General features: G+C 67.9%; 41 protein-coding genes and 1 pseudogene (2 of these 42 only partly in view). 16 read left to right on the top strand and 26 right to left on the bottom strand.

Annotated features, from left to right (window positions below; genetic code table 11):
* A protein-coding gene (carB, locus tag RIE32_11195; protein ID MEQ9096816.1) for a carbamoyl-phosphate synthase large subunit crosses the window boundary here: on the bottom strand, nt 1-2118 show its 5' portion. The gene continues 1434 nt to the left of window position 1, outside the view; the window shows 2118 of its 3552 coding nt (coding positions 1-2118); the start codon lies at nt 2116-2118; its stop codon lies beyond the left edge, outside the window.
* Between the two features lie 243 nt (nt 2119-2361).
* On the opposite strand from carB, the gene RIE32_11190 reads away from it, so the two are divergent.
* A complete protein-coding gene (locus RIE32_11190) occupies nt 2362-3792 on the top strand; it encodes a hypothetical protein (GenBank protein MEQ9096815.1) in 1431 nt (476 codons plus the stop codon).
* 114 nt (nt 3793-3906) lie between these two features.
* On the opposite strand, the gene rpoC is transcribed toward RIE32_11190, so the two are convergent.
* The 7 genes from rpoC to RIE32_11155 form a co-directional block, all read right to left on the bottom strand.
* Nucleotides 3907-8301, bottom strand: coding sequence for a DNA-directed RNA polymerase subunit beta' (gene rpoC / locus RIE32_11185; GenBank protein MEQ9096814.1), 4395 nt, complete (start codon nt 8299-8301; stop codon nt 3907-3909).
* Nucleotides 8302-8378: 77 nt separating this feature from the next.
* Nucleotides 8379-12200: a DNA-directed RNA polymerase subunit beta gene (gene rpoB, locus RIE32_11180; GenBank protein MEQ9096813.1), complete on the bottom strand. Its 3822-nt coding sequence runs from the start codon at nt 12198-12200 to the stop codon at nt 8379-8381.
* 342 nt (nt 12201-12542) lie between these two features.
* Nucleotides 12543-12953 carry a 50S ribosomal protein L7/L12 gene (gene rplL, locus RIE32_11175; GenBank protein MEQ9096812.1) on the bottom strand — a complete coding sequence of 137 codons (411 nt, stop codon included), beginning with the start codon at nt 12951-12953 and terminating at the stop codon, nt 12543-12545.
* A gap of 182 nt (nt 12954-13135) precedes the next feature.
* The gene (gene rplJ, locus RIE32_11170) at nt 13136-13681 is read right to left on the bottom strand and encodes a 50S ribosomal protein L10 (GenBank protein ID MEQ9096811.1); all 546 of its coding nucleotides are present in this window, start codon (nt 13679-13681) and stop codon (nt 13136-13138) included.
* 21 nt (nt 13682-13702) lie between these two features.
* Nucleotides 13703-14398: a 50S ribosomal protein L1 gene (gene rplA / locus RIE32_11165; GenBank protein ID MEQ9096810.1), complete on the bottom strand. Its 696-nt coding sequence runs from the start codon at nt 14396-14398 to the stop codon at nt 13703-13705.
* A 1-nt stretch (nt 14399) separates the two neighbouring features.
* Nucleotides 14400-14825: a 50S ribosomal protein L11 gene (gene rplK / locus RIE32_11160; protein ID MEQ9096809.1), complete on the bottom strand. Its 426-nt coding sequence runs from the start codon at nt 14823-14825 to the stop codon at nt 14400-14402.
* A 191-nt stretch (nt 14826-15016) separates the two neighbouring features.
* Nucleotides 15017-15664 carry a superoxide dismutase family protein gene (locus RIE32_11155; GenBank protein ID MEQ9096808.1) on the bottom strand — a complete coding sequence of 216 codons (648 nt, stop codon included), beginning with the start codon at nt 15662-15664 and terminating at the stop codon, nt 15017-15019.
* A gap of 288 nt (nt 15665-15952) precedes the next feature.
* Between RIE32_11155 and RIE32_11150 the strand changes: the two genes are divergently transcribed.
* A complete protein-coding gene (locus RIE32_11150) occupies nt 15953-17395 on the top strand; it encodes a phosphomannomutase/phosphoglucomutase (GenBank protein MEQ9096807.1) in 1443 nt (480 codons plus the stop codon).
* A 750-nt stretch (nt 17396-18145) separates the two neighbouring features.
* Here the strand turns inward: RIE32_11150 and RIE32_11145 are convergent.
* A complete protein-coding gene (locus RIE32_11145; GenBank protein ID MEQ9096806.1) occupies nt 18146-20155 on the bottom strand; it encodes a hypothetical protein in 2010 nt (669 codons plus the stop codon).
* Between the two features lie 300 nt (nt 20156-20455).
* Between RIE32_11145 and RIE32_11140 the strand changes: the two genes are divergently transcribed.
* The 3 genes from RIE32_11140 to RIE32_11130 all read left to right on the top strand — a co-directional run bounded on the left by RIE32_11140 (nt 20456) and on the right by RIE32_11130 (nt 24733).
* Nucleotides 20456-21709: a GC-type dockerin domain-anchored protein gene (locus RIE32_11140; protein ID MEQ9096805.1), complete on the top strand. Its 1254-nt coding sequence runs from the start codon at nt 20456-20458 to the stop codon at nt 21707-21709.
* 294 nt (nt 21710-22003) lie between these two features.
* The gene (locus RIE32_11135) at nt 22004-22795 is read left to right on the top strand and encodes a hypothetical protein (GenBank protein ID MEQ9096804.1); all 792 of its coding nucleotides are present in this window, start codon (nt 22004-22006) and stop codon (nt 22793-22795) included.
* A gap of 138 nt (nt 22796-22933) precedes the next feature.
* A complete protein-coding gene (locus RIE32_11130) occupies nt 22934-24733 on the top strand; it encodes an AarF/UbiB family protein (protein ID MEQ9096803.1) in 1800 nt (599 codons plus the stop codon).
* Between the two features lie 20 nt (nt 24734-24753).
* On the opposite strand, the gene RIE32_11125 is transcribed toward RIE32_11130, so the two are convergent.
* From RIE32_11125 to RIE32_11095, 7 genes are all read right to left on the bottom strand, one after another.
* A complete protein-coding gene (locus tag RIE32_11125; protein ID MEQ9096802.1) occupies nt 24754-25437 on the bottom strand; it encodes a hypothetical protein in 684 nt (227 codons plus the stop codon).
* A 79-nt stretch (nt 25438-25516) separates the two neighbouring features.
* Nucleotides 25517-26266 (bottom strand): YciI family protein, encoded by a 750-nt coding sequence (locus RIE32_11120; GenBank protein ID MEQ9096801.1) that lies wholly within the window; start codon nt 26264-26266, stop codon nt 25517-25519.
* A gap of 29 nt (nt 26267-26295) precedes the next feature.
* Entirely contained in the window at nt 26296-27285 is a 990-nt protein-coding gene (locus tag RIE32_11115) for a DUF6263 family protein (GenBank protein MEQ9096800.1), read from the bottom strand.
* 35 nt (nt 27286-27320) lie between these two features.
* Nucleotides 27321-29009: an SPFH domain-containing protein gene (locus tag RIE32_11110; protein MEQ9096799.1), complete on the bottom strand. Its 1689-nt coding sequence runs from the start codon at nt 29007-29009 to the stop codon at nt 27321-27323.
* Between the two features lie 73 nt (nt 29010-29082).
* Nucleotides 29083-29646, bottom strand: a complete 564-nt coding sequence (locus tag RIE32_11105) for a hypothetical protein (GenBank protein MEQ9096798.1) — start codon at nt 29644-29646, stop codon at nt 29083-29085.
* Between the two features lie 49 nt (nt 29647-29695).
* Nucleotides 29696-31624 carry an amino acid carrier protein gene (locus tag RIE32_11100; GenBank protein MEQ9096797.1) on the bottom strand — a complete coding sequence of 643 codons (1929 nt, stop codon included), beginning with the start codon at nt 31622-31624 and terminating at the stop codon, nt 29696-29698.
* 306 nt (nt 31625-31930) lie between these two features.
* Nucleotides 31931-33541, bottom strand: a complete 1611-nt coding sequence (locus tag RIE32_11095) for a hypothetical protein (protein ID MEQ9096796.1) — start codon at nt 33539-33541, stop codon at nt 31931-31933.
* Nucleotides 33542-33736: 195 nt separating this feature from the next.
* On the opposite strand from RIE32_11095, the gene RIE32_11090 reads away from it, so the two are divergent.
* Complete coding sequence (locus RIE32_11090) at nt 33737-34201, top strand: hypothetical protein (protein ID MEQ9096795.1); 465 nt, start codon at nt 33737-33739, stop codon at nt 34199-34201.
* A gap of 84 nt (nt 34202-34285) precedes the next feature.
* Here RIE32_11090 and RIE32_11085 read toward each other — a convergent pair whose 3' ends face one another.
* Entirely contained in the window at nt 34286-36106 is a 1821-nt protein-coding gene (locus RIE32_11085; GenBank protein ID MEQ9096794.1) for an ATP-binding protein, read from the bottom strand.
* 654 nt (nt 36107-36760) lie between these two features.
* Between RIE32_11085 and RIE32_11080 the strand changes: the two genes are divergently transcribed.
* Complete coding sequence (locus tag RIE32_11080) at nt 36761-37411, top strand: hypothetical protein (protein MEQ9096793.1); 651 nt, start codon at nt 36761-36763, stop codon at nt 37409-37411.
* A gap of 129 nt (nt 37412-37540) precedes the next feature.
* On the opposite strand, the gene RIE32_11075 is transcribed toward RIE32_11080, so the two are convergent.
* On the bottom strand, nt 37541-38569 hold the full coding sequence (locus RIE32_11075; protein MEQ9096792.1) for a KpsF/GutQ family sugar-phosphate isomerase: 1029 nt from the start codon (nt 38567-38569) through the stop codon (nt 37541-37543).
* A 39-nt stretch (nt 38570-38608) separates the two neighbouring features.
* On the opposite strand from RIE32_11075, the gene RIE32_11070 reads away from it, so the two are divergent.
* The 4 genes from RIE32_11070 to RIE32_11055 are packed head-to-tail and all read left to right on the top strand — an operon-like array spanning nt 38609 to nt 43959.
* Nucleotides 38609-39430: a segregation/condensation protein A gene (locus tag RIE32_11070; protein ID MEQ9096791.1), complete on the top strand. Its 822-nt coding sequence runs from the start codon at nt 38609-38611 to the stop codon at nt 39428-39430.
* Nucleotides 39427-39996 carry a hypothetical protein gene (locus RIE32_11065; protein ID MEQ9096790.1) on the top strand — a complete coding sequence of 190 codons (570 nt, stop codon included), beginning with the start codon at nt 39427-39429 and terminating at the stop codon, nt 39994-39996. The genes RIE32_11070 and RIE32_11065 overlap by 4 nt, the downstream gene beginning before the upstream one ends.
* Nucleotides 39997-40048: 52 nt before the next feature.
* Nucleotides 40049-40678: a sigma-70 family RNA polymerase sigma factor gene (locus RIE32_11060; protein ID MEQ9096789.1), complete on the top strand. Its 630-nt coding sequence runs from the start codon at nt 40049-40051 to the stop codon at nt 40676-40678.
* Complete coding sequence (locus tag RIE32_11055; GenBank protein MEQ9096788.1) at nt 40678-43959, top strand: protein kinase; 3282 nt, start codon at nt 40678-40680, stop codon at nt 43957-43959. Before RIE32_11060 ends, RIE32_11055 begins: the two co-directional genes overlap by 1 nt.
* Here RIE32_11055 and RIE32_11050 read toward each other — a convergent pair.
* From RIE32_11050 to RIE32_11020, 7 genes are all read right to left on the bottom strand, one after another.
* Nucleotides 43956-44153 (bottom strand): hypothetical protein, encoded by a 198-nt coding sequence (locus tag RIE32_11050; protein MEQ9096787.1) that lies wholly within the window; start codon nt 44151-44153, stop codon nt 43956-43958. The genes RIE32_11055 and RIE32_11050 overlap by 4 nt on opposite strands.
* 96 nt (nt 44154-44249) lie before the next feature.
* Nucleotides 44250-46550, bottom strand: coding sequence for a GC-type dockerin domain-anchored protein (locus RIE32_11045; GenBank protein ID MEQ9096786.1), 2301 nt, complete (start codon nt 46548-46550; stop codon nt 44250-44252).
* A gap of 142 nt (nt 46551-46692) precedes the next feature.
* Nucleotides 46693-48054, bottom strand: a complete 1362-nt coding sequence (locus RIE32_11040) for a GC-type dockerin domain-anchored protein (protein ID MEQ9096785.1) — start codon at nt 48052-48054, stop codon at nt 46693-46695.
* A gap of 111 nt (nt 48055-48165) precedes the next feature.
* Nucleotides 48166-49041 (bottom strand): PhzF family phenazine biosynthesis protein, encoded by an 876-nt coding sequence (locus RIE32_11035; GenBank protein ID MEQ9096784.1) that lies wholly within the window; start codon nt 49039-49041, stop codon nt 48166-48168.
* 31 nt (nt 49042-49072) lie between these two features.
* Nucleotides 49073-49618, bottom strand: coding sequence for a DinB family protein (locus RIE32_11030; GenBank protein ID MEQ9096783.1), 546 nt, complete (start codon nt 49616-49618; stop codon nt 49073-49075).
* A 9-nt stretch (nt 49619-49627) separates the two neighbouring features.
* Nucleotides 49628-50923, bottom strand: coding sequence for an ABC transporter permease (locus RIE32_11025; protein MEQ9096782.1), 1296 nt, complete (start codon nt 50921-50923; stop codon nt 49628-49630).
* A 5-nt stretch (nt 50924-50928) separates the two neighbouring features.
* A complete protein-coding gene (locus tag RIE32_11020; GenBank protein MEQ9096781.1) occupies nt 50929-51792 on the bottom strand; it encodes an ABC transporter ATP-binding protein in 864 nt (287 codons plus the stop codon).
* 33 nt (nt 51793-51825) lie between these two features.
* Between RIE32_11020 and kdsA the strand changes: the two genes are divergently transcribed.
* From kdsA to lgt, 3 genes and pseudogenes are all read left to right on the top strand, one after another.
* Nucleotides 51826-52713, top strand: coding sequence for a 3-deoxy-8-phosphooctulonate synthase (kdsA, locus tag RIE32_11015; GenBank protein MEQ9096780.1), 888 nt, complete (start codon nt 51826-51828; stop codon nt 52711-52713).
* A gap of 63 nt (nt 52714-52776) precedes the next feature.
* Nucleotides 52777-53469, top strand: a complete 693-nt coding sequence (locus RIE32_11010) for a GC-type dockerin domain-anchored protein (protein ID MEQ9096779.1) — start codon at nt 52777-52779, stop codon at nt 53467-53469.
* A gap of 336 nt (nt 53470-53805) precedes the next feature.
* Nucleotides 53806-54888 (top strand): annotated as a pseudogene (gene lgt, locus RIE32_11005) (prolipoprotein diacylglyceryl transferase).
* A gap of 33 nt (nt 54889-54921) precedes the next feature.
* Here lgt and RIE32_11000 read toward each other — a convergent pair.
* Complete coding sequence (locus RIE32_11000) at nt 54922-55974, bottom strand: DUF368 domain-containing protein (protein MEQ9096778.1); 1053 nt, start codon at nt 55972-55974, stop codon at nt 54922-54924.
* A 129-nt stretch (nt 55975-56103) separates the two neighbouring features.
* On the opposite strand from RIE32_11000, the gene galE reads away from it, so the two are divergent.
* Together galE and RIE32_10990 are read left to right on the top strand one after the other, a co-directional pair.
* On the top strand, nt 56104-57120 hold the full coding sequence (galE, locus tag RIE32_10995; protein MEQ9096777.1) for a UDP-glucose 4-epimerase GalE: 1017 nt from the start codon (nt 56104-56106) through the stop codon (nt 57118-57120).
* A protein-coding gene (locus RIE32_10990; GenBank protein ID MEQ9096776.1) for a prolyl oligopeptidase family serine peptidase crosses the window boundary here: on the top strand, nt 57117-57671 show its 5' portion. The gene runs 687 nt beyond the window's last position; 555 of the gene's 1242 nt are visible here — the first part of the coding sequence; the start codon lies at nt 57117-57119; its stop codon lies beyond the right edge, outside the window. Before galE ends, RIE32_10990 begins: the two co-directional genes overlap by 4 nt.

Raw genomic sequence — 57671 nt, 5'->3', positions numbered from 1 at the left:
GACGTTGAGCACGTCCTCGAGCGTCAGGGGCTCGAAGAACAGCAGATCGCTGGTGTCGTAGTCGGTGCTGACCGTCTCGGGGTTCGAGTTGATCATCACGCTCTCGATGCCCATCTCTCGCGCAGCGAAGGCGGCGTGGCAGCAGCAGTAGTCGAACTCGATGCCCTGGCCGATGCGGTTGGGCCCGCCGCCCAGGATGACGACCTTGGGCGCATCGGTGATGCGGATCTCGCTGTCGTAGGCCTGCGTGGCGTTGCCCTGCTCGTCATACACTGTGACCGGGCTCTCGTAGGTTGAGTAGTAATAGGGCGTGGCGGCCTCGAACTCGGCGGCGCAGGTATCGACCAGCTTGAACGCGGGCGTGATGCCCATGCCCTTGCGGCGTTCGCGCACGGCCAGGATGGTCCTGCTGCTGATCGTGTCGAGGTACACGTTGGCCAGCTGCGCATCGCTGTAGCCCAGTCGCTTGGCCTCGCGGAGGATGCTCTCGGGCACGTCCTCGAGCTTCTCGTAGGCCAGCAGCGTGTCCTCGAAGGCCACCAGCTCGGCGATCTGCCCCAGGAAGAACGGGTCGATGCGCGTCAGCTGGTAGATCTGGTCGATCGACCAGCCCATCTTCAGCGCGTATCGCACGTAGTACAGCCGGCCCTGGCTGGGCACGGCCAGCTTTCGGGTGAGCTTCGTGTCGTCGATGGGCCATTCGATGGGCTGCCCATCGGCGGTGCGCAGGCCCGTGGCGCTGGCGATGTGCGACGCGTCGCCCGGCACGGCAAAATCCAGCACGAGCTGCTCGCGCTCGATGGCCCGCGTGGCCGTCAACCACTTGTCGTTGCGATCGAGCCCCAAGCCAAACCGCTTGACCTCCATCGAGCGGATGGCCTTCTGGAGGCTTTCTTTGAAGGTTCGGCCGATGGCCATGGCCTCGCCCACGCTCTTCATCTGCGTGGTGAGCGTTTCGTCGGCCTCGGGGAACTTCTCGAACGTCCACCGCGGCATCTTGGTGACCACGTAGTCGATGCTGGGCTCGAAGCAGGCGCTGGTGGTCGCGGTGATGTCGTTGCGCAGCTCGTCGAGCGTGTAGCCCAGAGCCAGGCGGGCGGCGATCTTGGCGATCGGGAAGCCCGTGGCCTTGCTGGCCAGCGCGCTGGAGCGCGACACGCGCGGGTTCATCTCGACCACCACGAACTCGAACGCTTCGGTGCCGTCCTCGTTCGGCGTGGGGTTCGGATTGACGGCGAACTGCACGTTGCTGCCGCCGGTCTCGACGCCCACCGCCCGCACGACCGCGAAGGCCGCGTCGCGGAGCACCTGGTACTCCTTGTCGGTCAACGTCAGCACGGGGGCGACGGTGATCGAGTCGCCCGTGTGGACGCCCATGGCATCGATGTTCTCGATGCCGCAGACGATGACGCAGTTGTCCTTCTTGTCGCGGACAACCTCGAGCTCGTACTCCTTCCAGCCCAGCAGGCTCTTGTCGATCTGCACCTGGCCGATCATGCTGGCGCTCAGGCCGCGGGCCACCTGCTGGCGGAACTCGTCGGTGTTGTATGCCACGCCACCACCCCAGCCGCCCAGCGTGAAGGCGGGCCGAACGATCGATGGCAGGCCCAGTTCCTCGAGGGCTTCCATCGCCTCGTCGAGCGAAGTGACGGTGCGGGAGGGCGCCAGCGGCAGGCCCTCGGCCTCGCACACCTTGCGGAAGGCCTCGCGATCCTCGGCCCGGTGGATGACCTGGCGGTCGGCGCCGATCATCTCGATCCCGAATTCGTCCAGCGTGCCGTTGTCGAACAGGGCGCAGGCGCAGTTCAGGGCGGTCTGGCCGCCCAGGGTGGGCAGGATGGCGTCGATGCCCTGGCCGCCGGCGGCCTGATCGCATTCTTTCTGGATGATCTTGCGGACGCTCTCGGGCGTGATGGGCTCGATGTAGGTGCGATCCGACATGCTCGGATCGGTCATGATGGTGGCGGGGTTGGAGTTCACCAGCACCACCCGGCAGCCCTCTGCCCTGAGGGCCTTGCACGCCTGGGCGCCCGAATAGTCGAATTCGCATCCCTGGCCGATGACGATCGGGCCCGAGCCGAGGACGAGGATGGTGCGGATATCGTCGCGTTTGGGCATCCCGAGGCCACCTCCGGGGGTCATCCAGACCGATGAACGCTCGCCGTGAGCAGGGTGTGGGCCCCGAAATCGGGCCCCGGGAAGCATCGTATGGCGGCAGACTTTGCGCGTCCCCACAAATTCACGCTCGATCTGCGATGAAGCTCAACCGCGGCCGGAGAGCGGTCGATAACACCCTTGGTCGGCATCGGAGCGCTGGCCGCAAGCAACAGCGCGCCCCGGGCGCCCAGAGGAGAACCCACCATGCGTCGATGCGCGACCGCTGGCCTGCTGGCCGCTGCTGGCCTTGCCTGCCTGTCCCCCACCGCCCGGGGCGATGACCTGTTCCGCGTGATGGTCGTGGCCGACGACCCCATGGTCGGAACCCTGTCGGTGGGCGGCTCTTCGGTGCCCGATCTCGTCGAGGACCTGCTGGACACGCAGAACGACTTTGCCATCTTCGACGGCGAGGCCTTCGCGGCGTCGCTGCGATACGCGGGCGTCGACGATGCCATCAGCTTCACCCTCAGCGACGACGGCGACCGCGCCACGCTCCAGTTCCTGGGCCGCGAGGGCGACCCGCTGGTCTTCATGACCGACGCGACGGGCGACGTGGAAGACCAGATCGTCGATTTCCTGGAGAAGGAAGGCTCGGCCACCGTCGCCGACTTCCTGAAAGAGATCAACCAGCGGTCGCTGGTCGCCGTCACCGACGGCAACCCCCAGTCCACCACCGCGCGCATGGCCTCGTACAAGTACGACCGCTTCGGCAAGCACCAGGACCTGACACGCCTGGAACGCCGGATCATGCGGGGGGAAATCGTCCAGCCCGCGGCCGCCTCACCCGGCGTATTCCGCACCACACGACAGGAACAAACAGGGGACATGCAAGCCGTGGGCGATGCCAGCGGCTTCGGCCAGGACGGCTCTCGGGATCCGGCGAGTGACCCCATGCAGATGGAGAGTGCACCGGTGGGTTCGGCGAGCATGCAGTGGTTCCAACCGGGCTCTGACCGTGGGCTACGCATTCGCTTTGACGCCCAGGCGGGCATCTCGGACGCCGACGGGCTGGAAACCACCTTCGTGAATCTCGCGGGCAGCCTGGAGTATCGAGTGAATCGGTTCTGGGGCGTTGCCGCGTCATTCCCCATCAGCTACTACGACGTTGAGGGTGCCGACGTCTTCACCGCCGGCGCCCACCTGGACGTGCCCATCCGGCTCATCCAGCAAGAAGACGGCAAGGGCTTCACGTTCCAGATCGCACCGGGCGCCCTCATCGCCGGCTCGGGCAGCTACGAGATGGTCTCGGGAGGGTTGTTCTGGGGCGTGGGCGGCACAGCGCTGGCCAGTTACGAAGTCGGCGACTGGCTCTTCAGCGGCGCCGCCAGCTACACGCACTTCGACTCGATCTCCCTGGAACTCAGCGAGTTTGAGTTCGACCCCGCCCTGACCCAGGACTATGTCCGCGTAGGCGGCAAGGCCTCGTACCACATCGGCGACAACGCCTATGTCTTCGCTGGCGGGAGCTATTCGGACTTCCTCGACGACGCCGCAGTGGACAACTACTACAGCCCCACCGCCGGCTTCGGCTTCCGCACGGGCGGGGGCTTCAACGTCCGCCTGGCGTACGAGGGCGACTTCGGCGACGACTACGAAGCCCACAAGGTTCAGCTCGGCGTGCAGCTGCCGTTCTGATTCAAGTTCAGATTCACAAACGAAACCGCCGGGCAGGAGCGAGCTCCCACCCGGCGTTTTTTCTCTCAATCCATCCCTGGGGTTCACCAGGGTTTGACCCCCACGTTCAACGAATCACTGGGCGTGGTCGGCGCTCTCGCCCATGACGAAGTCCTTGACCTCGACCTGGGGCATGACGCTGGACGAGTCGCCGTCCTCGAGCAGGTGCTCCGAGCCGTTGCCGTCCTCGAGCCCATCGGCCGACATCGGCGCGAGCTGCACGAGCGGCTTGACGCGGATGTCCTGATAGCCGCGGAAGCCCGTGCCGGCGGGGATGAGGTGGCCCAGCAGCACGTTCTCCTTGAGGCCGATGAGGTGATCCGACGCGCCCTTGAGGGCGGCCTCGGTGAGCACCTTGGTGGTCTCCTGGAACGATGCACCCGAGAGGAAGCTCTCGCTTTGGAGGCTGGCCTTGGTGATGCCCAGCAGCAACGTGCGACCAACGGCGGGCTTGGGCTTTTTGGCCTTGGCGCCTTCCTTGCCCTCGGCCTCGGCCCGTGCGTTGGCTTCCTTGATCTCGTCGCGGGTGTACATCTGGCCCACGCGGAGATCGGTGTCGCCGGCCTCCACGATGCGGCCCATGCTGAGGATCTCGCGGTTCTTCTGGCTGAACACGTAGCGATCGACCACTTCCTGCGGCAGCAGGTCGGTGTCGCCGGCGTTCTGCACCTGCACCTTGCGCATCATCTGGCTGAGGATCAGCTCGATGTGCTTGTCATTGATCTTCACGCCCTGGGCCCGATAGACGTTCTGCACCTCTTCGAGCATATAAAGCCAGACGGCCTCTTCGCCCTTGATTCGCAGGATGTCCTTGGGATCCAGCGGACCCTCGGTGAGCTGATCGCCCGCGCTGACGAAGTCGCCCGTGTGCACACGCAGCTGCTTGTCGCGCGGCACGTGGTGGTCCTTCTCGATGCCCGAATCGGACACCACGCGGATGGTGATCTTGCCCTTGCGCTTGTCGCTGTAGATCTCGATCTTGCCCGAGATCTCGGCCATGACGGCGGGGTCCTTGGGCTTGCGGGCCTCGAAGATCTCCGTCACGCGGGGCAGACCACCGACGATGTCCTGGCTGCGCTCGGCCTGCCGCGGCTGGCGGGCGATCATCTGGCCGGCCTTGATCTCCTGGCCGTCCTGCACCTCGATACGCGCCTTGGCGGGAAGGTAGTGGAAGTCGAGGATCTGGCCGCTTTCGTCCACCACGTTGATCTGCGGCGAACGCGTGCCCTTGTGCTCGATGACCACGAAGGCCTTCTTGCCCTGGCCGGCGTCGTCTTCACGCACGGTCTGGCCGACCTCGATGTCGACGAACTGGATCTTGCCGCCCTTCTCGGCGAGGATGGGCGTGCGGTGCGGGTCCCACTTGACCAGCACGGCGCCCTTCTTGACGGTCTCGCCGGGCTTGACGTAGATCAGGGCGCCATAGGGCATCTTGCTCTTGTCGAGCTCGCGGCCCTTGTCGTCGAGGATGGCGACCTCGCCGTTTCGCTTCAGCGAGATGAGCACCTCGGCGCCGTCTTCGTCCTCGCCCTGCACCTCGGCGCAGTCGCGGAGCTCGATCGTACCGGCAAACGTGGCGCGGAACTCGCTCTCGGCGACGTCACGCGTACCGATGCCACCGGTGTGGAACGTACGCATGGTGAGCTGCGTGCCGGGCTCGCCGATCGACTGGGCGGCGATGATGCCCACCGCCATGCCCTCTTCGACGATCTTGCCGATGGACATGTCCATGCCGTAGTCAAGCACCGAGCAGCCGGTGCGGCTCTCGCTGGTGAGCGGACTGCGGACGAAGACCTCGCCGATGCCGATCTCGTCGATGCGGGCGGCGGCCTCTTCGGAAATCATCTCGTTGGCGCCGACGATCTGCTCGTCGGTCACCGGGTCGACGATCGAGTGCAGGCTGACACGGCCGACGACCTGCTCGCTGAGCGGCACGTCGACCTGCTCGCCCTTGTAGACGGCGCGCTTGGGGATGCCGCGGCGGCTGCCGCAGTCGACCTCGCCGATGATGACCGACTGGGCGACGTCGCAGAGCTTACGGGTCAGATAGCCCGAATCGGCGGTCTTCAGGGCGGTGTCGGCCAGGCCCTTACGAGCACCGTGCGTGGAGCTGAAGTACTCCAGCACGCTCAGGCCCTCGCGGAAGTTGGCGCGAATTGGCGTCTCGATGATCTCGCCGCTGGGCTTGGCCATTAGGCCTCGCATGCCGGCGAGCTGCATCATCTGGCTCACGTTACCGCGTGCGCCCGAGTCGCTCATGAGGTACACGGGGTTGAGGTAGGGCGCCGCGCTCTTGTCGTCGATGGGCGCTTCCTGACCATCGGGCAGACGGCGATCGTTCTTGAGCGTCTCGATCAGGCTCTTGGTCACCTTCTCGCGGCAGCCGGCCCAGATGTCCAGCAGCTGGTTGTACCGCTCGCGTTCGGTGATGATGCCTCGGTCGTAGTTCTTCTCGACGCGGTCAACCTTCTTCTGCGCTTCGGCCAGCAGTTCCTGCTTGTCGGCGGGCACGCGCATGTCGGTCACGCCGAAGCTCAGGCCGGCGACGGTCGAACGCTTGAAGCCGATCTCCTTGAGACGATCGAGCAGGTCGATGGTCGCGGGCTTGCCCGAGACGGCGAACACGTCGTCGATGACGCGGGCGCAGCCCTTCTTGCCCAGCGAGCAGTTGTAGAACGCCATGCCCGGCTCGAGGATCTCGCTGAACAGGCAACGCCCGGCCGTGGTCACGATGCGGCGATTCTCGGGCAGCGGCTCGATGGCCCCGCCCTGGCTGTTGACCACCTGGTTGAACAGTTCCAGACGCACGACGATGCGGTCGTGCATCTTGATCTTGCCCTGCTCGAACGCCAGGATCGCCTCGGAGCGGTCCTTGAACGTCGGCAGATTCTTGGTGTCGGTGCCCGCATCGGGCGCCATCAGCGTCAGGTAGTAGACGCCCAGCACGATGTCCTGGCTGGGCGAGATGATCGGCTGGCCGTTGGCCGGGCTGAACACGTTGTGCGTGCTCAGCATCAGCACGTGCGCCTCGGCCTGGGCCTCGACGCTCAGGGGCAGGTGCACGGCCATCTGGTCGCCGTCGAAGTCGGCGTTGAAGCCGGTACATACGAGCGGGTGCACCTTGATGGCATTGCCTTCCACGAGCACGGGCTCGAAGGCTTGGATGCCCATTCGGTGGAGGGTCGGAGCACGGTTGAGCAGCACGGGGTGCTGGTCGATGACTTCCTCGAGGATGTCCCACACCTCAGGGTCGCGACGCTCGAGCATACGCTTGGCGCTCTTGATGGTGTCGGCCAGCCCATGCTCACGCAGCTTGCGGATGATGAACGGCTGGTAGAGCTCCAGTGCGATCTTCTTGGGCAGGCCGCACTGCCACAGCTTGAGTTCGGGACCCACGACGATCACCGAGCGCGCCGAGTAGTCGACGCGCTTACCCAGCAGGTTCTCGCGGAAGCGGCCCTGCTTGCCCTTGATCATGTCGGTCAGGGACTTGAGCGTGCGGTTGCTCGAACCGACCACCGGGCGGCGGCAGCGGGCGTTGTCGAACAGGTTGTCGACGGCCTGCTGGAGCATGCGCTTCTCGTTGCGGATGATGACCTCGGGCGCGTTCAGGTCCATCAGCTTCTTCAACCGGTTGTTGCGGTTGATGATGCGGCGGTAGAGGTCGTTCAGATCGCTCGTGGCGAAGTTGCCGCTCTCGAGCAGGACCAGCGGGCGCAGGTCCGGCGGGATCACGGGGATCACGTCCATCACCAGCCACGACGGATCGTTCTCGCTCTTGCGGATGTTCTCGACCAGCTTCAGCCGCTTGGCCAGGTCCTTGATCTTCTGCTTGCTGCGGGTTTCCTTCAGTTCCTGGCGGAGCTGGCCGGCAAGCTCGTCCAAGTCGAGGCGATCGATGAGTTCGCGGATGGCCTCGGCGCCCATCATGGCGCGGAAGGCGTTGCCGAACTCGAGCACTGCGGCGCGGTACTTATCCTCGGTGATGATCGTCTGGGCCTCGATCTTCGTGCCGTCCTCGAGTTGCAGCCCCGGCTCGGCCTCGATGATCACGTAGTCCTGGTAGTAGATCACGCGCTCGAGCTCGGTCGTCTTGAGCCCCAGCAGCGTGCCCAGGCGGCTGGGCATGCTCTTGAAGAACCAGATGTGGACGATCGGGCTGGCCAGGTTGATGTGGCCCATGCGCTTGCGGCGCACGCGGCTGTGGGTCACCTTCACGCCGCAGCGGTCGCAGATGATGCCCTTGTACTTCACGCCGCGGTACTTGCCGCAGGCGCACTCGTAGTCGCGCTCGGGCCCGAAGATGCGCTCGCAGAACAGCCCGTCCTTCTCGGGGCGGTACGTGCGGTAGTTGATCGTTTCGGGCTTCTTCACTTCGCCATAAGACCACGCCCGGATGTCGTTGGGCGAGGCCAGCGTCACCTTGACGGCGGAGAAGTCGTTGATGCGGTCGTACACGGTTTCGGCCATGTGTGCCTCCGGTGGTTACCGGTGAAAGTCGATCGGTTCGGGACGCAGCAGAGGGGGGAGGTGCCTGGATGAGCCCGTTACAACAGGCTGCCCAGCTCCGTCTGCCGCTTCTCCAGCGTGATGTTCATGCCAAGGCCCTTGAGCTCGTTGCAGAGCACGTCGAAGGCGATCGGCATGCCGGCCTCCAGCTTGTGCGTGCCCTTGACCATGCTCTCGTAGATCTTGGTGCGACCCTCGACGTCGTCGCTCTTGACAGTCAGCAGTTCCTGCAGGATGTAGCTGGCGCCGTAGGCCTCGAGAGCCCAGACCTCCATCTCGCCAAAGCGCTGGCCACCCGTGCGACTCTTGCCGCCCAGGGGCTGCTGGGTGATGAGCGAGTAGGGGCCGGTGGCTCGGGCGTGGATCTTGTCGTCCACCAGGTGGTGCAGCTTGAGCATGTACATGAAGCCCACCGACGTGCGCTGCTGGAAGGCCTCGCCCGTGCGGCCGTCGTAGAGCTGGATCTTGCCGCCGCGAGGCATGTGCGCCAGCAGTTCGCGATGGTGCGGGTGCTGGCCGGTCCTCTCGACCTCCTCGTTGCGTTCCTTGACGTAGTTGTTGGCCTCCTCGATGGCGTCGTGGATCTCCTGCTCGGTGGCGCCATCAAACACGGGCGTCACGGCTTGGAAGCCCAGCACCTGCGCCGCCCAGCCCAGGTGTAATTCGAGGATCTGGCCCACGTTCATGCGGCTGGGCACGCCCAGCGGGTTCAGCATGATGTCAACAGGCGTGCCGTCCTCCATAAACGGCATCTCTTCGATGGGCACCAGGCGGGCGATGACGCCCTTGTTGCCGTGGCGGCCGGCCATCTTGTCGCCCACGCTCAGGGGGCGCTTGCTGGCGATGTAGACCTTCACCATTTCGAGCACGCCCGCGGGCAATTCGTCGCCACGCTTCATGTGGGCCACGCGGCGCTGCTTTTCCTTCTCGATGGCCTCGATACGTGGCCAGTACTGCTTGTAGCTGATCTCGGCCTCTTCGCGGGCGTCCTTGCTGCCCTTGACCCAGCCCAGCTCGAAGGTCTTGATCTGCTCGATCACGACCTCGGGAATGTCGCTGGCGGCGACCTTCTGGCGGGTGTTGGGGTCGACCAGGTCGCTGCCCATCGCCTCGTTGATCGACGCGACCAGCTCCCGGAAGATCTCGATCGCCTTGGCGTCCATCTCCGCCTCGTACTCGGCGATCTGCTGCTTGAGCTGCCGCTTCTGCTCCTCGTTCATGTGCAGGCGACGGCTGAACTTCTTCGCGCCGATGACGATGCCGTCGATGCCGCTGGGCACCTCGAGCGAGTCATTCTTCACGTCTTCGCCCGCGCGGCCGAAGATGGCGTGCAGCAGCTTCTCTTCGGGCGTCAGCTCGGTCTTGCTCTTGGGGCTGACCTTGCCAACGAGGATGTCGCCCGGGCCCACGCGGGCGCCCACGCGGATCACGCCGTCGTCGTCGAGATTGCGCAGGGCCTTCTCGCTGACGTTGGGGATGTCGCGGGTGAACTCCTCGCGACCCAGCTTGGTGTCGCGGATCTCCACGTCGAAGCTGTCGATGTGGATCGACGTGAACACGTCGTCCTTCACGATGCGCTCGCTGATGACGATGGCGTCCTCGAAGTTGTACCCGTCAAACGTGTTGAACGCGACCAGCACGTTCTTGCCGATCGCAAGCTCGCCGTCCTTGATCGACGGGCCATCGGCGATGACGTCGCCGGCTTCGACCACGTCGCCCGGACGGACGACGGGCTTCTGGTTCAGGCACGTGCGCTCGTTCAGGCCGCGGAACTTCCGCAGCACGTACTCGTCGCTGTTGTCGATGATGATCCGCTCGGCATCGACGAACGTCACCACGCCGCCGACCTTGGCCTTGATGACCATGCCCGAATTGCGGCCCACCGACTGCTCCATGCCGGTCGCCACGCAGGGCGGATCGACCTTGATGAGCGGGACGGCCTGACGCTGCATGTTCGAGCCCATCAGCGCGCGGTTGGCGTCGTCATGCTCGAGGAACGGGATGAGCGCCGCCGAGATGCCGACGACCTGCTTGGGCGAGATATCGACGTACTGCACGCTCTCGGCGGGCACCTCTGCCAGTTCGCCAGACACGCGGGCGAGCACGGTGCCGCTCTGGAAGTTGCCCTTGGCATCCAGCGCATCGGCCGGGGCGAGCACGCCGCGCATCTCCTCATCGGCTCGCAGGTGTACGACCTCGCCGGTCGCCTTGCCGCCCTTGATCTGGCGGTAGGGCGTGCGCAGGAAGCCGTAGTCGTCAATCGACGAATAGATCGACATGCGGGCGATCAGGCCGATGTTGGTGCCTTCGGGCGTCTCGATCGGGCAGATTCGGCCGTAGTGGCTGATGTGCACGTCGCGCACCTCGAAGCCGGCGCGCTTGCGGTTCAGGCCGCCCGGGCCCAGGGCGCTCAGGCATCGCTCGTGCACCAGGGTGCTGAGCGGGTTGGTCTGGTCGACCACCTGGCTCAGCTCGCTGCGGCCAAAGAAGAAGTCGATGGCGCTGGAGATGCTCTTGGAGTTCACCAGGTCGGCAATCTTGGCCAGCTCGTCGGGGTCCTTGACGCTCATGCGCTCCTGCACGGTGCGCTTGAGCTTCAGGAAGCCCTTGCGGACCTCGTCGACGGCGAGTTCGTCCATCGTCCGCAGGCGGCGGTTGCCCAGGTGGTCGATGTCGTCCTCGTTGGCGACCGGCTGGCCGGTCTCCGGATCCAGGCGGTTGCTGCGCAGGTCCAGCAGGTACTGGATGATGCGGAGCAGGTCCTGGGCGCGGATGAAGTTGCTGTCGACCGAGTCCTCGAAGCCGAACTTGCGGTTGATGCGGAAGCGACCGACGCGGCCGATGCGGTAGCGGCTGTCGTCGAAGAACTTCTCGATGAACAGCTGCTTGGCCTTCTCGACCTGGGGCGGGTTGCCCGGGCGCAGCTTGGTGTAGAGCTTCAGCAGGGCCTGCTCGTGGGGCTCCTCGACGCTGAACTCCTCGGCGAATCGGCGCAGGTTCTCGGCGGCCACCGTGTTGAGGATCAGCGCGTCGCTGGGGTTCTGGATGACACGCGCGCTCTTGAGGGTGGAGCTCTGGATCTTCTCCAGGTTCTCGGCGCCGATCTGGAAGCCCGTGTCGACAAGGATCTCGCCGCTCTCGGTGTCGACGATGGGCGCGGCGGCCCAGTCTTCCTCGTGGAGCTGGTTGGTCTTGACCTCGTTGATCTCGTAGAAGAGGCTCAGCAGGTCTTCGGTCGAGGCGACCGTCTTGTCGAGGCAGCGCAGGAACGTCGTCGCCGCCATCTTGGGCGACTGGTCGATCCGCATCTCGAGCTGGTCCTTCTTGTTGACCGAGATCTCGATCCACGAGCCGCGCTCGGGCACGATGCGGGCGCTGTGCAGCGGGCGGTCGGTCTCCTCTTCGCTCTTGGAGAAGTCCACGCCCGGCGAGCGGTGCAGCTGGCTGACGATCACGCGTTCGGCGCCGTTCACGATGAACTCGCCGCCACCGATCATGATGGGGAACTCACCGAGGTAGATGTCCTCCTCGGGCATATCGGGCCGGCCCTCGCGCTCCAGGCGGACGCGAATCTTGAAGGGCAGGCCGTAGGTCAGCCGAAGCTCTTTGCACTCGTCGATGGTGTAGCGGGCCTCGTCCAGTTCGTACTGGCTGTACTGAAGGCGCATTGTCCCGTCGTAGCTCTCGATCGGGAAGACCTCCCGCAGGAGCGACTCGAGCCCGATCTCGGGGTCGCGCTCGTCGGGAGCCTTGTCGAGTTGGAGGAAGCGCTCGTAGGCCAACCGCTGGACGACCGTCAGATCGCTCACCGGAAGGGTGTCGCCACGCTTTGCATAACTGCGCACGTTCATCGCCGCCATCGGTCACCTCGCGATGGGAAGCGGACCCATGCCCACAGCCCGAGGCCTGTGGAGGGTCCATCTGGATCTACATCGTGCTGTTCGGATCGCCGCCAGCCCCGTCCTGTTTCATGACGCAATAGTCAGGATAGCGCTCACAATCCCTCTTGACAAGGGGCATGGTTTTCGCTAGCACGATGAGAATGAATGTTCAAGACGATCCCGGAGCCGCCCGACGCGGCTCCCGATCGCTCCTGCACCCGATGACAAGGCCGCGTGCGGGAATGCACGCGGCCTGTGCCAACGATAGTTGTGGAATACCCTGTTGCACCGGAACAACTGGCCGACGCGGTTGTTCGGCGATCAGGCCAGTTCGACCTCGCCGCCGGCTTCCTTGAGCTTCTCGGCCAGGGCCTCGGCGTCGTCCTTGCTGAGGCCTTCCTTGATCTTGGCCGGCAGGTTGTCGACCATGTCCTTGGCCTCCTTCAGGCCCAGGCCGGTGGCTTCGCGAACGACCTTGATGACCTGGATCTTCTTGCCGCCGTCGCCCTTGAGGACGACGTCGAACTCGGTCTTCTCCTCGGCGCCGCCGCCACCGCCACCCTCGGCGGGGCCGGCCATCATGACCGCGCCGCCGGCGGCGGGCTCGATGCCGTAGGTGTCCTTCAGGTAGTCCGCCAGGTCGACGGCTTCCTTGAGGGTCAGGCCGACGATCTCGTCGCCCATCTTGGTGATCTTCGCGTCAAACGTCTTGGTGCCGCCTTCGTCGCTCATGGTCGTGCTTCTTTCCGAGTGCTGTGTCGAATCCGTGCGCCTCCGAGTGGGGCCGAACCGTTCGGCGCTTTAACCCCGCTCCGCGTGGGAGCATGCCGGGGCCAGTCGGTGGTCGCCGTGCTCGACGGCTACGAATCAAAAACGTCCCGCTCGCGTTTCCACGATCAGGACGGTTGTGCCTGCTAGGCGGTCTTGGCGATGGTCTCGCCGTTCTCCAGTTTTTCCTGGAGGGTCTTGAGGATGCCGGCGATGTTGCTCGCCGGGCTGGTGGCGGCGCTGACCAGCTTGCCGCCGGGGGCGAGCACGACGGTGACGACCTTGGCGATCGCCTCGTCGCGCGTGGGGAACTTGCTCAGGCGCTTGACGCCCTCTTCACCCTCGAACAGCTCGCCATCGAGCACCGCGCCGCGGAGCTCCATGTCGGGCATGTCCTTGGCGATGTCGACGATCTTGCGGGCCACCTCGACGACGGTCTCGGCGCCGTAGACCAGGGCGTTGGGGCCGGTGAGCAGTTCGCCCAGGGGCTCCAGGCCTGTGCCTTCGAAGGCCTTGCGGGCCACGTTGTTGCGCAGCACGGTGACCGAGATCTCGCTCTTGGCAAGGTCTTTGCGAAGGGCGTTGGTGTCGTTGGCGCCGACGCCGCGGATGTTGATCAGCAGGGCCTCGCCGTTCTCGCCCAGCTTGGCCATGTAATCGGCCATCATCATTTCTTTGACGGGCTTGGACATGGGTGCTTCCTTTCCCGCTCGTCAGGAGACGACGGCGGCCTCGTGGTGCACGCGGACGCCGGGGGTCATGGTGCCGCTGATGGTGATCTTCTTGATGTACTCGCCCTTGACGGCGCTGGGACGGATCTTCTCGATGGCCTGCACGAAGTACTCGAAGTTTTCCTTCAGGTCGGCTTCGGGGAAGCTCATCTTGCCGATGACGGCGTGGATGTTGCCGCCCGCGTCGGCCCGGTACTCCAGCTTGCCCGCGGCGTATTCCTTCACCGCCTGCGGCACGTCGGTGGTCACGGTGCCGGCCTTGGGGCTGGGCATCAGGCCCTTGGGGCCCAGCACGCGGCCCAGCTTGCTGATAACGCGCATCATGTCGGGGCTGGCGACCGCGACATCGAAGTCCATCCAGCCCTTTTCGATCTCGGCGACCAGCTCCTCGCCGCCGGCCTTGATGGCTCCGGCGTCCAGGCAGGTCTGGACCTTGTCCTCGCTGCAGAAGGCCACGACCCGCTTGCTCTGGCCGATGCCCTTGGGCAGGGCGACTGAGCCGCGCAGGGCCTGATCGGCCTGCTTGGTGTTGATGTTCAGGTGCATGCAGACCTCGACCGTCTGGTCGAAGCGCGGGCCCTTGAACTTCTTGACGGCGCTGATGGCCTGCTCGACCGGCATGGCCTCGGTGGGCGCGGCCTTCAGGTTCGCCTTGCGTCGCTTGCTCACGTGTGCCATCTCAGCCCTCCACCCTGACGCCCATCGAGCGGGCGGTGCCTGCGATCACGTCCGCCGCCGCCTCGATATCGGTGGCGTTCAGGTCGGCCATCTTTTCCTCGGCGATCTTGCGGCACTGGTCGCGGGTGATCTTCGCGATGGGCGTCTGCGGCGTGCCGGCGCCCTTGTCGATGCCGGCGGCCTCCTTGATGAGCACCGACGCGGGCGAACTCTTCACCTCGAACTCGAACGAGCGGTCGGTGTAGCTGGTCACCACGCACCCGACGACCTTGCCGTTCAGGTGGGCGGTGGCGGCGTTGAACTGCTGGATGAACTGGCCGGGGTTGACGCCCTTGGCGCCCAGCACGGGGCCAAGCGGCGGCGCGGGCGTGGCGGACCCGCCCGGGGCCATGATCTTGAAAACGTGAGCGACTTCGCGTTTGGCCATCGTTTCTCCACCTCCCACCGGTCCCCGCCGCCCCCTTCCGGGGGGCGTGGTCGCGTGGGCCGGCCAGGGCTGCCACGCGGACGCGGTGGTGCGTTCGGCGTTTCGTTGTCGGCCCGTGGGACATCCCGCAGGCTGGCTCCCGGCTGAGCCGGGTCGAGATGATAGCCACGTCCGCGGGCGGGGGGCAAGGCTCAGGGCCGCAATGGCCGATCGAACAGCTCCGGATTCGCCACGCCGATCACCCCGATGCCGATCCGCGCCCCCGCGCTGCCGGTGGGCTGGTCGAACCGGTCGGGCTGGGCGTGGATGATCACCGCCCGGCCCAGGACCGGCGCCTCCGACCCGGCGATGGTCAGGCTCTCGAAGGTTCGGTCGTAGCGGGCGACCCCCTCAGAATTCGCTTCCAGGTTCCCGAAGTCGCCGGCGTGGTGTGAGTCATCAGTGCCGGGCCGGGCGTGGTGGCCGCTGCCCGAGGGGTCGTAGTGCCCGCCCGCGCTGGTGCCGTCGGCCGCGGTGGCGTCGCCATACTGGTGGACGTGGAAGCCGTGCTTCGAGTTGGGCTCCAGACCCTCCACGTATGCCGTCACGCGGACGCCGTTCTCGACCTTCTCGAAGCGGATGGTGCCCGAAACGCCGTCGTTGCCCTCGGTGGGTCCGATGGCCGCCACGGCACGGTCCACGTCGTGCAGGGCGTGCTCGGCGTGCCGGGCCTGTTGGCGGTGCTGGGCGTGCTGGTCGATCCCGTGCATGGATCCGCCCGCGGGGGCGATGTGCAGCGTGCCGGCCCCGGCCAGGGCGGCGGCGAGCAGGCCGGTGAGCGTGGAGGCGTTGGCGGTCATGGGTGCTCCCTTCGATTGGTGTTCGTCGGCGTCGACGTGTTCACCAAGTCATACCTCCCGCCGTTGAGCCAGGGGTGAACGCCGCGTGAATCTCCGCTCAGCGGCGAGCGATCCGCTCCAAGGCGCCTCCGCCGGCCGACAACACCGAATCAACCCAAACATAACTCCGACAAACAAGACGCCCACGAACCCGCCGGCTAATGTTGCCGTTTTGCAACTTCCCCCCCCCACATACCCACATACAAGGCCTCTTTGACACGGCCCCTCACACCCCCCAACGGAGCCCCCATGCTCGGACGAGTCTTCAAGGCGTACGACATCCGCGGAACCTACCCCGACCTCTTGACCGACCGCATGGCCTGGCAGGTGGGCGTGGGCACGGGGCGCTTCGTCTTAGAAGTCGCCAAGGCCACCGGCGAGAACACGCCCATGATGCGCACCGTCGTCGTCGGGCGCGACATGCGCGAGAGCGGGCCCGTGCTCACCGACCAGCTCATCGACGGGCTCACGCGCACGGGCGTCAGCGTCATCGACCTGGGCCTGGTCGACACGCCCATGATCTACTTCGCCATCAACCACCTGGGCTGCGCGGGCGGGGTGATGGTTACCGCGAGCCACAACCCGCCCAACTGGAACGGCTTCAAGATCGCCGGACCCAAGGCCAGGCCCATCGGCGAGGCGACCGGCCTGGCCGACATCCGCAAGCACGCCGCGATGGCCGACATGCGCACGATCGACGACCCAAGCGGCCGCGTCGAGCAGCGTGATTTGTGGAAGCCCTACGCCAAGCACGTGCGGCACTTCGTGCGTGCGGGCGGGCCCTCGACGCGCAATAGGCCCCTCAAGGTCGTCGTCGACGCCTCCAACGCCATGGCCGGCACGATGATCCCCAAGGTCTTCGGCGAGAAGGGCGAGCTGCTCGAGGGCTACCTCGACTGCGGCATCGAGCTCATCACCGTCAACATGGACAATACCAGCGGCGAGTTCGCCCACCCGCCGAATCCTCTTGTCAAGAGCAACATGCGCAACACGCAGGAGGCGGTCATCGAGCATAACGCCGACGTTGGTTTTTGCTTCGATGGCGACGCCGACCGCTGCATGGTGGTCGACGACGAGGCCCAGATCATCGGCTGCGACCACCTCACCGCGCTGCTGGCCGCCGATGCGCTCGAGCGGCACCCGGGCAGCGCCATCGTCTACGACCTGCGCTCGAGCAAGGCCGTCGAGGAGGACGTCCGCAAGGCCGGCGGCACGCCCGTGCGCGGCCGCGTGGGCCACGTGTTCATGAAGGCCGCGATGGCCGAGCACGGCGCCGTGTTTGGGGGCGAGCTCAGCGGCCACTTCTACTTCCAGGACAATTACAACGCCGACTCGGGCGCCATCGCGATGTCGACCGTCCTGGGCCTCTTGGGCCGCAGCAAGAAGAGCCTGGGCCAGCTCATCAAGCCGATTGCGCGCTACGTGCAGAGCGGCGAGCTGAATTACACCAACGAGGAGCCCCAGGAGGCGATCAACAAGCTCGAGGAGGAGATCGCCGGCGACGATGCACTCGTTGACAACCTGGACGGTATCACGATCGACGCCTTCGAAAAGGAAGGCTGGTGGATCAACGTGCGGATGAGCAACACCGAACCCCTGCTGCGCCTCAACGCCGAGGCGAAGGACCGCCAGACGCTCAACCGCCTGGTCGACCGCGTGGGCCCGCTGCTGGGCAAGCGCGTCGAGCATTGACATAGTCACCGCCTCCGGCGGTGAGTTGGCCTCGTAAGAACGAGGCCGGTTCCTCTTCGGGCAACCAGCACATTGAGTCACCGCCTCCGGCGGTGAGCTTGCCTCGTAAGAACGAGGCCCTGGGGCACAATCGACTTGTGTGGTGAAATGAAGCCCGGGCGCGAGCCCGGGCTTTCTCGTGCGCCGGCTCGCATCGCCGCGTTTGCGGACGCCCGGGCCCGCGGATCGATCGCGCGGGTCGCCGGCCCGGGCCCGAAGGCCGCCGGCCCGCGCGACGGGGGAGCCGGGGCGCGCGATCGGGCTGGCGGTCCTGTCGCGCGGGCTGGCTTCCCGATCGCGCGGACTGCCGGGACCGTTGAGGGGGCCGCCAGTCCGGTCGCGCGGGCTGGCGCCCCGATCGCGCGGATCGCAAGGACCATCGCGCCGGCCGCCAGTCCCGTCGCGCGGATTGGCAGTTCCGTCGCGCGGATTGCCAGTTTCGTCGCGCGGATTGGCAATCCCGTGCCGAGTCCTGGCAATCCGCGCCCATGGATCCGGACCTTGGCCTCTCTGGCGCGGGCGTCAGGGGTGCTAACTCGAACATTGACCAGAAAAAAAGTCTCGGCTTTGTTTGGGGCGGGGGTTGGTTGGTGGGTGATCGGAGCGTGGTCGGGTGGCCGTGGCTCTCGGACGTACGGTGGTGCGCGTCGGCGGGACCAATAAGAAAGGCCCGCGTGGCGGGCCGAGGGGTGTTCGTGTTGGGAGCGGCGATTACCGGCCGCGCGTGTACGCGTCGAACGCGTCGATGTAGAGCAGCATGTCGATGGCGTCGACCTCGCCGCTGCCGTCGATGTCGACGCGGCGGGCCCGGCGGTCGTACAGGGGCGTGAAGGCGGCCATGTCGTAGGCGTCGACCGCCGCATCGTCGGTCAGGTCGAGCATGGCGGGCGTCTGGAAGCAATTACGCCCGACCGATGTGCCGTAGGCCTGATGGAACAGCCACGCGTCGCGCTTCGTCGTCGGGCTGGGGCTGTCGTCGGCCACCAGCGTGTGCGTCGACCAATACGAACACGGATTGACCGGATCGGCCTGTGCATCGGCAACGTTCGCCCACGTCTCCAGGATCGAGTCGTCGTAGGCGACCAGCGGGCCCGAACGCACGACCGTCTCCGAGCCGACGATGCCAGTGTACGAGTTGTTTAGGCGGACGCGGCGGACCTCAGGCCACGTGTCGTCGTTCATCGGGTCGGTCTCGTCCGAGTAGGTGTACTCGATGAACGCCTGGCCGCGACGGTTGACGACGATGACCGGGTGGTACCGGTCGCCCTCGTCCTCGCTGATGTCGACCGGGATGCGGCCTTGGGCCACGATCGTGGGCTGCCACATGTCGGGGGTCGTCGATTGGAAGTTGCTCAGATTCGGATCGAGCACGTACCACTGCACGACCCATTGCTGCACGATGTTGCCCTGGTCCTCGGGCAGCACGGCGTGGACGGCGAAGATGCGGAAGGCCCCGCCGTTGGCGCTGCCGTCTTTGGCGATCACCGCCGAATGGAAGTACGCGCCCTGGGCCTCGGGCTCCCACGTACCGTCTGGCGTCCGCGGCAGCGTGATGGGTCCGAAGTCGTCTGCCTCCCGGGGCGGATAGAACTTGAGCGTCGTGTCGACCGTGTTGTCCGAGAGCGTGCCGGACGAGGTCCGCTGCTGGAGCGTCCAATCCACGCCCACGCCTGCGTCGGCGTCGAACACGCCCTTCAGCCGGATTGCCTCCGAGGGGATGGTCGAACCGAACGGTTGATAGGTGTCGGGCACGCTGATGATAAACGTGGCGTTCTCCACCTGCTCGAAGGGGGCCTGCACGACGCAGCCGTAAGTTGAGGTATCAGCAACGACGCCAAGTGTTACGTCACCCTCGAATGGCCTGATCACCGTCATGTCGCTCTCGCCCGGCCGATCACCGTCGAGGATCGACGAGGCGCCCCCATCGTGTTCGTAGGGAATGACGTAGATGAACTGGCGGACCTCTTGGTTGAGCGGCGTCGGACCATTGGTGCCCTCTGGAAGAAAACACCGAGTGCGTGCATTGGTCGCCAGAATCAGGCCGCCAGAGCGGTCGTTGGGGTCGCCGGTGATGGTGTGGAAGCCAAGAGAGCCCAGCCGCGTTGTGTAGAACGGGGGTACATGGGCGGCGTCGCCCTTGTACTTCTGAATCGACACGTCGTCCAAGAGATCGAACGCTTCGCCCCCGTTACCCGCCGACCCGCCGCTGCCGGTGTAGTACCACCACTCCGAATCGTCGAGGGGGTCGGTGATGCCAAAGTTCGCCCCAGACTTGTTCACCGACAGGTGTAGCGAGGAGCTAAAGGCGCAGTCATCGATCGCAAGCGGATCGATGGAGACCACCTCGGCCTCGGTGTAGAGCCCCCACAATCGATTGTGGATCGGATCGTGGTTGGCCACCGGGTCGAGCAGCACTGCGCCGCTCGAGATGACGGGCACGAAAGGGAAGTCAAGGTCGTCCACGCCGCGCTCGTCGAGCGCGGTGATCGTGGCGGCCTTGGAGAACAGCGAGAGGTACCGTGTGCCGGCGGCCAGCACGCCCAGGTTGCTCACGCCCACCGCCGGGGCGGTCGGCCAGGCTCCCTCGTTGTTGGCCCCATCCGTTGCGTCCTGCTCGTGGGCCACGTAGTCGTTGGGCGGGGTCTGCGCGTGGGCCGTGCCCACGGGCAGGCCGCACGCGATGACGATCGATGCCAGCGTGAACGCGTTGCGAGTCTGCATGTGTGATCCCCCTGTGCCGCGAGTGTCGAACGTGAGATAATGTACAAGATGGGGGGGGGGGCGCTGTCAACCCCTTTTCACTCGATCACCCGATTTCTTGACATATCCGGCTAGATTCGCTTGCATCGCGGGGCGAAATCCGTCACAATGGATGTCATGAATTCTTTGCTCCACGCTCTCGTCGCTGTCGTATTTGCGTCATCCGGGCTGGCCGACGACCCCGTCCAGCGCCTCGTCGGCCCGCCCGACCTGGCCAAGGGCTTCGGCCACGCCCTTTCGATGAACGAGCGGCACCTGATCGTGGGCGATGGTCTGGCGGTTTCGTTCTGCCCCGGCGGCGACCCGTTCGGCTGCCAGGCCGGGGCCGTCTATGCCTTCGAGCGCGAGGGATCGCGCTGGATCCAGACCCAGACTATCATTCCGCCGGACATCGGCTTCCTCGATGGCTTCGGCGCGGCCGTGGCGCTCGACCCGCTCAACCCCAATCGTTTCCTGACGGTCACGGCGCTCAAGATGGGCCAGGGCGAGCTCGGCTACGGCCACATTTATGAGTACGACGGTGAGCTGTGGGTCGAAACCGCTCGCATCCCGCGGCCGGACGGGGAGCCAGTAGGGAGGAGCGGGTTCGGCAGGGCGGCCGCGCTGTACGGCGATACGGCGCTCGTCAGCCAAGCCGGGCTCGTCTATCGGTTCCGGGAAGTGGGCGGCCAGTGGGCGCATGAGCAGACCATCGAGCGGCCGCCGGAGGTGTCCGAACTCAGCTACTACGCCAACGAGTCCGTCTTGATGCTCGGAGATTGGGTTTTCATCGGCGCTTACCGCGACAGCTCCACCGGCTCGCCGCATGGTTCGCCGCTGCACGGCTCGGTGATTGTGTACCATCGCAATCCCGACGGCTCGCTGGAATATGTCCAGCGGATGTTGCCGCCGGAGCAGCCACCTCTGACTGAGCAAAGCGTGAACTTCGGGTACGGCCTCGCCTTTGATGGCACCACGCTCGCGGTCGGGGCGCGAGGCGTCGAGCGTGCCTTCAGGTCTCAAGGAGCGGTCTACATCTACGAACTAGATGGGGACATCTGGACGCTGCGACAAGAAATACTGTCCAGTATGCCTGCATTTCGCGCAGGCTTCGGCCAAAGTATCTCGGTCTATGGCGATCATCTGATCACGGGCCACGGCCGGCTCGACGACTACCGAGCATTCGCCTTTCAGCGCGGAGCCGACGGGGCCTGGCGCGAAACCGCCGTGCTCCGTCCTGGGGACGGGGCGTCGAGCGGCCCACACGACTTCGGATCGACTACGGCCCTGCACGGCCCCTGGGCAATCGTTGGCGCGCACAACGAGGAGCCCGGCGGCGCCGCCTACGCCTACAACCTCGCGTGCTTCGATTGCCCCGCTGACCTTGACGCCGACGGCGACCTCACAATCTTCGACTTCCTGAGCTTTGCGAACTTTTTCCAGGACGGCGACGCACAAGCCGACTTCGACGGCGACGGCGAGCTGACCATCTTCGACTTCCTCGCGTATCAAACGGCGTTCGACGCGGGGTGCTGAGGAAGAAAGCGACGCAGCGATCGAGCGACGAAGCGACGGAGGGGGGGACCGAGAACCGGTCCCCTTCTTCGTTCTTCCCTTCGTCGCTCCGCCGCTGCGTGCCTTCGTCGCTCCCCTTTACCCCCCCAACCCGCACGACCGGACCCATTTTCGCCCCCGGCACGCGCCGACCACTGGATCGGCGGGATTCCTTTCCCGATGACCGCCCCAGCGGCCCGTGCAGTTGCGGGCCGATCGGGGTGACCGGGCGGATGGCCGCCGGCGCCCGCGACACATCAACCGGATGGTGAAACCATGTCGACGATTCAGCAGACGCAACAAGGCACGCTCAACTTCGTCAGCCAGCGGATCGGCCCCTGGACGGAGAACGCCGAGCAGCTCACCCTTTCATTGGAAGACACCACGACGCTGTCGAGCCTCTTGAGCGACGCCCAGACCAAGTTCGACGACGCCAAGGAGGCCTGGAACCAGTACCGCGCCAAGGTCGACGCCCAGGACGAGGCCATCGACGCGCTGTACGACTTCACCTCGCTCCTGGTCCAGCAGATCCGCGTGGCCGCCCGCAAGGACGGCACCAACGAGCTCTACCAGCTCGCCCAGATCGACCCGCCCAAGAAGGCGACCCCGCGCACCGAGGCGCCCATCCCCACCAACCTGGCGACCGACACGACCACCAGCGGCCAGGTCGTGCTGACCTTTAAGGGGACCAAGACCGGCGGCTCGGTCTTCGAGGTGCAGCGCCAGCTCGTGCCCGTGGGCGAATTGCCCGGCCCCTGGCAGCAACTGGGGACGATCGGGACGAAGGAATTCACCGATCAGAACGTGCCCAGCGGCATGGCCCAGATCAACTACCGCGTGCGCACCGTGCTGACCACCGGCATCGTCAGCCAGTGGAGCTTCCCGGCGCCCTTCTACTTCGGCAGCGGCAACCAGGCGACCCCGGTGCAGGCGGCCGCCGCGCAGAGTGCCCAGAGCGAGCCGGTGGACGCGGCCCCCGAGGGCGACGGCCAGGAGCCGCTGACCATCGAGGGCGCCCAGCAGCTCAAGGACGCCCAGACTGCCAAGGGCAAGCCCAAGGCCGGCTAAGAAGGGGATTCAACTCGACTCGCGTCGCGGCGGATGGGCATGGGCCCGTCCGCCGCGTGTTCAATGGGCGCCGAGCGCTGCATCCCTTCGTCACCGCGTCGCTTCGTGACTCCGTCGCTTCTTCCCTACCCTCCCGCCGTGGCATCGAATCTCCCTTCCAACATCGCAAGCCTCGGCCGCACCATCCGCAACATCCGGCGGGCCAAGGAGATCCTCGCCGTCCTGGCCAGCTTCGGCTTCGGGCAGGCCATCGCCGACCTGGACCTGGACCGGCTGGTCCTGCGCGGCCGGCGCATGATCGGGCTGAGCAAGCCCGACGCGAGCGTGACGCGCAAGCCCACCGCCGTGCGCCTGCGCGAGGCGATGGAAGAGCTGGGCCCCACGTTCGTCAAGCTCGCCCAGGTCTTGAGCACGCGGCCCGACCTCATCCCCCCCGAGTGGGCCGAGGAGTTCACCAAGCTGCAGAGCACCGTGCGGCCCGTGCCGGCCGACGAGATCAAGCCCTACATCGACGAACTGATCGAGCGGATGCCCGAGACCGCAGACCAGGGCCCGCGCTTCCACCGCATCGAGTACGAGTCGATGGCCGCCGGCTCGATCGCCCAGGCCCACCGCGCGACGCTGGCGGGTGGGGGCGAGGTCATCCTGAAGGTCCTGCGGCCGGACATCGAGGAGGTCATCGAGTCGGACCTGGAGATCATGGCCACGCTGGCCGAGTTCATCGAGGACCGCTTCAGCGACCTGGGCTACAGCCCCGTGGAAGTCGTCGAGCAGTTCAGGCGGCAGGTGCGCCGCGAGATCGACCTGGAGCTGGAGCGCCGCAGCATGGCGCGCATGGCCGCGGCCTTCGCCGAGGACGGCCGCGTCCGCTTCCCGAAGGTCTACCCCCAGCACAGCACGCCCGAGATCCTGTGCATGGAGCGCATCGAGGGCGTGCTGCTGAGCGACTTCAAGAAGCACCCAGAGGACCACTTCACCGACGCCCAGCGGCGCGAGATCGTGGCCATCGGCACCGACGTGGTCTTCCGCCAGTGCTTCGAGACGGGCTTCTTCCACGCCGACCCGCACCCGGGCAACATCTTCGTGCTGGTCGACCCGACGCCTCAGGGTGAGGCAACCGAAGTCGCGAAGCGCGCGGCCCCCGAGGTCAAGCTCTGCTTCATCGACTACGGCATGACGGGCAACATCGACCCCAGGACCGCGGAAGTCCTGGCCGACCTGGTGCAGGGCACGATCGCCGGCGACCTCGACCGCGTGCTGGACGTGGTGATCGAGCTGACCGGCGTGAGCCCGATGAAGGCGCACGACCGCGTGTTCCGGGCCGACGCATGGGAGTTCATCAGCCGCTTCCAGAGCGCGAGCCTGGCCGACCTGCGCATGGGCGCCCTGCTCAGCGAGTTCTTCGCCAAGCTGAGAAAACATAAGCTGCGCGTGCCTGCCGACATCGTGTACCTCATCAAGGCCATCACGACCATCGAGGGCGTGGGCGAGATGGTGTGCCCGAGCTTCGACATCGTCGACCACGTGCGCCCGCACGTCGAGGGGCTGCTCCGCCGCCGCTACGGCTTCCGCGCCGCCAAGCGACGGGTGCAAGGTGCGGCCCTGGGCTACGCCGAGCTGGTCGAGCGCGCCCCGCGCGAGGTGGCCAGCATCCTGCACATGGTGCGCAACGAGGAACTGGGCGTGCAGCTCAAGCACCACGGCCTGAGCGAGGTGACCGACGAGCTCGAGCGCGCCAGCCGCAACATCAGTTATTCATTGGTCGTCGCGGCGCTGGTCGTCGGTGGCTCGATCATGCTGCTGGCCGATCGGGCCGCGGCGTCGCGCGGGGCGACCGATGCGCCCGAGGGGCTGCTGTTCTGGGTGGGGCTGGCGGCGTTCGTGTTCGCCGGGCTGCTGGGCGTGATCCGCCTGCTGACCGGCAAGCGCTTGTCGTAACTCACTTCTCGTTTCGGAGCTTACTTCTCGCCGGGCTTCTTGCCGCTGATCATGCCGCCGGCGCCCTTGAGCAGCCCGCCGGCCGCGTCGAAGAGCGAGCCCACGCCCATGCGGGCCGCGTCGACCGCCGTCGCCGCCGCATCGCCGGCCGTGGCGACCGGATGCCGCATCGCTTCGCGGAGGGCGCCCTCGACCGCCGGGCGGATGCCCTCGAACACGCGGCCGGCATGGTGGGTCAGGTCGGTGGCGGCGCCCTTGGCGTTGCTGCCGGCGGCCTTGGTCAATCGCGAGCCCGAGTCGCGCAGCAGGTCCTCGATGGTGCGCAGGTCCTCGATGGCGGCCTTCACGTCGTCCTTGGCGAAGCTCTCGCCGCGCGAGCGGGCTTCCTCGAGCGCCAATTGCGTGGCGTGGGCGGCCTTGCCCAGCCCTTCGCCCAGGCCCTCGAGCGTCTCGGCCATGACCGAGTCCTTGCGCTCGTCGCTGATGGCGTGGGCGCCGCGGCTGGCGCCCTCGAGCACCTCGCGCGTGACGCGCTGCACCGCGCTGGCGCCGCCCTCGATCATGCGGCCGGGCGTGGCGGCCGCGCTGGCCACCAGGTCGCTGATGCGCCGGCGCACGTCGCCCTCCGAAGCGGTCGGATCGCTCGCGATGGCCTCGGCCTTGGCCTGGGTGTCGCTGTGCGTGTGCTCGTCGTGGTTGCTCATCGTGGGGCCTCCCTTCTGTATCCGGGCAGCCCAATGCTATGGGCGTCGGGCCAAGCGTTCGCCCGCGATGAGCCCGCGCTCACGGGCCCGGTTCGAGGCCGGGCAGCAACTCGAGCGTCGGGCTTCCATACCAGCCGTGGAAGGTCCAGTCGGCCTCGGGCAGCAGGCCGGCGGCCAGGGGCGCGTTGGGCGCATCGAGCCAGGCGAAGACGCGCTGCTGGCCGCGCGGATTGGTCAGCGTGCCGGCGATGAGCACGCCCTCGGCGCCGGGCAGCGTCTGGGCCAGGTCCTCGTCGTATGGCGCGCTGGCCATGACGTACATGCGTCCGAACCACTCGTCGGGGACTTCCGGGTCGGCCAGGCGGCGCTGCTCGAATTCTTCCTCGAGCCGGGTGAGTTCGGTGAGCGGCGCAGCAGTGGTCAGCAGGTAGGGCTCCATCGCGAACACGCCCATCTGGGCGCCCGGATCGGTCGCCGCGAGGGCCGCCCCCTTCTCGATCGTGTCGGCGTCGAACACGAAGATGCCCCGGTGGTCCGGGTCGCTCTTGGGCTCGGCCAGCGGCCCGGCGATCAACAGCGTGCCCTCCTCGGCAAGCCGGCGCATGTTGGCCATGTGGCCCTGCATTGCTTCGGATTGCTGCGCCCGCGAGGGCGTGCGGAGCGGACCGGTCTTGATGAAGATCATGGCGTAGTCGCGCGCCGGAGCGCTCGCAGGTTCGGCCGGTGGCTCCGGCACCGCCTCGCCGCTCACACCGCTCCGGCAACCACCGAGAGCAGTAAAGCTGGCGAGCAGGGCCGCGACGGCGACGGAGAAAACGGGCTTGGTCATGGTCGGTGTGCCCCCGGCGTGGGTGGTCATCAGAAGGGCGGGGCCTCATCGGCGCCGCCGTCGATTGCGGGAAGGTCGCCCTTGTGGGGCTCGATCTTCATGGCGATGGAGATGCGCTGGCGGACCTTGATCGGCACGCCATCCTGGAACACGGTCATGTGGACCTCGCCGCTGGTATCGACCTGGGCACGGCCCTCGACCGAGTCGAGCGAGAAGACCGACTCGCTCTTGCCGGCCATGGTGGTCGACTCCATCCGCAGGCGCGTGCCGGGAGGCAGGTCCGGGCTTTCGACGTCGTGGGGCTTTGTGCTGACCTTGATGTCCGAACTGACGTGCAGACGGCCCTGTTCGATGCTCTTGAGCGTGTGCGTCGAGGTGCGCTGCATGCGAACGCCGTTGATGGCGATGTCCTCGGTCACGCGCCAGCGGCCGCCAACGCCGATGGGCTCCTCGGGCAGTTGCACGCTGGCCGACGACGCCGTGTCTTCCATGGTCGACCGCATCTGCGGATCGGTGATCGGCGAGCCGTCTTCGGACGTGGCGACGACATCGGTCGTCCGGCCCACCGGGTCGATCTTGTAGCGGATCCTGACCCCGCGCATGGGCGCGAGCCCCTCGCTATAGGCGTCGGCGACGAAGGGATCGATGCCCTCTTCGGGCACCACGCCCACGCGTTCGAGAATGCCTTCGACGCTGGCGATGCCATCATCATCCACGCCGCGCACGTGCAGGGTCATGAACATCTCGCTGGCGGGCAGTTGTGCGCCCTCGAAGCCGCCGCCCATGTCCATCTTCATCTGGAAGTCGGTGACCATCCGCAGCGTGGTCTTGTCGCCCTCGGCCAGCTCGTACCGACGGATTTGCGGGTCTTCGCCTGGCTCGAGAAGCTCGATCACCGCGGGCTTTGCCTCGGGCGCGGGCTCGGCCCGTGGAGCCTCGTCCTGCGGCATCGCGGAACAAACGCCGCCGGCGCCCAGCATCGCCGCCAGGATCATGAAGGTGGTGAACGGGCGTCGCATGCGATGAGGTCCTTCCGTCATGGGTTCAAGATCGCTCAGCGATCGGGCTTGGGGTTGGGCTTGGCATCTGGCCTGGGCGTGCGCGCAGGCTCCTTAGGCTGGTGATCTTCATCGATGCGTTCGCCCGTGGGCTCGGTCACCCGTCCCAAGGCGCCCGGCAGCTCGACGCCCGCCTGGCGCGCCAGTTCGTGCACGGGCGGGAGCGAGCCGATGAGGCCCGCCAGGAAGTCGCTGGTGCTGCCGCCCACGCCGTTCTTGCCGGCGCCCCCGCCACCGGCGCCGGTGTCCCACACGGTGATCTTGTCGATCTTGAGGTTGCTGATGGCCTTGACCTGCTGGGCGACCAGCTCGGGCAACTGCTCGATGAGCAGCAGCGTGGGCGCCACCTGCGGGTTGTCGGCGGCGGCCTCCATGAGCTGGCGGTAGCCGGCGGCCTTGGCTTCGAGCACCTGCCGCACGCCCTCGGCCTCGGCCTGGTACTTGGCCAGCGTGGCGTCGGCTTCGCCTCGCGCTTCGCGACGCTTCTTCTCGGCCTCGGCCTCGGCGGCGATCTCGATGCGCTGCTTCTCGATCTCCTGGGGCGCCAGTTCTTCCTTGCCAAGGCGGGCGATCTCCTGCTCGCGCTCGGCCTTCAGGATGGCCTCGTGGGCCTGCGCGGCGGCCACGTCGGACCTGCGCCGGCTCTCGGCCCGTACCTCGGCCAGCTTGGCGTTGTACTCGGCAATCTGCGCCTGGCTGGCGTTCTCGCCCTCGACCGCACGCGCCTCGGCCTCGGCCACGGCCACGCGCTGGGTCTGCTCGGCCCGCTTGCTCGCCGCTGCGGTCTCGGCGCGACGCTCGGCCACGGCGATGTCCTGGTCGCGCTTGCTTTCGGCCTCGCCCGTGACGGCCTGGGCCTCAAACTCGGCGACCGCCACGCGCTGCTTGCGTTCGGCTTCCTTCTCGCCCTCGGTGGCGGCGGCCGTCTCACGGGCCACGCTCACCGTGCGCTCGCGGTTAGCCATGGCCTCGCCCGTGGCGCCGTCGCGGTCGGCCTGGGCCACCTCGACCTTGGCCTTGTTGATGGCCTCGGCCGCCGCCCGCTGGCCGATGGCGCGGATGTAGCCGCTCTCGTCGGTGATATCGCGGATGTTGACGTTGATCAGCTCCAGGCCGACCTTGTTGATCTCCTGCGTGACGTTGTCGCGGATCAGGCTCTCGAACTTCTCGCGGTCCTTGTTAATCTCCTCGATCGACAGCGTCGCGATGACCAGGCGGAGCTGGCCCAGAACGATGTCCTGCGCCAGTTCGCGGATGCCCTGCGGGGGCTTGCCCAGCAGGTTCTCCGCCGCGGCGGCCATGAGCACCGGGTCGGGCGAGATGCGCACCGTAAAGGTCGACGGCACGTTCACGCGGATGTTGTTGAGCGACAGCGCCCCTTCGAGGGGGATGTCGATCACCAACGGCTCCATGCTCATGTAACCGTGCTGCTGGATGACCGGGAAGACGACCTTGATGCCGCCGTTGTAGCAGCGACGGCCGCTCTTGCCGGCGCTACCCCAGACCACCAGCACCCGGTTCGGCGGGCAGCGCTGCACGCGGCTGGCCAGGAACCAGATGATCAGCAGCGTGATGAACAGCACCACGCCCAGGCCGATCATCGCGAAGATGCCGATGCTGTCGCCCGAAGCGTCCGAGCTCTGGGCCAGCAGGGTCTGGAGCGTCATCAATGCAGTGAGCCTCATGGGCGCGATCTCCCCCCGATTGCCGCCCATGATCGGGGCGGCATGTGCGAATCAGGATAGGCCAAGGCGGTGCTTACGCCCGCTCGACCAGCACCGTGTTGTTCTGATCGTCCGCCGACACGATCTTGACGCTCGTGCGAGGCGGGATCGGTTCCTCGCCGGCTTGTACCGCGTCGTACTCGCGGCGGTTGCCGTTGATGACGACCGACACCGCCCCACGCCCGGCGTTGGCCGGCGGCACGGTGACGGCCACGTCGCCGGTGAGCCCGGCGGCGCTGGCGATGCTGATGTTGCCCGAACGCTGCATCTTGAAGACCTGCCGCGTCATCCAGCCCATCAGCCACGCGATGCCCAAGCCGCTGACCACCGCGATGGCGACGGCCCCAGTCATACCAAGGTCGAGCACGCGGAACGCCCCAAGGCCCATCCAGCCGCTGCCCAGGCAGAAGGCCGCGATGGTCTGGATGCTCAGGGCCCGGAAGTCGCCGGCCCCGCTGGCATCCAGATCGACGTCGGCGTCCAGGTCGAAGTCGCCCCCGAGCTCGCCGGCCAGGAGCTGGATCACGAACAGCCCCGTGCCGAACAGCGCAGGGATCGCGAACCAGATGGCCCCATCGGCAAAGAACCAGTCGAGCATGTCGAGCCCTCCCCTCCGCGAGCTTGTTGGGGAATTGATCGCGGCAGTTTTACTCGACGTCCTTGCCCTCGACCACGTCCTGGATCGACGCCGGCTCGTGGGCGCCCGCCTCCAGCTCGCCGCGCTTCAGGCGGCCCATGTACTCGTGGTAGGCCTTCATGGCTTGGCTACCGAAGATGATCATGATCGGGATGTTGGCCACGAGCATCACGCCCAGGCCCAGGGTGGTCCACATGTCCAGCTGCGCATCGGTGCCGATCAGGGCCCGCTTGGAGCCATCGGGTCCGGTCACCAGCGGCATGGCGGCCACAGTGGTCAGCAGGATGAGCAGGCAGTACACGACCTTGTAGAACAGGACGATGGCGTCGACGCGCTTCTTGCCGAGCTGGCCGAACAGGTAGAAGATGCCCTGCTCGCCGTAGTAGCTCCACGAGATCATCGTCGATACGGCGAACAGCCACGCCGCGACCGTCACCAGCCACTTGCCAAGGCCCGGCGTCACGCGGTCGAACGCGTGCGCCGTCAGGCTCGCGCCGGCGTAGTCGCCGTAGACGCCCACCCCCGCGTCGTCTGGCTCGGCGGTCATGCCCTCTTCGGGCGCTTCGAAGTCCGGATCGATGGTCGAGTGCAGCGCCGGCCGCTGGTCGCTCTCGAGCGTGCCCCAGTTGACGACCCACTGGTCCTGGGCGTCGCGCGAGACCGTGCCGCTCAGGCGGCGCAGGTTGCGCCCCGTGTTCTCGTCCATGTCGGCCTCGACGACGATGAACACCGTCTCGCCGTCACGCCAGCCGGCCTCGCCCTGGGGCGTATTCAGCGTGCGCTTGGCGGCCACGGTCTTGCCGGGAAGCTGGGCCGAGCCCAGCGTCCAGGTGTTTGCGATCGGCTGGCCGTCGGCGTTGGTCGCCTGGACGACCTGCATGCCCTGCTCGGCGGGGATGAACGCCTCGGGCGGGCGGTTGTACGCGCCGCTGGAGAGGATCACGAGCGCCGTCAGCGTGCACACCACGATGGTGTCGATGAAGGGCTCCAGGCCGGCGACCACGCCCTCGCGCACGGGCTCGTCGGTCTTGGCCGCCGAGTGGGCGATGGGGCTGGAGCCCTGGCCGGCCTCGGAGCTGAACAGGGCGCGCTTCACGCCCCACATGGCCGCGTAGCCGAACGTGCCGCCCAGGAAGGCGCCGGTGGGATCGGGGCTCTGGCCGCCCAGGAAGCCGGGCAGGCCGCTCTTGATGATCAGCATGAACATGTCGGGGATGACCGAGATGTTCATGAGCAGCACGTACAGCGCCGCCACGACGTACAGCACGCACATGAGCGGCACGATGCGGCCGGCGACCGAGCCGATGCGCTTGATGCCGCCGATGATGACCAGGCCCACCACGATCGCCAGGATCAGGCCCGTGGCGAACTGGGGCACCTCGAAGTAGGTGTAGCTCAGGTCGGCCACGTTCCACGCCTGGAACATGTTGCCGCCGGTGATGGCGCTGATGAGCAGCGTGACGCAGAAAACGCCGCCGAAGATGGCGCCCAACGGGCCCAGCCCCCACTTTTTGAAGCCCTCGCGCACGACGAACATTGGACCGCCGTGGGGGTTGTCGGGGTCGTCGGTGTTGCGGTAGAGCATGCTCTGGGTGACCTCGGTCATCTTCAGGGCCATGCCCAGGATGCCGATCACCCACATCCAGAAGACCGCGCCCGGGCCGCCCAGGGCCACCGCCAGCGCCACGCCGCCGATGTTGCCCAGGCCCACCGTGGCCGACAGGGCCGCCGAGAGCGCCTGGAAGTGGTTGATGGCGCCCGGATCGTTCTTGTCGTCGTACTTGCCGCGGACGACCGCCACGCCGTGGGTCAATGCCCGGTACTGGCCGAAGCCGCTCCAGATGGTGAACACCAGGCCCACCAGCAGCAGTGCGTACACCACGAAGTCGTGGAACAGCAGCCCGTTGAGCGTGTTGATGAAGCTCTCGATGCCGGCCATGGGTTGGTGGTCCTTTCTCTTCGTGCCGACGGCACGGTCGGCTCCGGTGCGCGGGCCCCAGCGAGACGGCGCTCCGCGTGGCGCGTGGAGGCATCATCCCCCGAACAGGCTCCCGATTCAAGCCCTCATCGGCCCAAAGCCGGGCCGCAACGCCACTTTGGGCCTCCATATGCCGCCCGACCGCGCGGGGTTACGCGCCGCCGGCCAACTGTCGCGAACGTGTCGGTTGGCGGGCCGTTCGCCCGCGAACCGCTCGTTTCCCGGCCGGACCGACGCTGCCGGTTACCCCGGGCTGATGCCCCCCCGCTACGCCGGGCTGATACCGCGATACAGCTGTTGCACCCGCTCGCTCTGCTGCTTGCGGACCGTCTCGAGCACCAGCCTGGGCACCCGCCAGGCCTGCTCCTGGGCCGTGACGTTCGAGCAGTGCTCGCTCAGGCACTGGTAGAGGAACTTGAACGCGTCGCGCGGCTGGTGCATCTGGTCGAGCGCATCGACCAGGTCGCGTTCGGTCACGTCCTCGGCGAAGAGGTCCACCAGCGTGATGGGCTTGGCGCCCGGCTCCAGGCACGCCTTCAGCCTTGCATCGCACAGGTCGTAGAGCATCGCGCCGGTCCAGCTCAGGCGGTCGACCAGGTTCTGCTTGTCCAATCGCGCTTCCTGGAAGAACGCGCTGCTCTCGCGGTAGAGCGCGTGGCGCAGCTCGATGGGCAGCAGCATCTTGACGCCCACGCCGTCCATCTGCAGGAACTTGTTGCTGAGCAAGGGCCAGATCAGCGCCCGCATCGCCTCGGGGTTGCCGCTGATGAGGCTCGGCTCGTCGACGCGGTCGATCACGATGAGCAGGCCGCGGTAGCCAAGCGGGGCCAGCACGCGGCGCAGGCGGTCGAGCATGGCGTAGCGCGTGTCGTCGGCGTCGGTGGTGGGCAGGTTCTGCTGGGTGGCGATGACCGGGTCGAGCTGGGCGAAGCTGTGCGCATAGCTCGCGTCGCCGCGGGCGCTCACGCGCACCTGCTTGCGCACCTTGCGGCCCAATCGCTGCATGGCCAGGCGGTCCAGCACCAGGCGCTTGACGCCCGCGGCCGCCCACGCCACCGCGCCCGCCGCCACCAGCACCCACCAGACCACGTCGGGCAGGCCGCCCAGCTGCCACCAGCCGATGAGGGCGGCCAGGGGCAGGATCCAGCCGGCGAACATCGCCACGTCCCAGGCCAGCCGCCCCCCGCCGCGCGGCAGCCTGAGGGCCCGGCGCAGGCGGCCGGTGCGCAGGTCGGCCGTGTCGGGCCGGTCGTAGACCGCCTGGAGCAGCAGCAGGTCGCGCCGCGCGCCCGGGTCGAGCCGGCGCAGGCTCTTCTTCTGGCCTTCGGCCAGGTCGACCGCGCCCTCGGGCGCGGGGTCTTCCAGCAGCGCATCGACCAGCCGGGGCGTGGCCCACAGCAGCATGGCGTCGATGTGGTCGACCAGCCGGAAGTGCTTGAGGCTCTCGAGCGCCGATTCCTGGCCGCTGCGCTCGTGGAACCGATCGATGACGGCGTTGAGGTCGTCGTGGGCGATCATGAAGACGCGCCGGCCGGCGTGGGCGCGGTTATGCCCGTGCACGCGGCCCTCGATCTGCAGCCGCAGGGCGGTCTTGCCGCTGCCCTTCTCGCCGAAGACGATGGAGGTGCTCGGGCTGCTCAGGTCGCCCACGATCTTCTCGAAGTCGCTGTGCCGGGTGTCGCCACGGGGCGCCGCCGCGGCGGCCTCGCCGACGCCTTCGCGCACGCCGCCGGCGGTATCGACGCGCTGGTCCGCCTCGCCCTCCGGCCCGCGCGGCCCCTGGGTCAGCCGGGCGAACACCGCGTCGTGGCGGGCCTCCTCGCCCCGGAATGGGTTCTCGGCGATGCTCCAATGCTCGAAGAACTGGCCGAGGTTCATGGGACGCTCCGCTCCGTGGGGGTCGAAAGACCGGTCCAGAGAGGCTAGAGGGCCGCCCGGGGGGGTTCCAGCGACCGAAAAACGGCCCCCGCAGCCGCCAAGGATCACCCGGAGGCCGCCATCAGACCAATCGGACCCGGAGAACTGAGCCTGCGCATCGTCCGCCGGGGCTGGCGGTTCGCCCGCCGCCGCCCGGTGCTCGCATCGTGGCTGGGGTTCGTGGTGCTGGCGTCGGGGCTGCCGTTCCTCCTCTTCGGGGTCATCTACGAGCCCGGTGGCCACGGCGCGTGGGTCGTGGCCGGCGGGGGCGTGTACCGATGGTCCGCGACCCCGGGACAGATGGCGGTGCTCGGTGAACCGTTCGATACGCTTCGGTGGGAGCCGGGCCTCGGAGGCTGGCTGGGCTTCATGTGCGGGTCGTGGAGCGTCATTCAAAACCACGCCCCCATATTCATCATCGGCGGACCGGCGTGGCCCTTCCTGCTGGCCCCCACGCTCGTCGTCATGGGCATCGCCCGCACGCGCCGCCTCGCCCACCATCGTCGGCTTGCACGCATGCGCGCCGCCGGCCGCACCCCCTGCCCCGCCTGCGGCTACGACGCCACGGGGCTGGCGCAATGCCCCGAGTGCGGGGCGGGGGTCGGGCGGGCCGACGCCTGATCGCGGTCGGTCGCACCCCGCACCGAAGGCGTTCTGGAAGGCCGGGAAGTCGAAGATGGCGAAGTGGCCATCACCGTCGAAGTCTCAGGTGGCAGGCGCGTTGGCCGCAGCCCGGTGATCCCGGACGAACGCGACGGCGGCCTCGGCAACGGCCAGTGCCGCGGGGGAGAGATCGGCCACGGACCCGGTGTGCTCTCGAACGAGTTCGGCGAACTTCGTCTTGCGCTTCTGGCTTAGCCCACCATCCTCATCCGCCCACCGATCCCTCTCTTTGAGAAACTCGGCGTAGTGGTCGTTAATCAGTTCGCCAATGCCCTGCTCAGCGATCTCGTCTTGGCCAAGCAGTTCGAGTTTCTCGGGATCACTCTTGGTCCACGCGGCGACGACGCGGCGGAGCACCTCGGACGAGACGGTGTTCTCGATTTCTCGGCACTCGAGCCTGTGGAAGCGGTCGCCCAGCTTCTCCTTGAGCGTCTCGGCGTCGGCGGCCTTCTTCTCGCCATCGTAATCTGCGACGAAGAGCATGTGCGAGCAGATACGGTTTACGTCGGGACCTTTGTCGTCGAACAAGCTCAGGTGCTTGGCGACGGACCCTGCATAGAACACAAAGGAGTAGTCCAGATCCTCGCGCAACTCGACGTTTTGCTCTTTGGCGACCAGTTCCATGTAGCGACGGAGGATGATGCGGTCGGTCGGCCCCTCGACCCAGATCGTGCAATTCGACAGGAACACGCTGGAGCTCTGCACGCCCAGGTCGTGCAGCAGCCGGATCTCGCCGGGAGCGACCATCTCGACCTTGAACCTTGCGTATTCTTCGGCGGTCGCGCGGAGCACTTGGTCGTCGCTGCGATCGCCGACGGTCTTCTCGACGCGGAGGATGGCGATCCGCTCGTGGTCGAGCGTCAGGTCGAGCAGGTGGTTGGAGTGCGAGGTCACGAAGACCTGGTGTCGTTCCCAGTGCGTGTGCTTGTCAAGGTCGAGCAGCACCTCGAAGAGGCGGCGTTGGAGGCCGGGGTGGAGGTAGAGTTCGGGCTCCTCGATGAAGAGCGCTAAGTACCTGCCTTCAGAAAGAAATGCAGGAGCCAACTGGATGATGATGCTCTGCATCCCGTCGCCAAGTTCAGATATCGGTCTCTCATGCTCTGGCTCAATGCGGATATGCAACTCGCTCCTGCCGCTTTCCTGCCGCGGCGAGAGACTGACGGCGCGCCCATCGAAGAATTGCTCAGAAAGCAACGCCTCGAAGTCCTGAATCAACTGACGCTGAGCAGGGCGGCCAAGCAAGAACGCTTTTACCTTTTCATACAGCTCTTGGCCCGCAAACAGATTCTGTTGTTGAAGACCGCCACGGAAGTATCGGTGGCTTATGTGCTCGAGTATGCTCGACGTATTCCTAAGATCGCGACAACTCCGAATTGCCGGGATGTATGAAAAAGAGACACCATCATTCTTCGCCAACGCTCCCTGCAAAACCGTCCTGGCCTTGGGAGCATCAAAGCCGTCCTGCTGGAGCGTTTGGAGCCCATCAGACCCAAAGGCATCGACATCCCCCAAAAGCACGGATAGGTACTTGTTGTACCGATGCGAGTTTCCATCAGTTTCATCGATGGGCGTGACAAATCTGGTGTAGAGTGGCGAACGGTTCAAGTGCTTGGCAAGGCTTTGAAGCCCCTCGCTCCATTGCGCCCGCCAGCGATCATTGAAAATGTCAAAACTCGCTATCATTGCCCAATTGGTTGACGTCAAAGACTGAACTAGTGCTCTCAACAACCGGCTCTTCCCCGAGTTATTCGGCCCACAGATCACGTTCAGCGTCTTGAGCCCCATCACCCCCGCCGTGCAGGGGCTCGTCTCGTACTGATCGCGCAGGTCCTTGGGGGTCTCGAAGGCCTCGAAGATGCTCATGGCCCAGCGTATCCCCGCACGTGCGCACGCGCCACGCCGCGGCTCGGGCCGGCCGCGTCCTTCGCATCGCCGGGCCTGTTGATCGAACGGCCGGGCGCGGCGGTTCATCGCCGGGCCCGGCCATTCAACGCGCGGCGCCCGCCGCTCGAATCTGGACGCTCGCCATTCGAATTGGCGTGGCCGACGTTCGAGCGAGGCGGGCCGACGTTCGAATGGCGAGCGCCGATCTTTGAACGTGCGGCCCGCCACAAATTCGTTGGACGCTCTCGCACGGGCCCGGGCGGACCGCGGAGATCGTCCGAGAACCCTACGAATCCCCCGATCAGGGGTGTTTTCGCCGGGCACGGGTCCGGAATTCTTCGTGGCAGCGGCCGCCCGATTCTTCCCATTCCGCCTGCGTTTTCGCCCCCTTCGCCCGCACGACCGACGCGGGGCACGAAAAAAGTCTGCCGAAGGATCGCACTCGGAGTGAAGTCGCCCTCCGAAGCCGTCGATCCAAGGTCCGGCCCCGACGTGCCCGACGCATCGGGCGGGGCCGGCAGGAATCGGGGCGACCGATCGGCCGAGCGGCCGGGGGCGCCACCTCGCACCGGCCACGCGCGTGGGGCGGCCGGGCGGAGAACAGATCCCCACGCGCACGATCGGAGGCTCCCCATGGGGACCAACATGCCCGGCGACCGGGCACAAGCAGTGGACTGGGTCGAGGAGCACCTCGAGCCCTGGACGGAGAACCAGGCGGCGATCAACCTGAGCGCCGAGCAGATCGCGGCGATAACCCTATTGGCCCAGACGGCGCGCCAGAAGCAGATCGCCGCCGGCCAGGCCAGATCGGCCGCCAAGGCCGCAACAGCCGCCTGGCACGCGGCGGCCGACCAGATGAAGGCCTACTCGAGCGACCTGATCCTGGAGCTCAAGGCCTACGCCCGCGGCGACGGGGGCGAGCAGGTGTACCAGCTCGCCCAGATCTCCAAGCGCGAGAAGCCCGGCGAGGCGCCGCCCCCCAACATGCCCAGCGATGCGCGCAGCACCATCACCAACGATGGCGACGTGCACCTGACCTGGAAGGGCAAGGGCCCCGGCGGCACCCGCTACCACGTCATGCGCAAGCTGCCGACCGAGACGAAGTTCTTCTTCATCGGCGACACGAGCGAGAAGGCGTTCACCGACGACACGGTGCCCAACGGCGCGACGCCGGTGATCTACCAGATCGTCGCCGTGCACACCGACAACCGCGTGCCCGGCGAGCCGATCTACGTCCGCTTTGGGACCAGCAACGGGGCCCAGGGCGAAGAAGCCGCCGCGTAGGCCGGGGCGGGCATCGTCACGCAGTTGGAGGCAATCGGCCGTAGCCCGGCCGGTTGCCTCGTTCTCATTGCCCATTGCCGACGGCCCAGTGCCCGCGTGCCCATTGCCCGCGTGCCCGTAGCCCGCGAGCTAGCCCTCGACCAGCTTGAGCGCCACCAGGTCCTGCACGTCCAGCAGGCCAACCGGCTTGCCGTCGGCGTCGACGATCGGCACCTCGTCCTGGCGGTATTCGAGCACGAGCGCGACCGCGTCGCGCGCGAGGGCGTCGCTGCTGATCGTGCGTGGGTTCTTCGTCATGACGTCCGCGATGGGCCGATCGAGCTCGGCGCGATCGCGAAGGACGAGCCTGCGCAGATCCCCATCGGTGAAGATGCCCGTGAGCCTTCCGCCATCATCAACGAGCAGGATCGCTCCAGGCCGTCGGCCGCTCTTGTTCTGCACCGCGTGCTGCGCCTCGATGACGCTCACGCGCTCTGGCGCCACGGGCAGGTGGTCGTCGATGGTGCACCGCGCGATGTCCATGACCGGCCGCAGCGCGCCGCCGAGCGCCCCGCCGGGGTGGCGGCGGGCGAAGTCCGCGTCGGTGAAGCCACGCCGCGCCGCCGCCGAGATGGCCAGGGCGTCGCCGAGCGCGAGCGTCGCGGTCGTGCTGGCGGTGGGCGCACTGAAACGGGGGTGCAGGGCCTCGTGCTTCAAGCCCAGGTAGAGCGGCACGGTCGCCAGCCGGCTGAGCGGGTCGGGCTGGGCCCCGTTCTCGGGCCGCGACCCCGTCATCGTGATGATGGGCAGCTTGTCCTGGCGCAGCAGCCCGCACAGCGCGACAACCTCCGCCGTCTTGCCGCTGAAGCTCAGCGCGAGCACCAGGTCGCTGGGCCGGAAGCGGCCAAGGTCGCCGTGGGCCGCCTCGGTGGGATGGACCAGGTGGCTGGGGATGCCCAGGCTGGCCATCGTCGCGCTGATCTTGGCGCCCACGTGGCCGCTCTTGCCCAGCCCGGTGACCAGCACCGTGCCGCCCGCGCGAGCGCACCCGTCGATCATCTCCACGGCCTTCGCGAAACCGTCAGGAAGTTCCGCGAGCGCCCCCACCGCCGCCGCCTCTTCCTTGAGGAGTTGGCTGGCCAGTTCGAGGTGCTCGGTCGTACGCATGGCGGTCGTCATCGGTGAGGGTATGACGCGAAAACCGCCCTAGACTCCCCCATGGACGCCACCGGCCCCGCCATCGCCGTCGACGCCTTCGAGGGGCCCATGGACCTGCTGCTGCACCTGGTCCGCGTGCACGAGGTCGACATCCACGACATCCCCGTCGCCCTCATCGCCGAGCGATACATGGAGGCGATCCGCGACCTGTCGACCATCGACATCGACACCGCCGGCGAGTTCCTGGTCATGGCCGCGACGCTGGCGGAGATCAAGAGCCGCGTCGTCGCAGCCGAGAATCTGAGCCCCGAGGACGCCGAGGCCGCCAGGCGCGAGCACCGCAAGGACGACAAGGAACCTGAGGACCCGCGGGCCGAGCTCGTCCGCCAGCTCCTGGAATACAAGCGCCTCCGCGACCGGGCCGATGCGCTCGAGCAGCGCCTCGAGCAATGGCAGGCCCGCGCCCGCGTCGCCCCCGCCCTGCGGCCCGCCCGCGACGAGAGCGAAGAAGACCTCGCCCTGGACATGGACGACCTGTCGCTGACCGACCTGGTCGAGGCCTTCGACCGCATCGCCAGCAGCATCCAGTTCGACCGCCTGGGCGAGCACACCGTCACAGACGACGACACGCCCATCGAGCTGCACCAGGCCGACGCCATCGACCGCCTGGAGCGCGCAAGAGAGGAAACCGGCCGGCCCGCCCTGCCCCTGGCCGCCCTGTTCACCGGCCGCACGCGGGGCGAGGCCATCGGCATGTTCCTGGGCATCCTCGAGCTGGTCCGCAACGTCCGCGTTCGCGCGTGGCGCGGCGAGGCGGTCGGGGAAGAGCCCGGGCAGGTGTGGCTGGGGTTGGTCGAGGGGGAGGCGGCCGAGGACGCATGAACTCGCAGGAGGCCACCCAACCGACCGATGACCGCGGCCGCGCCGTGACACTCCAGGCATTGGACCTTCCCAAGAAGCCATCGAAGCGGCTGAGGAAGCTCAGCGGCGAGATCTCGCTGGGCAACTCGCAGAACATGCACTGGTCGGCCTTCTTCGCCTTCTTGCTGATTGCCATCGGCCCCGGCCTGATCCTCGTCGTCATCCAGGCGGTCTCGTCCCAGCCCGTGCTCCCGGATTGGTACTGGCATGTTGTCATGCTCGCCATCGGGCTCTTCATTGCCTGCGCCTACCGCTGGGTTCCCTTCGTCGCCAACGCCCGAGCCCGCGAGACCAACCGACGGGCTATCCACGCGTGGGCCCAGGCCGGCCTCTGCCCCGCCTGCGGCCACGACCTGGCCCTTGATCTGCACAAGAACGACGTACCTCAAGACGACGACGGCATGGCCACCTGCCCCGAGTGTGGCGCCCAATGGCGCGCCGCACGATTCGAGGCCGCGATCAATACGCACGCCGGAGACTGGCGTCGCCAGTGGCAGGAGTCTCAGCGGGCCGGCACGACGACCTGATCGACCTTCCGGGAATGCCCGCGCCCCACCCGTCCCTCGCGTACCATCGGGCATGTCCACGCCACCGCCCGGCGGCCCGGCCCCCCTGGGAACGCGTACCACCACGCGGCTGCTGGACGACCTGCGCGACCCGGCCAACGCCGCCGCGTGGGAGGGCTTCGACGCCCGCTACCGGCCCATCCTCGTGGCCATTGCCCGCCGCCGGGGCTTTGCCGACCACGACGCCGCCGAGATCGCCCAGCAGACGCTCGCCGAGTTCGCGCGCTCCTACGCGGCTGGCCGGTACGAGCGCGGCCGCGGCCGGCTGAGCTCTTGGCTCATCGGCATCGCCGGCCACGTGGCGGCGCGGCTGGGGCGTACCCACGGCAGCCGAGGCGCGCACGCCCAGAACCACGCGGCCGAAGGCTGGGAACGGGACGCGAGCATGGCCGAGGCCTGGCGCCACGAACGCGAGCGGGCCATCATCGGGCAGGCGCTGGCGCTCATCCGCGAAGAGGGCCGGATGCGAGACGAGACGCTACGCGCCTTCGAGCTGTTCGCCATCCGCGGCGTGCCGGCGGCCGAAGTCGCCCGCCAGTGCGGCATGAGCGTGGATGCGGTGTACGTCGTCAAGAACCGGCTGACGGGCCGGCTCCGCGAACTCGTGCGCGAGCTCACGATCGCCTACGACGAGGACGAGTGATGGGCCGCTGTCCGTCGGCCTCGGTGCTCGGGGCGCTGGCCGCGGGAAGCGACGCGCCGCGCAAGATCCGCAGGCACGTGGCCCGCTGCGCCGCCTGCCGCCAGCACGTCGAGCAGTGCCGCCAGAACGACCGCTTCCTCGCCAACGCGGCCGAAGACATCGCCCGGGCCCTCGAAGAAAGCAACGCTCAAGCCCCGGGCGATGGTCGACCGCTGCCGGGCGCCGTGCCGGGCTTCCGATTGCTCGAAGAGATCAGCCGCGGCGGGCAGGGCGTGGTCTACCGGGCCGAGCAGGAGCAGCCATCGCGGGCCGTGGCGATCAAGATGCTGCTGGGCGGCGCGCTGGCCACGCCGCGACAACTCCGCCGCTTCGAGCGCGAGATCGAACTGGCGGCACAGCTCCGCCACCCGAACATCGTGTCGGTGTACCAGTCGGGCCGGGCCAGCGACGGCGGACGATACGTCGCGATGGAGTTCGTCGAGGGCGTCGCCATCGATCGTTCCGTCGGCGATGCCCTGGGTCCGGCGCAGCCGGGGTCTCGAGCCCGGACCGATGCGGTCATGCGGCTGATGGCGCAGGTCGCCCACGGCGTGGCGCACGCGCACGCGGCGGGCGTCATCCATCGAGACCTCAAGCCCAGCAACATCATGGTCGACCGGCACGGCCTGGCCCGCGTGCTCGACTTCGGTCTGGCCCGTTCCTCGCTCGATGCCAGCGACGCCGCCGTCACGCAGGAGTTCGTGGGCACGCCCTCGTATGCCGCGCCCGAGCGCCTGGACGCCCAGCCGGGCGACGCCGGGGCTCGCAGCGACGTGTACTCGCTTGGCATGGTGCTCTACCGGCTGTTGACCGACCACATGCCCTATCCATGCGAAGGCTCGGTGCTGGCCATCGCCCGCCACGCGGCCGAGACGGCGCCCACGCCACCGCGTCACTACGTCGCCCGCCTGCCGGCCGACGTCGAGACCATCGTGCTTCGATGCCTGGCCAAGGATCCCGACCGCCGCTACGCGAGCGCCGCCGCGCTGGCCGAGGACATCGAGAGCTACCTGCACGGGTATCCCATCGCCGCCCGGCGTGAGAGCGCGGCGTACGTCATGTGGAAGCTGTTGCGACGCAATCGCGCCGTCACGGCCGCCGCCGCGTTCGTGGCGGTCACCACGCTCGTTGCCGCGATCGGGTTCGCGCTGCTCGCGGCGGACCTGGACCGGTCCCGGCGAGACGCCGAAGCAGCCTTAGCCGAAAGCAACGTGCAGCGGGCGCGCCTGATGGCGGCCGGTGGAGACATCGATCGCGCCGAGGCGATCCTGTGGACCGAGTCCATCGCCGCCGGCCTGGACACGGGCCCGGACATGCCGTTCGTGGGCACGCCCGCGCAACTGCGATCGGCGTGGTCGCTCATGGAGTACTACGCGAGGCTGCCCAGGGTCGTGCGCGTGCGCACGGACGCCCGGTGCGACGCGATTGGCTTCGAACTGGACGGCAACCACGTCTGGGCCATCGACGGTCTCGGATCTCGGATCTCGCTGTCCCTCGAGGGGCTTGACATCACGCGCGCCCGAGCGCCCGCTCCGGCGGACGAGCAGGGACTGGCCACCGCCGCGTTCGCCAGCGCGAACGGCCGCTACGCCATCGCGTTGCACCCGCGTTCTGCCTTCATGTGGAACGCGGCCGATGGCAACCAACGCGCGCGCTTGTCATTCGAAGGGCGAGCCCCTTCGGCAATCGTGCCGAGCAACGATGGCCGGACCCTCGTATCCCACAACGAGTCCGAACCCGGCTGGCTCACCATCCGCGACGCCACCGGCCAGTCTCCCGCCCTGCGATTGGGTGGTGGCATTCGCGCCGTCGCGCTTGCCGAGCACTCCGGCGGGCCAACGCTGCTCGCGGCCACGGCCGGGTCGGCGCGACGGGTCGAGATCCGACGACCACCGGATTGGCAGGTGCAGGAGAGCATCGCGCTGGGCAGCGAAGCACACGAAGACTTCAACATCCCGCCCAAGTGCCTTGCCATATCGCCCGACGGCCAGATGCTCGCCGTCACGCTCGACAACACGGTGCTGCTGTTCGATGCGGCCGACACTTCGAGCCCGCGCACCATGCGCGAGATCGAGACAAAGGAAATCGACAAGATCGCCTTCACGACGTCCGGCGCCGCGCTCTATGTCATCGACCGCGACGGCATCCTGCTCAGCCTCTCGGTGCCTCGGCTCGAGATCAGGTGCCGCATCGATACCGGCCGGCGCGCCGCGGCCATGGCGCTCGATGCGCCGGCCAGCCGGATCGCCGTTGCGCACGTCGACACCGATGTCGCCGTCTACGACGTCCACGACCGCCCCTGGCTATCGCGCCAGGACGCAGGCCCGGTGACCCATGCATCCATTGACTGCGCGATGGACGGCGCCATGGCGTGGGGCGATGACGCGGGCTACCTCAGCGTGCGATCGCCGGATGCATCGAACGTGCTGTCCTTCCCGGCCCACGATGGGGTCATCACGTCCGTTCATTTTTCCGCCGACGGCGCGCACGTCCTGAGTTCGGGCTTCGATGGCCGAATCGCCATATGGAATCGATCTGGCACGCAAGTACGCATCGTTGCCCAGGGCCTGCCCCGATTGTGGAGCGCACGATTCAGCCCGGACGATGCGTGGATTGCCGTGGGCGCCGCGGACGGGACCGCGCGTTTGTGGCGTAACGAAGCCGGCGCGACCCCACGCATCATCGAAATCGGTGCCGCGCGCGTGCCGATGGTCCGCTTCAGCCCGGACGGCAACCGCCTCTTGTGCGCCGCCGTTTCGGACCGTCGGCAGGCCGTGCTCCTCGATGTCGAGACTGGACTGCCTCTGGCCGGCTTCGACGGTGGCAACGATTTCATCCGAGCGGTCGCCTGGTCGCCCGATGGCTCCACGGTCGCCGTCGCTTCCGATGAGCGCACCATTCGAATCTCGGACGCACGTACCGGCCGACCGATCCAGACCATCGCCGGGTTGCCCTGGGGCCCCTACGACCTTGCGTATCACCCCGGGGGCGCCATCCTCTTCGCCGTCGGCCCTGGCGGTTCGGTCTTCGTGTTCGATGCACGCAGCGGCGCCGAACTGGCCAAGCTTCCCGTTCACGATCACGCCGTGTTCTCCATCGCGTTGGGGCCCGATGGCTCGACCATCCTTACGTCGGGTGAGGACGACTGGATTGGCATCAGCAGCCTTGACCACCTTCGGAGCTATGTCCGAGGCAATGCAGGCTATTGGCGCGATCCGGGCGATGCCGAACCTGACAACTAGTCTGAGGCATCGTCTCCACCCCGCCGGACCAGCCACGAGAACAGATACAGGATCGCCGCGGAGTCCAGGGCGAAGACGCCGATCAGCAACCAGTTCGGGCGTCCGTTGCCCAAGCTGATCATGGCGCCGATCGCGATCGATGCCAGGATCAACATCATGCCGCCGAGCACCAGGAATGCCAGCACCGATCGCACGACAGCCTCCACTTCCTTGATCTCCCGAAAGACCACGCCCCCGTCAGGGAACGGGGGCGTGGCGAGGTTCCATGAACCTGCAACTCCTCCTCCCGATCACGGGCAACCGACCGCGAATGCGTTCTGGAAGCACAGGAAGTCAAACAGCGTCAGCGCACCGTCTTCGTCGCAGTCTGCCACCGGCGACCCGGTCGCGAACAGGTTCTGGTACGCCAGGAAGTCGAACAACGTCAGCACGCCATCGCCGTCGAGGTCGGCATAGCACGGCTCAGCAATCTCTGGCAGGACCGTCACCGGGTTTGACAAGACGACCTGGTCCATGCCCAGGACGCCGATGTCGAGCGCACTGAGCGGGCCTGCGGGCGGCGCACCTTCGGCCAGCGCACGAACTTCGTGCACGTCGAACTCCTGCCCGTCGGCCAAGCGGAGCAGCGTTCCATCGGGATAGCAGATCGCAAAGCACGGAGTCTGGCCGCCCAGCTTGCCGACCTTCCAGGGCCAGCGTGACGTGCCGCCCGCGATGCCCCGCATGCCAGAGGCTTCGTGCACCAACGTACCGGCGGCGTCGAAGACCTGGAACGTGTACGTCTCGTCGCCCACGCCCGTGAAGTCTGGCGCCACGGCAACGAACATCGGATCGATCGGCCACGGATCGAAGACCGTCTTGCCCGTGGGAATGCTGATCGGCCCCACCTCGAACGAGCACACCACCATGCACGCCGCGAACGGATCGGCCACCGTCAGGTCCATGCTGATCGTTGCCGACTCGACGCCGCCCAGTTCCATACGCACGCTCTCGCCCTCGCCTGCGAGCCCGGGTACGTAGCGAAGGTCGGCCTCGCCGTCGCCCGTCAGATCGGTGGCGTACATGGAGCCCGAGTTCACGCCCTTGGTGTTGATGGCCTTCATGGAGACCCCCACCTGGGTGGTGGTCTCGGCGCCGACGCTGCGAACGCTCGTTTCGGCCTGGCCGATGACCACCGCGGGCGGCAGGTCGTCAACGTCGATCGCCACGCCCACGACGCCGTCGCCCACGATACTTAGCGACAGCGGTGGCTCTCCGGCAAGCGTTGCCATCATGGGTTCGATCGTGATCTCATCGCCGACGTAGCCGGGCCCGCCGCCGCTGGGCGAGATCAGCGCCGAGCCGAGCGATGCACCGTACGACTGCGTCGTGCTCTTGATGGCCCCACTCTCGTAATACTCCTTGGTGATGTTGCAGTGGGCCTCGAAGCCCCCGCCGCCGAACAGCCCCTTGATCCAGTCCCAGATGGGACCATCGCCTGCATCAGCGAATCGCACCGTGCCCGAGGCCTGGTCTTCCAGCGTTCCGACGAGCTCGCCGTTTCGGAACACGCGAACGCGGAACCGGTCGAATGCAGGGTTGTCCGACAGGACGTCCAGGACGGCTTCATCCGACGTGGCGGGGTTGTTGCGGAATGCGAGTACGTCGGTCGTCGTTGCGCCGTGGAAACCGACCTGCACGGCTGGCGACACCTCGTCGCCCGTCGAGAGCACGCGGAAGTTGGCGCCCGCGCCCATGGTCGCGTCACCCAACTGAATCGAAAGCCCGCCATCGCCGTACGCGACGACCTCGCCTCCCTCGGTACTCAGCACCACGTCTCCGATCGGCGTGATCTCGAAGCCTCCCAGCGTTGGCACGGCATACCCGCTCTTGGTGCCCAGCGACATCGCCGCGTGGCTGTTGGGAAAGCCCAGGGCGACAAGGTCGATGAACCGCAGTTCGGCACCGCACGCCGGTGCGCGCAGGTACGACGGCGCCGATTGGCCGAGCGCGTTGAACCCCAGCGACAGCAGCGCGCCATCGCCACCCGAGGCCGGGAACCGTGAGGGCGTATCCAGTTCGACCGTGAACACCGTGCCCTCGGGCAAGAACACCGGCGGAATCTCGACCGTGAAGAACTCCTCGAATGTGCCGGCGGGGATCTGCACCGTTTCCTCGGCCAGCACCGTGCGGCTGGCATAGAGATCGGTGGGCGCGCCGGTGGCGATGCGTACGTGGCAGGGCCACTCGCCGCCCGTGTTGCGCGTGACGCCGAACGTCACGCAAGAGATGGTCATGTCGTGCGGAGCCACGAAGCCGCGGGCGATCTGCGTATCGGCATTGGTTTCAAGGTTGCCGCACCACACCGCCCGGCCGGCCTGAATGACGTCCGGCGCGGTCGACTGGGTCAGCACTTCGGCGCCGCACTGGGCCCGGGCGAACTGACCGGCGACCATGACCACCGACGCCCCCGCCAGCACGCCCACCGGGCACGCCGACCCCGCCAGGGCGACCAGGGCCCCCAGGGCCATACCACGCCGAGCGGGCTGGCCCGCTGCTCGATCCGCCAATGAACCGGCCCGCCGGTTCGTCAGGTTCGTTCCCGTCTTCATGTGAAAGCTCCCGAGTAGTCCATCCTCCGGCAGTGCGGGGTGCACCGCCTCTCACGGAGGACTTGCCGGCTCGGGAGCAAATCTAACAGGTTGCCTGAAGATGTTTTCGGCGGGCGGCGAAGACCCACCCGAGTGTCACTCCTTACTCACACCCTGCATCGAATTCGTTCTGGAACGCCAGGAAGTCGAAGATCGTCAGGTCGCCGTCGCCATCAAAATCGGCGGCCGGGTCGCCGGCGTCGAACAGGTTCTGGAAGGCCAGGAAGTCGAAGATCGTCAACTCGCCGTCGCCGTCCAGATCGACGCGGCAGTCATCGCCGCCGGGCTGCCAGACCACGAAGTTGTCCGGCTGGCTTCCGGGGGTCATGACGATGTCGCCAACCTGCGTCAGGTCGCCCGTGTCCTCGATGCGGAAGCTGTAGATGCCGCTCATGTCGTCGAACACCGTCGAGTTATCGGTGACGAACAGGAACTGGCCCGCGGGCAAGTCGAGCGTGCCGACGGTGCCAAGCGTGCCCTGGCTGCCAACGTCGAACGAAACGCCCAGCGCCGTGAGCGCGCCGGTCTCGTTGTCGGTCGAGAAGCCCTGCACCGTCGCGTCTCGGCCGTGGCCGGCGTACACGAAGCGGTTGTCCGGGCTCACCGTCACCCACGCGGGCGAGTCTCCGGGACTGATGAATGGCGCGCCGGGCATGAACTCGAGCGATCCACCCACACCCACGCGGAAGCCCAGCACGTCGTTGCCGGTGCCGCTGATGCCCCCGCCAGCGTACAGCCATTCGCCATTGGGCGCCAGCCACATGTCCAGTGCGAAGTTGGGCGCCGTAAACACGAAGCCCACCTCGCCCAATTGCCCGGCAGCATCGACCGCGTACGACGTCACGTTGGCCGTGCCACCGCCGAAGGCCGAGTCCTGCACGAAGATCAGCCGGCGATCGTGATCTGCCTCGATGTTGGTGATGAACGAGCCCTCGGGCGTGGCGTCCACTTCCACGAGCGAGCCCGTCATCGGGGAACCGCCCGGCGTGTAGCGATACACCCGTGCGAACGACTGACCGAGGTTTGATTCGGCCACGGCGATGTACTCGTCGTCGATCCACGCCATGCCAAGCGGCGCGTTGGGCACGCTGAAGGTGTCCAGGATTTCCATCGTGCCGTCGACGTCGATCTCGATGATCGTCAGTTGCTCGGGGTCGAGCGCCGTTGCGTGGCCGGTCGCCAGATAACGCCCGCCCGCCGAGAGCGCGATGCCTTCGACGTTCGTCCCAGGCAGCGAGCCCGTGCCAGCCGGCCGCTCGTCGATGACCAGGTAATCCACTTGAACGAGGGCGCCCGAGGCATCGGGCTGCAGGCTCGTGACGGCGCCCAGCAGGTTGCCGTTGTTGCCAACGAACACGGTCGGGTCGGCGGCCTGGCCAAACGCGATCGAGCCGGCGGAAAGGACGAGCGCGGCGGTGGTAAGACGTCCGAAGGGCATGGGTCGATCCTCCTTGGATGGGGTCACGCTACAGCGTAACCGATCGACCGCAATTGTCTGCCTGACGACCGCCAAACAATGCCAAGAGAACCGCGACGCGCCCGCAGATCGATCGCTATCGGACGTCGCTGGCGTTCATCAGGCCGGCACGACCGCCTCGGCCTCGCCGGCAAGCTGTGCGATGATCTCACCCACGCTGTACGTCACGGCCTTGCCCGCCAGCAGCACGCGGTCGCCTTGGTCGGTCGTCGCCACGTCGCAGCGCAGCTCGCCGCCACGCCGCGACACCTGCCGCGCCGCCAGCCGGCTCTTGCCAAGCCGCTTTGCCCAGTAGGGCGCGAGCGCGCAGTGCGCGCTGCCGGTCACCGGGTCTTCGTCCACGCCCGCCCGCGGGGCAAAGAACCGCGACACGAAGTCGTGGCTCGCCCCCGGAGCCGTTGCGATCACGCCGTGGGCCTCGATCGCCGCCAGCTTTTTCATATCGGGCTCGAGCTCGTGCACCTCGCGCTTGCTGTCGTACACGGCGATGTACAGCGGGTGCGCATCATCGCCCACGCCGATGTTCTCTGTCGTACGCAGGAGTTCCGCCGGGCTGGCCCCGAGCGCCTCCACGATTGCCGCGTGTCCGTCGCACGCCACGGTGCGCCGGGCGGGGAAGTCCATGACAATCAGGTCGTCGTCGTTCTGCTTCTCGTGCCAGACCGTCAACGGCCCGCTCAGGCTCTCGAAGGTCAAACGCTCGACCACTTCGTCCAGGTGGTTCCACAGCACGTGCGCCGCCGCCAGCGTCGCGTGACCGCACAGGGGCACCTCAACGGTGGGCGTAAACCATCGCAGCCTGCGATCGGCATCGCCATCGCTGGGCGGGCCGACGAAGACCGTCTCGCTCAGGTTCTGCTCGGCGGCCACCTGCTTCATCACGGCCTCGGACGGCCATTGCTCGACCGGCACCACCACGGCGGGGTTGCCACCAAAGACACTGGCGGTGAAGGCGTCGACGTGGAAGATCTTCATGCGGACCCCCTATCGGTTCAAGTCTCTCAGGCTAGCGCCGGCCGAGCACCGGCGCAAACCCCAGCCCTCGCCGCAGATCAACGATCTGGCCGCAGTGCGTCGCGATGTGGAACCCCATGCGTAGCGCCAGATCGGAGACGGTGGTCTGCCCGGCGCCCCACGGCGTCTGGCGCGACAGTGCCGCCGCGTCGGCTTCGCGTAAAGCCTGCGCCAGCCGCTGGTGCGCCGCGTGCATGATCTCCAGCGAGCGATCGAGCCCCGGATATCGATCGGGCTCATCCGTGGGCGTCGAGCCGAAGCTGACGCTCTCGGTCGCGAACCGCTGCGCATCGCCCTGGTCCCCAATGACGAAGGCCTCGGGCGGCAGTTCACCCGGATCGTCGCGCCCCAGCACCCGATCGACGCAGCGGTGCGCCGTCAGCGCCAAGTGCCCGAGCGTCCACGCGGCATGGTTGGGCATGGCCGGCGCCTGCGTGGTGCGGTTGCCATCGTCAAAGCCCACCAGGAATCGCTCGAAGAGCGTCTGCGTATGCAGGATGTTGTGGGCCAGGAATTCGCCGTGCGCCGCGTCGTTCATCCGCATCTCCTATCTGTTCTCTCGCCGTGCGAACACCGCGGCCCCAAGGACGAACGCGCCCGCGCCGATGAGCACGAGCAGCCCGATGGGCAGCAGCATCTCGCCCGCGCTCAGCCCGCGCCATAGCCCGCCCTCGATCGCCAGGATGCCCCACTTGACCGGGCTGACGTGCCCGACCTGCCGAAGCCAGGGCGGCATGAACGCCAGCGGGATCGCCCCGCCCCCGATCATCGCCAGCGTCAGCAGGCATGCCCAGCCGATGCCGCTGGCCGCCGCCTCCGTGCGCGCCACCACCGAAAGCAGCATCATGATGCCCACGAAGCACAGCGAGACGGCAAGCAACGCAACCACGAGCGTCACCGGCGCCACGGGCCGCACGCCGAAGGCCAGCCACGCGACCGCCAGCATCACCACGCACACCAGCAGCGTGGTCGCCAGGCACGCCACCGCCTTGCCCATCACGATGTGCCATCGGCAGATGGGCGCCACGCGCAGCCGCGTGAGCGTGCCGCCCGTCCGTTCGCCCACCAGCGACACCCCGAACACCGCCGCGCAGCCCATCACGCCCCAGAGCATGGCCTGAGGGAAGCTGATCGCGAACGAGCTCACCGCCGTCGCGTCGGCGACGGCCGTCACCTCGACCTGATCGATATCGACGATGTCCAGGCCGGCGGCATCGCCCTGGCCACCAGCGGGCGTCTCGGAGACCACGCCCTCGGCCGCGCGGAGCAATGCCTGCACGGCCATCCGCTGCGCCGGGTCCATGTCCCGGGCGCCCGCCAGCAGCTCGCGCGCTTCACCGACCATCTGCCGCGAACGCTCGGGGTCGAGCATGTTGCGTCCGAACTGCTGGAACACCGCCCGCGTGGCCATGCCCTCCAGCATCGCCCGGGTGCCCCGGCCGCTGGGGCCGCTGCCGATCTCGAGGCGCATGGGCGAGCCGGCAAAGGGCATCGTCGCCGCCTCGCCGAAGCCATCGGGGAACACGAAGTACGCCTCGACCGCGCCGGTGCGCACGAGCTGGCGCGCCTGCTCGGCCGACTCGGCCCGCACGGGGGCGATCTGTCCATCCTCGACGAGCCCGGCGATCACGCCGCGCGAGTCCTGCGAATCGTCGAGATCGACCAGCGCCACGTCCAGCGCCCGCGGGCCCTCGCCGGCCGCCGAGCCGCTGAACACCGCGCCGAAGAGGATGCCAAAGAGCAGCGGGAACACGAGCGTGAAGAACAACGCCACGCGGTCGCGCGACAGCAGACGCACGTCCTTGGCCGCCAGCACCAGCACCACGCGCCACCCCGACGCCACGCCGCTCAATGCCGGTGCTCCCGGCCGGTGAGCGTCAGGAAGACGGCCTCCAGGTCGGGCGTCTCCACGCGCAGCTCGGCGATGGTCGAGCCGTGGTCGGCGATGAGCCTGGAGAGCTCGTCCAGCGGCGAGCTCGTCGCCGTGCGCTGCTCGTCGTGGCCGTGGCGGCGCACCACCACCATGCTCGGCCCGCCGTGGGCTTCGACCAGCTCGCCCACCGTGCCCAGCGCCAGCAGCCGGCCGTGGTCGACGATGGCCACGCGATCGCACAGCCGGGCGGCCTCTTCCATGTAGTGCGTGCTGAACAGCACCGTCACGCCCGCGGCCTTCAGCCCGGCCACGATGTCGAAGATGGCGTTGCGAGACTGTGGGTCCACGCCCGCCGTGGGCTCGTCCAGCAGCACCAGCCGCGGCCGGCCCACCAGCGCGGCGGCCAGGTTCAGCCGGCGCTTCATGCCGCCCGAGAAGCCCGCCACGCGATGGTGGGCCCGGTCGGTCAGGCCAACCAGCTCGAGCAACTCGCCCGCGCGGGCGAGGGCCTCGCGCCGGCCCAGACCGTGCAGCCGGGCGAAGAGCACCAGGTTCTCGCGCGCCGTCATGGGCTCGTACAGCGCGATGGCCTGGGGGGCCACGCCGATGCGCCGGCGCATGGCCGGGTCGGCCGGGCTGCCGAAATCATCGTCCTCCCCCAGCGTCACCGTGCCGCGGTCGGGGCGCAAGAGGCCCACGGCCATGCCGATGGTCGTGGTCTTGCCCGCGCCGTTGGGGCCCAGCAGGCCCATCACCTCGCCCGCGGCGACCTCCAGCGACAGCCCGTCCACCGCCGTGACGCGGCCGAAGCGCTTGTGGACGTCGGTGAGCTGCAGCACGGGCCAGTGTACGAGTGGCCGGTACCATCGGCGATGCCACCCGCCCCCCCTTGCGTTATCCCCAGCCCCCACGCCCAGCCCATCCCCGTCGGCCCCGGTCACCCGCTGCTGGTCATCGCCGGGCCGTGCACGCTGGAGAGCAGGGACATGGGCCTGACCGTCGGCCGCGCGCTCAAGCGGGCCTGCGAAGAGGCTGGTGGGGGGGCGGGCCTGCCCTACGTCTTCAAGGCAAGCTTCGACAAGGCCAACCGCTCCAGCGCGGGCTCGCCCCGCGGGCCGGGCATCGACGAGGGGCTCCGCTGGCTCGAAGACATCGGCCGCGAGTTGGGCTGCCCGGTCACCACCGACATCCACCTGCCCGAGCAGGCCGACAAGGTCGTTCAGGTCGCCAGCATCGTCCAGATCCCCGCGTTCCTGTGCCGCCAGAGCGACCTGCTCGAGGCCGCCGCCCGCGCCGCCGCGCCCACCGGCGCCGCCGTGAACGTCAAGAAGGGCCAGTTCCTCAGCCCAAGGGAGATGCTCGGGCCCATCAAGAAGCTCCACGAGGCCGGGTGCGACAACACCCTGCTCACCGAGCGCGGGACGTTCTTCGGCTACCACCGCCTGGTGAACGATTTTCTCGGCGTCGGCGACATGATGGAGCTCGACCGCAGCGCGTTCTGCGATCGGGGGCCGGCGCCGGTGTGCTTCGACGCCACGCACAGCACGCAGCTTCCCGGAGCGGGCGCGCAGACCGGCGGGCGGCCCGAGCGTGCGGGGATGCTGGCCGCGGCCGCCGTCGCCGCGGGCGTGCACGCGCTGTTCATCGAGAGCCACCCAGACCCCACCAGCGCCTGGAGCGACGGGGCCACCCAGCTCACGCCGGACGCCGCCGCGGCGGTCATCGCCCAATGCGCGAGGATCCGGGCGGCGATGGGCTGAGATTTCCTTGGTGATCCGGGCGACTCGTGGTATGCTGCGCACAGGCCAACGGAGGACCCCGCCATGCGCACCGCCGCGTCGATCGCCATCCTGATCGCAACCAGCACCGCCGCCGCCCAGACCTCGCCCAACGCCATCGAGATCGTCGTCGACCCGCCCATCATCGAGCGTGGGGAGAGCGCCACCATCGAGCTGCGCGCCCACTTCGAGTCGCGCGTGGACTTCGCCATCGCCTACGTCTTCACGAGCCTGGTGTGCGACACCGGCTCGGACTACCTCTCCGATCACCGCCTCCTGTCGCCGATGGACGGCCCGGGCACGCAGCGCGGGTTCGAGACCATCGCGGGCATCGAGAACATCGTCGCCGCGCAGATCCAGTTCCACGACATCCGTGCCGACCCGACGGACCCGATGCCCTTCTGGTCGGCCACCTACACCGCCAACCACCCCGCCCCGGTCTTCGGATGGGAGATCGCCTTCCAGACGCGAACGGCAAGGTACTCGGTGTTCGAGTGCGAATACTGCGCCTCGTACCACTCGCGCTTGCACCTCCTGGAAGAGGGCAACGCCACGCTGACGGTCGTCGCCTGCCGGGCCGACATCAACCAGGACCGGCAGCTGGACCTCTTCGATTACCTTGCCTTCTTCAACGCCTTCGACGCGGGCGAGGCCATCGCCGACTTCGACTTCGACGGCGAGCTGACGGTGTTCGACTTCCTGGCCTTCCAGAACCGCTTCGACGCGGGTTGTTCCTGACGCACGCCGGGCCCGGGGCACGCGCGCCCGGGGCGGGCGCCGCGTTGCGCGGGGCCGGGAGCGCGGTGCGCGGGCTGCGCAACGCGTTGCGCGGGGCCGAGGCGCTGGTGCGCGGGCCGCGCATCGCGTTGCGCGGGGCAGGTATCGCGTTGCGCGGGCCGCACAACGCGTTGCGCAGGGCGAAGGCACTGTTGCGCAGGCCGCGCAACGCGTTGCGCGGAGCAGAGAAATCGTGTTTTCGGACCGCCAACCCGCGCCGCGGGCCCTCCGGCGACGCCGGGCCCGCCCGCCCGCGGCTCGCGCGGGCGCGGGCCGCACGTCCGCTAAACTCAGGCCATGACCCCCACCCTCGCGGCGCCCTTCCTCCCCTGGCTGCACGATTTGGACCCGATCGCCCTCCGCCTGGGCCCGGCGACGATCTACTGGTACGGGATTTCCTATGTGCTGGGGTTCGCCCTGGCCTACCTGCTGCTCCGCGTGGCCGCCGGGCGCGGGCTGACGCCCATCCCCGGGGCGGCCATCGGCGACCTGGTGCTCTTCGGGGGCATCGGCGGGGTGGTCGGCGGCCGGGTTGGCTACCTCGTGCTCTACCAGCCGTCGCTGCTGGGCGAGTTCACCGGCGGCTTCCCCTTCTGGGCGGCCCTGAACATCGCCAAGGGGGGCATGGCCAGCCACGGGGGCATGGTCGGGGCGTTGCTGGGGCTGGCCCTGCTGGCCCGGCTGCTGCGGCGTCGCGCGGCGAAGGAAAACCTCCCAGAGCTCGCGCGCGTGCCCACGCTGCACCTGGTTGACCTGGCCTGCGCGGTGGCGCCCGTGGGCCTGATGTGCGGGCGGCTGGCCAACTTCGTGAACGGTGAATTGCTCGGCAAGGTCGTCGCCCGCCCGCCCTACGAAGAAGGCGCCGTGCTTCTATGGTGGAGCGTGCAGTTCCCCCAGGAGATCCTCTCGCGCGCGGGCACGGGCGAGGTGACCGACCGGCAGGTGCAGATGGCCGCCGAGGCGGTGGGCATGAGCTACCTGGAGCTGCTCAACCCCGAGGGCATGGCCCGCTTCGAGCTGGCCTACCAGGACATGCTGGCCGATTTGCGCGGGGGCGGTGGGGGTGGGGCGGCGGCCGAGCGCGCGGCCAACTTCATGCAGGCGTTCCTGAACGCCCGCCACCCCAGCCAGCTCTATCAGGCGGCCGTCGAGGGGCCGCTGCTGCTGCTGGCGCTCTTCATCGTGTGGGCCCGCCCGCGCGTGGCCGGCGTGGTGACGGCGTGGTTCATGATTCTTTACGGCCTGGGGCGGATCTTCACCGAGTTCTACCGCCTGCCCGACACCCAGTTCGCCGTCGCCCGGCCCATGGGCCTCAGCCGCGGGCAGTGGCTGAGCGTGGCGCTGGTCGTGGGCGGCTTCGCGCTGCTCGGCTTCGTCGTCGCGCGGGCGAAGAAGGCCCAGCGGCTGGGCGCGTCAGTCCCCCGCTTCGGCGGCTGGCGGCGCCCGGCCTTCGGCGCCGGCGCGCCCGCCTCCGGCGTCAGCGCGCCGACCCCCAGCGTCAGCGCGACGACCAAGCCGGGCGACGCCCATGGTCGCGGCGCCGCCGACGACGACCAGCCCCAGTGACGCGGCGACCTGCCCGAGCGATGGCATGAACGCCCGCGTGGGCCAGTCCTTGGGCTCGACCTCGGCCGCGGTCTCCTGCGTGAGGATCTGGCCCTTGATGACCTCGCCCGCCGCGGGCGGCACGGCCTCGCGGAAGGGGTAGAGCCCCGCCGGCGCGCCCAGCAGCAGCCCCAGCAGCACGGCCAGGGTTGCCTTCTCGTACTTGTGCAGCAGCCAGCGGAGCAGGTTGCTGACCCCCGCGATGCCCACCAGCACGCCCGCGCCGATGGGCACGACCGTGGCCAGGGCCGACGCGTCGCCGCGGGAGAGGTCCTTGATGGCGGTGACGACGGCCTCGTACTGGCCCAGCAGCAGGAGCAGGTAGGCCCCGCTGACCCCCGGCAGCACCATCGCCGCCGCCCCCGCGGCCCCGGCGACGACCAGCATGAGCCAACCCCCACCGCCCCCACCGCCACTTGCGCCCCCGCCGCCGCCGCCCGCGCCCATCTCCTGGGCCGCCACGACGGCCAGCATGCCCGCCAGCCCCAGCAGGGCGAAGGCCACCAGCCGGGGGCTCAGCGGCCGGACCAGCGCATACAGCGAGGGCACGCCCCCGATCGTGAGCCCGATGAACAGGGCGTACATGGCCCAGCGAGCCTCGGCGAGCCCGTAGGACACCGGCAGGGCCCCCAGCGCGATGGCCGAGCCGGCCCCCAGCACGATCAGGGCCAGCGTGACGATGGTGGCGGCCGAGAGCCGCAGCCGCGTGGCGTCGCTGACGGCGTCGACGAACCGGCGGTACACCCCCGCCGCCACGAGCATGGTGCCCCCGCTGATGCCCGGCACGAGGTTGGCCAGCCCCATGAGCCCCCCGCCCACCAGCAGCCGCAGGAACGGCGGCCGCGCGGGCGGCGTGGGCATGGGCCCCGGCTCGGTCGGTGGTGCGGACGATGGAGGGGGTGAATCGGTGCTCATGCGGGAGGTCGCCAAGGCTTCGGGGCGGCCGGCTCTACCATCGGCCCGACCCAGACGGCGACGATAGGAGGCACGATGGCGATTCTGGTAACCGGGGCGGCGGGCTACATCGGCTCGCACGCCGTGCAGCGGCTCTTGAAGGACGGCCGGACCGTCGTCGGGCTAGACAACATGCAGCGCGGCAACCGCGGGGCCATCGACGCCCTGCGCGAGCTCGGCGGGCGAAGGTTCACCTTCGAGCAGGGCGACACCACCGACCGCAGCCACATGGAACGCCTCATGATGGGCCACCACGTCCAGGCCGTGCTGCACTTTGCCGCCCTGAGCCTGGTGGGCGAGAGCGTGCTGCGGCCGCTGGAGTACCACCGCAACAACAGCCTGGTGCCCTTGCTCGAGGCCGTGCGCGATGCGCGCGTCACGCGCCTGGTCTTCTCCAGCACGTGCGCCGTCTACGGCCAGCCGCCCTCGATGCCCGTGACCGAAGAAGCGCCCCTGGCGCCGGTGAGCCCCTACGGCGTCAGCAAGCTGCACGGGGAGCAGGTGCTGGACGACTACCTGGAGGCGCGGCGGCGCGAGGGCTCGACGTTCGCCTTCGCCGCGCTGCGGTACTTCAACGTCGCCGGCTGCGATCGCACGGGCGTCCTGGGCGAAGACCACGACCCGCACAGCCACATCATCCCCATCGTGCTGGAGGTCGCCCTGGGCAAGCGCGAGAAGATCACCATCTTCGGCGACGACTACGAGACGCCCGACGGCACGTGCATCCGCGACTACATCCACGTGGAGGACCTGGTCGACGCCCACGTGCGGGTGCTCGAGGCGCTCGAAGACGGCCAGAGCCGCCGGTACAACCTGGGCATCGGCAAGGGCTACTCGGTCAAGGACATCGTCGAGAGCTGCCGCCGCGTGACCGGGCACGCCATTCCCGCGGAGATCGGCCCCCGGCGCCCGGGCGACCCGCCCGCGCTCTACGCCGACCCGGCGAAGGTGCAGGCCGAACTGGGCTGGCAGGCCGGAATAACCGACCTCGACGAGGTCATCGACTCGGCATGGACGTGGATGAAGGCCAATCCCAAGGGGTACGGATCATGACCCGGTTGCTTTGCATCGTCGCCGTTCTCGCCTGCGCCACGCTCTGCCTGAGCGACCCGGACGTCGCCACCCGGGCGCCGATCTGGCCCGCGCGGGCCTTCGAGGCGCAGCTGGGCGACAAGGGCGTCATCATTCCGGTGGGCGGAGACCCGCGCCGATACGAGTCCTTCCAGGTCGGCTTTTTCATGGATCGGCCCGAGGTACCCGGCGTGGCCGAGCACGCGGCCGTACTGCTCGAACGCGTGGGCGACGTCGCGTCCGAGGTGGTCCCGGGAAGCGTCCGGCCCGAGGGCCGCAACGCGCTGGTATTCGAGATCTCGCCGGCCCAGGCGGCGGCCATGCCCGAGGGCGGCGTGCAGACCGTCGTGTTCGCCTCGCTGCGACCCGGAACGCTCGAGATCGAGCGCACGTGGATGGCCTGCGAGCCCGCCACCGCCGACGACGTGCGCGGCATCGCGGTGATCATTCCCGGCACCTTCGGCTATCCGCCCGAGCTCTACGAGAAGTGGTCGGCCGACCTGCGCTCCCGCGGCTGGAGCGTGCTGCGCCTG

Source organism: Phycisphaerales bacterium (assembly GCA_040221175.1).
Classification (GTDB): domain Bacteria; phylum Planctomycetota; class Phycisphaerae; order Phycisphaerales; family UBA1924; genus JAHCJI01.
The sequence above is the reverse complement of the archived record's forward strand: the minus strand, read 5'-3'. Positions and strand labels throughout refer to the sequence as shown.

Excerpts from the sequence above, each read along its gene's own strand:
- RIE32_11095 (MEQ9096796.1), bottom strand. The coding sequence starts at position 33,541 with ATGAACCTCGGCCAGTTCTTCGAGCATTGGAGCATCGCCGAGAACCCA.
- rplL (MEQ9096812.1), bottom strand. The coding sequence starts at position 12,953 with ATGAGCGACGAAGGCGGCACCAAGACGTTTGACGCGAAGATCACCAAG.
- rpoC (MEQ9096814.1), bottom strand. The coding sequence starts at position 8,301 with ATGGCCGAAACCGTGTACGACCGCATCAACGACTTCTCCGCCGTCAAG.
- RIE32_11045 (MEQ9096786.1), bottom strand. The coding sequence starts at position 46,550 with ATGAAGACGGGAACGAACCTGACGAACCGGCGGGCCGGTTCATTGGCG.
- RIE32_11030 (MEQ9096783.1), bottom strand. The coding sequence starts at position 49,618 with ATGAACGACGCGGCGCACGGCGAATTCCTGGCCCACAACATCCTGCAT.
- RIE32_11120 (MEQ9096801.1), bottom strand. The coding sequence starts at position 26,266 with ATGACCAAGCCCGTTTTCTCCGTCGCCGTCGCGGCCCTGCTCGCCAGC.
- RIE32_11100 (MEQ9096797.1), bottom strand. The coding sequence starts at position 31,624 with ATGGCCGGCATCGAGAGCTTCATCAACACGCTCAACGGGCTGCTGTTC.
- RIE32_11080 (MEQ9096793.1), top strand. The coding sequence starts at position 36,761 with ATGGGGACCAACATGCCCGGCGACCGGGCACAAGCAGTGGACTGGGTC.
- RIE32_11190 (MEQ9096815.1), top strand. The coding sequence starts at position 2,362 with ATGCGTCGATGCGCGACCGCTGGCCTGCTGGCCGCTGCTGGCCTTGCC.
- RIE32_11035 (MEQ9096784.1), bottom strand. The coding sequence starts at position 49,041 with ATGAAGATCTTCCACGTCGACGCCTTCACCGCCAGTGTCTTTGGTGGC.
- kdsA (MEQ9096780.1), top strand. The coding sequence starts at position 51,826 with ATGCCACCCGCCCCCCCTTGCGTTATCCCCAGCCCCCACGCCCAGCCC.
- RIE32_11055 (MEQ9096788.1), top strand. The coding sequence starts at position 40,678 with ATGGGCCGCTGTCCGTCGGCCTCGGTGCTCGGGGCGCTGGCCGCGGGA.
- rplK (MEQ9096809.1), bottom strand. The coding sequence starts at position 14,825 with ATGGCCAAACGCGAAGTCGCTCACGTTTTCAAGATCATGGCCCCGGGC.
- RIE32_11065 (MEQ9096790.1), top strand. The coding sequence starts at position 39,427 with ATGAACTCGCAGGAGGCCACCCAACCGACCGATGACCGCGGCCGCGCC.
- RIE32_11010 (MEQ9096779.1), top strand. The coding sequence starts at position 52,777 with ATGCGCACCGCCGCGTCGATCGCCATCCTGATCGCAACCAGCACCGCC.
- rpoB (MEQ9096813.1), bottom strand. The coding sequence starts at position 12,200 with ATGGCGGCGATGAACGTGCGCAGTTATGCAAAGCGTGGCGACACCCTT.
- RIE32_11150 (MEQ9096807.1), top strand. The coding sequence starts at position 15,953 with ATGCTCGGACGAGTCTTCAAGGCGTACGACATCCGCGGAACCTACCCC.
- RIE32_11125 (MEQ9096802.1), bottom strand. The coding sequence starts at position 25,437 with ATGAGCAACCACGACGAGCACACGCACAGCGACACCCAGGCCAAGGCC.
- RIE32_11115 (MEQ9096800.1), bottom strand. The coding sequence starts at position 27,285 with ATGCGACGCCCGTTCACCACCTTCATGATCCTGGCGGCGATGCTGGGC.
- RIE32_11075 (MEQ9096792.1), bottom strand. The coding sequence starts at position 38,569 with ATGACGACCGCCATGCGTACGACCGAGCACCTCGAACTGGCCAGCCAA.
- RIE32_11105 (MEQ9096798.1), bottom strand. The coding sequence starts at position 29,646 with ATGCTCGACTGGTTCTTTGCCGATGGGGCCATCTGGTTCGCGATCCCT.
- RIE32_11070 (MEQ9096791.1), top strand. The coding sequence starts at position 38,609 with ATGGACGCCACCGGCCCCGCCATCGCCGTCGACGCCTTCGAGGGGCCC.
- RIE32_11145 (MEQ9096806.1), bottom strand. The coding sequence starts at position 20,155 with ATGCAGACTCGCAACGCGTTCACGCTGGCATCGATCGTCATCGCGTGC.
- galE (MEQ9096777.1), top strand. The coding sequence starts at position 56,104 with ATGGCGATTCTGGTAACCGGGGCGGCGGGCTACATCGGCTCGCACGCC.
- RIE32_11000 (MEQ9096778.1), bottom strand. The coding sequence starts at position 55,974 with ATGCCCACGCCGCCCGCGCGGCCGCCGTTCCTGCGGCTGCTGGTGGGC.
- RIE32_11135 (MEQ9096804.1), top strand. The coding sequence starts at position 22,004 with ATGTCGACGATTCAGCAGACGCAACAAGGCACGCTCAACTTCGTCAGC.
- RIE32_11060 (MEQ9096789.1), top strand. The coding sequence starts at position 40,049 with ATGTCCACGCCACCGCCCGGCGGCCCGGCCCCCCTGGGAACGCGTACC.
- RIE32_11110 (MEQ9096799.1), bottom strand. The coding sequence starts at position 29,009 with ATGAGGCTCACTGCATTGATGACGCTCCAGACCCTGCTGGCCCAGAGC.
- RIE32_11085 (MEQ9096794.1), bottom strand. The coding sequence starts at position 36,106 with ATGAGCATCTTCGAGGCCTTCGAGACCCCCAAGGACCTGCGCGATCAG.
- RIE32_11155 (MEQ9096808.1), bottom strand. The coding sequence starts at position 15,664 with ATGACCGCCAACGCCTCCACGCTCACCGGCCTGCTCGCCGCCGCCCTG.
- rplJ (MEQ9096811.1), bottom strand. The coding sequence starts at position 13,681 with ATGTCCAAGCCCGTCAAAGAAATGATGATGGCCGATTACATGGCCAAG.
- rplA (MEQ9096810.1), bottom strand. The coding sequence starts at position 14,398 with ATGGCACACGTGAGCAAGCGACGCAAGGCGAACCTGAAGGCCGCGCCC.